Annotated in this window: 39 protein-coding genes (1 of these 39 only partly in view); 16 read left to right on the top strand and 23 right to left on the bottom strand. The window is 66.7% G+C overall.

Going from position 1 to position 45,696, the window contains the following annotated elements; translation table 11 throughout:
- Positions 1 to 460: 460 nt before the first annotated feature.
- Positions 461 to 1,018, bottom strand: coding sequence for a TetR family transcriptional regulator (locus AB0B64_RS32755; protein WP_357957752.1), 558 nt, complete (start codon positions 1,016 to 1,018; stop codon positions 461 to 463).
- Positions 1,019 to 1,065: 47 nt separating this feature from the next.
- On the opposite strand from AB0B64_RS32755, the gene AB0B64_RS32750 reads away from it, so the two are divergent.
- Complete coding sequence (locus AB0B64_RS32750; protein ID WP_358181966.1) at positions 1,066 to 2,241, top strand: cytochrome P450; 1,176 nt, start codon at positions 1,066 to 1,068, stop codon at positions 2,239 to 2,241.
- Positions 2,242 to 2,265: 24 nt separating this feature from the next.
- Here the strand turns inward: AB0B64_RS32750 and AB0B64_RS32745 are convergent, their stop codons facing one another.
- Genes AB0B64_RS32745 through AB0B64_RS32735 form a run of 3 tightly spaced genes read right to left on the bottom strand, consistent with a single transcriptional unit; the run spans position 2,266 to position 4,093 of the window.
- Entirely contained in the window at positions 2,266 to 2,799 is a 534-nt protein-coding gene (locus tag AB0B64_RS32745; RefSeq protein WP_358181963.1) for a ferritin-like domain-containing protein, read from the bottom strand.
- A 56-nt stretch (positions 2,800 to 2,855) separates the two neighbouring features.
- Positions 2,856 to 3,302: a YdeI/OmpD-associated family protein gene (locus AB0B64_RS32740; protein ID WP_357957746.1), complete on the bottom strand. Its 447-nt coding sequence runs from the start codon at positions 3,300 to 3,302 to the stop codon at positions 2,856 to 2,858.
- On the bottom strand, positions 3,299 to 4,093 hold the full coding sequence (locus AB0B64_RS32735; protein ID WP_358181960.1) for an alpha/beta hydrolase: 795 nt from the start codon (positions 4,091 to 4,093) through the stop codon (positions 3,299 to 3,301). The genes AB0B64_RS32740 and AB0B64_RS32735 overlap by 4 nt, the downstream gene beginning before the upstream one ends.
- A gap of 112 nt (positions 4,094 to 4,205) precedes the next feature.
- Here AB0B64_RS32735 and AB0B64_RS32730 point away from each other — a divergent pair, with 112 nt between their 5' ends.
- Positions 4,206 to 5,852 carry a dihydroxy-acid dehydratase gene (locus tag AB0B64_RS32730; protein WP_358181957.1) on the top strand — a complete coding sequence of 549 codons (1,647 nt, stop codon included), beginning with the start codon at positions 4,206 to 4,208 and terminating at the stop codon, positions 5,850 to 5,852.
- Between the two features lie 15 nt (positions 5,853 to 5,867).
- Here the strand turns inward: AB0B64_RS32730 and AB0B64_RS32725 are convergent, their stop codons facing one another.
- Entirely contained in the window at positions 5,868 to 6,602 is a 735-nt protein-coding gene (locus AB0B64_RS32725; RefSeq protein ID WP_358181954.1) for a MerR family transcriptional regulator, read from the bottom strand.
- Positions 6,603 to 6,630: 28 nt separating this feature from the next.
- The gene (locus tag AB0B64_RS32720) at positions 6,631 to 6,816 is read right to left on the bottom strand and encodes a hypothetical protein (RefSeq protein ID WP_358181951.1); all 186 of its coding nucleotides are present in this window, start codon (positions 6,814 to 6,816) and stop codon (positions 6,631 to 6,633) included.
- A gap of 212 nt (positions 6,817 to 7,028) precedes the next feature.
- On the opposite strand from AB0B64_RS32720, the gene AB0B64_RS32715 reads away from it, so the two are divergent.
- The gene (locus AB0B64_RS32715) at positions 7,029 to 8,168 is read left to right on the top strand and encodes a methyltransferase domain-containing protein (RefSeq protein WP_358181948.1); all 1,140 of its coding nucleotides are present in this window, start codon (positions 7,029 to 7,031) and stop codon (positions 8,166 to 8,168) included.
- 212 nt (positions 8,169 to 8,380) lie between these two features.
- Here the strand turns inward: AB0B64_RS32715 and AB0B64_RS32710 are convergent, their stop codons facing one another.
- Together AB0B64_RS32710 and AB0B64_RS32705 are read right to left on the bottom strand one after the other, a co-directional pair.
- Positions 8,381 to 9,805, bottom strand: coding sequence for an ATP-binding protein (locus tag AB0B64_RS32710; RefSeq protein ID WP_358181945.1), 1,425 nt, complete (start codon positions 9,803 to 9,805; stop codon positions 8,381 to 8,383).
- 204 nt (positions 9,806 to 10,009) lie between these two features.
- Positions 10,010 to 11,155, bottom strand: coding sequence for an epoxide hydrolase family protein (locus tag AB0B64_RS32705; protein ID WP_358181942.1), 1,146 nt, complete (start codon positions 11,153 to 11,155; stop codon positions 10,010 to 10,012).
- 63 nt (positions 11,156 to 11,218) lie between these two features.
- On the opposite strand from AB0B64_RS32705, the gene AB0B64_RS32700 reads away from it, so the two are divergent.
- The gene (locus AB0B64_RS32700; protein ID WP_358181939.1) at positions 11,219 to 12,190 is read left to right on the top strand and encodes a WYL domain-containing protein; all 972 of its coding nucleotides are present in this window, start codon (positions 11,219 to 11,221) and stop codon (positions 12,188 to 12,190) included.
- On the opposite strand, the gene AB0B64_RS32695 is transcribed toward AB0B64_RS32700, so the two are convergent.
- Positions 12,167 to 13,351, bottom strand: a complete 1,185-nt coding sequence (locus AB0B64_RS32695) for an erythromycin esterase family protein (RefSeq protein ID WP_358181936.1) — start codon at positions 13,349 to 13,351, stop codon at positions 12,167 to 12,169. The genes AB0B64_RS32700 and AB0B64_RS32695 overlap by 24 nt on opposite strands.
- Before the next feature lie 91 nt (positions 13,352 to 13,442).
- Here AB0B64_RS32695 and AB0B64_RS32690 point away from each other — a divergent pair, with 91 nt between their 5' ends.
- Positions 13,443 to 14,120 (top strand): TioE family transcriptional regulator, encoded by a 678-nt coding sequence (locus AB0B64_RS32690; RefSeq protein ID WP_357957725.1) that lies wholly within the window; start codon positions 13,443 to 13,445, stop codon positions 14,118 to 14,120.
- 8 nt (positions 14,121 to 14,128) lie between these two features.
- Here the strand turns inward: AB0B64_RS32690 and AB0B64_RS32685 are convergent, their stop codons facing one another.
- On the bottom strand, positions 14,129 to 14,734 hold the full coding sequence (locus tag AB0B64_RS32685) for a class I SAM-dependent methyltransferase (protein WP_357957723.1): 606 nt from the start codon (positions 14,732 to 14,734) through the stop codon (positions 14,129 to 14,131).
- A gap of 72 nt (positions 14,735 to 14,806) precedes the next feature.
- Between AB0B64_RS32685 and AB0B64_RS32680 the strand changes: the two genes are divergently transcribed.
- Positions 14,807 to 15,271 (top strand): MerR family transcriptional regulator, encoded by a 465-nt coding sequence (locus AB0B64_RS32680; protein WP_358181933.1) that lies wholly within the window; start codon positions 14,807 to 14,809, stop codon positions 15,269 to 15,271.
- On the opposite strand, the gene AB0B64_RS32675 is transcribed toward AB0B64_RS32680, so the two are convergent.
- From AB0B64_RS32675 to AB0B64_RS32665, 3 genes are all read right to left on the bottom strand, one after another.
- Positions 15,245 to 16,249 carry a hypothetical protein gene (locus AB0B64_RS32675; protein WP_358181931.1) on the bottom strand — a complete coding sequence of 335 codons (1,005 nt, stop codon included), beginning with the start codon at positions 16,247 to 16,249 and terminating at the stop codon, positions 15,245 to 15,247. The genes AB0B64_RS32680 and AB0B64_RS32675 overlap by 27 nt on opposite strands.
- A 112-nt stretch (positions 16,250 to 16,361) precedes the next feature.
- On the bottom strand, positions 16,362 to 17,015 hold the full coding sequence (locus AB0B64_RS32670; protein WP_358181928.1) for a permease-like cell division protein FtsX: 654 nt from the start codon (positions 17,013 to 17,015) through the stop codon (positions 16,362 to 16,364).
- Positions 17,012 to 17,554 carry a sigma-70 family RNA polymerase sigma factor gene (locus tag AB0B64_RS32665; protein WP_358181925.1) on the bottom strand — a complete coding sequence of 181 codons (543 nt, stop codon included), beginning with the start codon at positions 17,552 to 17,554 and terminating at the stop codon, positions 17,012 to 17,014. The genes AB0B64_RS32670 and AB0B64_RS32665 overlap by 4 nt, the downstream gene beginning before the upstream one ends.
- 170 nt (positions 17,555 to 17,724) lie before the next feature.
- Between AB0B64_RS32665 and AB0B64_RS32660 the strand changes: the two genes are divergently transcribed.
- A complete protein-coding gene (locus AB0B64_RS32660; RefSeq protein WP_358181922.1) occupies positions 17,725 to 18,270 on the top strand; it encodes a hypothetical protein in 546 nt (181 codons plus the stop codon).
- 79 nt (positions 18,271 to 18,349) lie between these two features.
- Positions 18,350 to 19,486: a DUF418 domain-containing protein gene (locus tag AB0B64_RS32655; protein WP_358181919.1), complete on the top strand. Its 1,137-nt coding sequence runs from the start codon at positions 18,350 to 18,352 to the stop codon at positions 19,484 to 19,486.
- On the opposite strand, the gene AB0B64_RS32650 is transcribed toward AB0B64_RS32655, so the two are convergent.
- Genes AB0B64_RS32650 through AB0B64_RS32635 form a run of 4 tightly spaced genes read right to left on the bottom strand, consistent with a single transcriptional unit; the run spans position 19,461 to position 22,789 of the window.
- Positions 19,461 to 20,384, bottom strand: coding sequence for an ABC transporter substrate-binding protein (locus AB0B64_RS32650; RefSeq protein WP_358181916.1), 924 nt, complete (start codon positions 20,382 to 20,384; stop codon positions 19,461 to 19,463). The genes AB0B64_RS32655 and AB0B64_RS32650 overlap by 26 nt on opposite strands.
- Positions 20,385 to 20,397: 13 nt before the next feature.
- Positions 20,398 to 21,060 carry an ABC transporter permease gene (locus AB0B64_RS32645; protein WP_358181913.1) on the bottom strand — a complete coding sequence of 221 codons (663 nt, stop codon included), beginning with the start codon at positions 21,058 to 21,060 and terminating at the stop codon, positions 20,398 to 20,400.
- Positions 21,057 to 21,704, bottom strand: coding sequence for an ABC transporter permease (locus tag AB0B64_RS32640; protein ID WP_358181910.1), 648 nt, complete (start codon positions 21,702 to 21,704; stop codon positions 21,057 to 21,059). Before AB0B64_RS32640 ends, AB0B64_RS32645 begins: the two co-directional genes overlap by 4 nt.
- On the bottom strand, positions 21,701 to 22,789 hold the full coding sequence (locus AB0B64_RS32635; protein WP_358181907.1) for an ATP-binding cassette domain-containing protein: 1,089 nt from the start codon (positions 22,787 to 22,789) through the stop codon (positions 21,701 to 21,703). The genes AB0B64_RS32640 and AB0B64_RS32635 overlap by 4 nt, the downstream gene beginning before the upstream one ends.
- A 122-nt stretch (positions 22,790 to 22,911) precedes the next feature.
- On the opposite strand from AB0B64_RS32635, the gene AB0B64_RS32630 reads away from it, so the two are divergent.
- The 6 genes from AB0B64_RS32630 (at position 22,912) to hutI (ending at position 30,884) form a co-directional block, all read left to right on the top strand.
- Complete coding sequence (locus AB0B64_RS32630; protein ID WP_358181904.1) at positions 22,912 to 24,405, top strand: aromatic amino acid ammonia-lyase; 1,494 nt, start codon at positions 22,912 to 22,914, stop codon at positions 24,403 to 24,405.
- Positions 24,406 to 24,419: 14 nt separating this feature from the next.
- Positions 24,420 to 25,280, top strand: coding sequence for a MurR/RpiR family transcriptional regulator (locus AB0B64_RS32625; RefSeq protein ID WP_358181901.1), 861 nt, complete (start codon positions 24,420 to 24,422; stop codon positions 25,278 to 25,280).
- A 69-nt stretch (positions 25,281 to 25,349) separates the two neighbouring features.
- Positions 25,350 to 27,023 (top strand): urocanate hydratase, encoded by a 1,674-nt coding sequence (gene hutU / locus AB0B64_RS32620; RefSeq protein WP_358181898.1) that lies wholly within the window; start codon positions 25,350 to 25,352, stop codon positions 27,021 to 27,023.
- Positions 27,024 to 27,052: 29 nt separating this feature from the next.
- Entirely contained in the window at positions 27,053 to 28,219 is a 1,167-nt protein-coding gene (locus AB0B64_RS32615; RefSeq protein WP_358181895.1) for an allantoate amidohydrolase, read from the top strand.
- Positions 28,216 to 29,613, top strand: coding sequence for a formimidoylglutamate deiminase (locus AB0B64_RS32610; RefSeq protein ID WP_358181892.1), 1,398 nt, complete (start codon positions 28,216 to 28,218; stop codon positions 29,611 to 29,613). Before AB0B64_RS32615 ends, AB0B64_RS32610 begins: the two co-directional genes overlap by 4 nt.
- 104 nt (positions 29,614 to 29,717) lie before the next feature.
- Complete coding sequence (gene hutI / locus AB0B64_RS32605; RefSeq protein ID WP_358181889.1) at positions 29,718 to 30,884, top strand: imidazolonepropionase; 1,167 nt, start codon at positions 29,718 to 29,720, stop codon at positions 30,882 to 30,884.
- Positions 30,885 to 31,460: 576 nt separating this feature from the next.
- Here the strand turns inward: hutI and AB0B64_RS32600 are convergent.
- On the bottom strand, positions 31,461 to 31,718 hold the full coding sequence (locus AB0B64_RS32600; RefSeq protein WP_358181886.1) for a hypothetical protein: 258 nt from the start codon (positions 31,716 to 31,718) through the stop codon (positions 31,461 to 31,463).
- A 255-nt stretch (positions 31,719 to 31,973) separates the two neighbouring features.
- Complete coding sequence (locus tag AB0B64_RS32595) at positions 31,974 to 32,120, bottom strand: hypothetical protein (protein ID WP_358181883.1); 147 nt, start codon at positions 32,118 to 32,120, stop codon at positions 31,974 to 31,976.
- Positions 32,121 to 32,623: 503 nt separating this feature from the next.
- On the opposite strand from AB0B64_RS32595, the gene AB0B64_RS32590 reads away from it, so the two are divergent.
- Both AB0B64_RS32590 and AB0B64_RS32585 read left to right on the top strand, forming a co-directional pair.
- Complete coding sequence (locus tag AB0B64_RS32590) at positions 32,624 to 32,863, top strand: winged helix-turn-helix domain-containing protein (protein ID WP_358181880.1); 240 nt, start codon at positions 32,624 to 32,626, stop codon at positions 32,861 to 32,863.
- A gap of 814 nt (positions 32,864 to 33,677) precedes the next feature.
- Positions 33,678 to 35,051: a hypothetical protein gene (locus tag AB0B64_RS32585; RefSeq protein WP_358181877.1), complete on the top strand. Its 1,374-nt coding sequence runs from the start codon at positions 33,678 to 33,680 to the stop codon at positions 35,049 to 35,051.
- Between the two features lie 28 nt (positions 35,052 to 35,079).
- Here the strand turns inward: AB0B64_RS32585 and AB0B64_RS32580 are convergent, their stop codons facing one another.
- The 4 genes in view from AB0B64_RS32580 to AB0B64_RS32565 are tightly spaced (each overlapping or abutting the next) and all read right to left on the bottom strand, a layout consistent with a single transcriptional unit that may run on beyond the window.
- Positions 35,080 to 36,822, bottom strand: coding sequence for a DUF1998 domain-containing protein (locus tag AB0B64_RS32580; protein WP_358181874.1), 1,743 nt, complete (start codon positions 36,820 to 36,822; stop codon positions 35,080 to 35,082).
- Entirely contained in the window at positions 36,819 to 39,965 is a 3,147-nt protein-coding gene (locus tag AB0B64_RS32575; protein ID WP_358181871.1) for a helicase-related protein, read from the bottom strand. The genes AB0B64_RS32580 and AB0B64_RS32575 overlap by 4 nt, the downstream gene beginning before the upstream one ends.
- A complete protein-coding gene (locus AB0B64_RS32570) occupies positions 39,962 to 41,776 on the bottom strand; it encodes a UvrD-helicase domain-containing protein (RefSeq protein WP_358181868.1) in 1,815 nt (604 codons plus the stop codon). The genes AB0B64_RS32575 and AB0B64_RS32570 overlap by 4 nt, the downstream gene beginning before the upstream one ends.
- A protein-coding gene (locus AB0B64_RS32565; RefSeq protein WP_358181865.1) for a DEAD/DEAH box helicase family protein crosses the window boundary here: on the bottom strand, positions 41,773 to 45,696 show its 3' portion. The gene runs 789 nt beyond the window's last position; the window shows 3,924 of its 4,713 coding nt (coding positions 790–4,713); the start codon falls outside the window, past its right edge; its stop codon occupies positions 41,773 to 41,775. The genes AB0B64_RS32570 and AB0B64_RS32565 overlap by 4 nt, the downstream gene beginning before the upstream one ends.

The raw sequence follows: 45,696 nt of genomic DNA, 5'->3' as shown, positions 1-45,696 counted from the left end.
GACTTCTTGGCCCTGCACGTCCGACCTTCTGCCGGTTACTTCTCATTTCCAACTGCGGTGTTGCCGCGGCCCGTGTGGCCGTTTTGGCAGCGCGTCCACGTGTGGGGCCCCTTGCGACTTCTTGGCCCTGCACGTCCGACCTTCTGCCGGTTACTTCTCATTTCCAACTGCGGTGTTGCCGCGGCCCGTGTGGCCGTTTTGGCAGCGCGTTCACGTGTGGGGCCCCTTGCGACTTCTTGGCCCTGCACGTCCGACCTTCTGCCGATCACTCCTGCTATCCACGCTCGTCCGGGCGGCTCGTCGTGACGCTGGGTATCTCGTGCGCCGCCCTCGTGGATCCGTTCCTTGCGATGGGAGAAACACTAGCCACAACAACCACGAATGTCTACCGTGGCGACTATAGATTTTCGATCCCTGGCACAGCAGCATCTCCGGATGGCCTCTGGCCAGGAGTTCGCGGTCAGGAGGCCGCTTCGATGACGCCGTGGACGGCCCGGGAGACGCGCTCGGCCGCCGTGTCGGGATCGGGCCGTCCGGCGTCCAGCCACGCGATGACCCCTTCGATGGCCACCGCGAACACCAGCCGCGCCGCCCAGTCCGCCCACTTGGGATCGACGATCCTGGCGGCCAGATGATCGCGGGCGATCCGGACGGACTCGCGGGTGAAGTCGTCTATGAGGTCGCGGAACTCCGGCTCGCGGGCCGCATACCGGAACAGCAGCCGGAACCCGTCCGGGTCAGCGTCGGCCGCCCGCATGAGCGCTGGGATCGTCTGGTCGCTGTAGCCCGATTCCCCCACCCGCTCGCCGAGCCGCGAGCCCGCCCGGTCGAGCACCGCCCGATAGAGGTCGGTCTTCGACTCGAAGTGCCGGTAGAGGATCACCCGGCTGACGCCGGCCTCGGTGGCCACATCATCGAGTCCGGTGGCCGTGTAGCCGCCGACCGCGAAGGCGCGCGTCGCGGCGTCGAGGATCTGCTCCCGACGCTCGGCCCGGGGCATCCGCCGGACGGTTTCCATGCGCGCTCCTCTTGTTTACTTTCGAGTCTACAAATACCGTTGTACACATGCCAGTAAACAAGCTTCCCTTCGAGCAGCCTGAGCTCCTCCGGCCGGCGCCCCTGCTGCGCGCGCTGCAGGCCGAGGGGCCGGTGCATCGCGTAAAGACGAGCACGGGCGACGACGCCTGGCTGGTGACCGGCTACGAGGACGTGCGCCGCCTGCTCGACGACGACCGGCTCGGCCGCTCGCACCCCCAACCCGAGACCGCCGCGCGCATCGGCGAGTCCGCGCTGTTCGGTGGCCCGATGGGCGACTTCGACACCGAGCACGAGGACCACACCAGGATGCGGGCGGTCTTCCAGCCGCACTTCTCGCCGAAGCGCATGCGGGCGTTCCGTCCGCGCGTGGAAGAGCTCACCGACCAGCTGCTCGACGAGCTGGAGCGGCAAGGTTCACCGGCCGATCTCCACCAGGCGCTGGCGCTGCCGCTGCCGATCCTGGTCATCTGCGAGCTGCTCGGCGTACCGTACGAGGATCGCGACCAGTTCCGCGCCTGGACGGAGGCGGCGGGCAACACCGCCGACAACGCCCGCTCGATGCAGGGTCTGATCGACCTGTACGAGTACGGCAAGAGCCTCGTCGAGCGCAAGCGGCACGCGCCGGGCGACGACGTGATCTCTCGCATGATCGAGGTGCCCGACACGAACGACGACGAGATCGCGCGACGGGCCATGAACCTGCTGTTCGCCGGACACGAGACCACGGTCGTACAGATCGGCATGGGCGCGCTGTTCCTGCTGGCGAACGCGGAGCAGTGGGACGCCCTGCTGGCCGGGCCCGAGCTGCTCACCGGGGCGATCGAGGAGATCCTCCGGGTGCCCATGGTGAACGGCACCGGTGGCATCCCCCGATACGCCCGCGTCGATCTGGAGATCGGCGAGGTCACGGTCCGGGCGGGCGAGCTGGTTCTGCTGCACATCGGCATGGCCAACCACGACGAGACGATGTTCGCGGACCCGGAGCGGTTCGACATCACCCGGGAGGCGATGGCACACGTCTCGTTCGGCTACGGCGCGCGCTACTGCATCGGGGCGCCGCTGGCCCGGATCGAGCTGCAGGCGGTGTTCGCCCGGCTCATCCCGCGTTTTCCGGGGATGCGGCTGGCGGTGCCGGTCGAGGAGCTGCGCGTGCGCGCCGACTCGCTGACGGCGGGCCTGGTGTCACTGCCGGTGAAATGGTGACGTCGGCTCGTCCTTAGCTCGTCCTTAGGAGGGAATGCGTTCGAGCAGGCTCTGCATGTCGTCGGCGTGCTCCTCCTCCTTGGCCAGGAGCTCCTCGAACACTCGCCGGGTGGTGATGTCCTTGTCGCCCAGCCACTGGATGATCTCGGTATAGCTGGCCACCGCGATCCGCTCCGCGACCAGGTCTTCCTTGATCATGTCGATCAGTCCGCGGCTCTCGTCGTACTGGGAGTGGGCGCGGGAACTGAGCGTGTCGGGGTTGAAGTCGGGCGCGCCGCCGAGCTGTACGATCCTGGCCGCGAGTTTGTCGGCGTGCTCCTGCTCCTCGCCCGCGTGCTCCAGGAACTCCGCCGCCACCGACTCCGACTGCAGCCCGGACGCGGTGTAGTGGTGCCGCTTGTAGCGAAGCACGCACACCAGCTCGGTGGCCAGGGCCTCGTTGCAGACCTGGATGACGCGCTCCAGGTCGGCGCCGTAGGCGTCGGTGATCGGGCCCTTGTCGATCTCGGCGCGGGCGCGCTCGCGAATGGTCTTGATATCGGTCAGGAACTCAGCCATGGCGCCCATATGCCCACTCGATTGGCAAAGACGCGCTTTCGTCCGCAAAAGTGCGGTCAGCCCTCACCGTTGGCGAGCCGGGTGACGGTGTCGGCGACGCGCCGCTGCCTGGTCTCGGCCTTCTTGGCGCTCTCGACCTGCAGGACGTAGCGGAGTTTGCGGGAGTACGACAGCCCTTCGAAGAAGCGCTTGGCCTCGGGGGCGTCCTCCAGCGCTGCGGCCAGGTCGGCCGGCACCGCCACCTCTCGGGGCGCGGTGTCGAGCTCCAGCGTGACCTCCACTTCGTCACCCGCGGCCACCCCCGCGCCCTGCCGGTTCTCGGCGCTGATCGGCAGCATGTACCGGCCGCCCATGGAGGCGACCGTGCTGCGGTAGCCGTAGCCATTGATCGTGACGCTGACGGCGGGCCGCCTGCTTCCGCCGAGGCCCTCGACGACCTCGGCGGGGACCTCGATGCCCGTGGCGGTCTTGCCGCCCAGTTCGACGACGGCGCGGAATCTCATCGGAAGAACCCCTCCAGGACCGGTGCCAGGGCCGCGGCCTTGACGATGTGCGTCTGGCCGTCGAGCGTGTGGTGCTCGGCGTTGGGCAGCACGTCGGCCCAGGCCCGCATGCCGTTGCGCATCCACAGCGGGCTCTTACTGCCGCAGATCACCAGGGTCGGGATCTTGACCGAGGCCCAGGGAGCGGCGGGCAGCGGCTTGCCACGTTCGTAGTCGGCCACGAACGCGACGTCATAGAGCAGCGTGTGGACGATGGCCTTCATACCGGACCAGGCGGGCATGAAGCGCATCATGGCGACGACCGCGCCGGGCAGGTTGACGCCCTTGCGCATGAAGTAGGCGACCGCCTGGCCCCGGCGCCCGGTGGCCACCATCTCTTCGAGCTGCCGCACGTAGTCGTCCGGGATCGGCGGCCGGGTGTCGTCGACCACGAACGGCGCCTCGTAGACGGCCACCTTCGACACCGGCAGGCCACTCTCGACGGCCGCCATGGCCAGCGCCGCGCCCGACGAGATGCCGTACAGGAAGGCAGTGCCGCCCGCCTCCTCCACCAGCGCGGTCAGATCCTCGATCTCGCGCTCGGGGGAGAACGGCGCGGTGTCGCCACTGTCGCCGCGCCCTCGGCGGTCGTAGGTGTAGACGGTGAAGCTGCGAGCCAGCTCCTTGGCCAGGGCCGGGTTCGGGCCGGCCGCGCGGTGGCACATCGCGCCGTCGACGAGGATGACCGCCGGACCCTGGCCTATGCGGTCGTACGCGATCCGGGTGCCGTCTTTGGAAGTGACCTTGTCCATATCCGTCTCCTTGTCAGATGGTTGCAGCCTCCCACCGACAATTATTTTTGTCAAGGAACGACCAGGGGGCCCTCAGTGATCGGTACGGCCGGCTCGTTCGTAAGGTGGCAGCATGAGCATCGCCGATGATCCGGACCGCGCACCCGCCCGCTCTCACCTGTACGCCATGGGACTGTCGGAGGAGGAGATGCGCCGCCCCATGATCGGCATCGCCTCCACCTGGACCGGCACGATGCCCTGCAACCTCACCCAGCGCGAACTGGCCGCGCACGTCGCCACGGGGGTGCGCAGGGCGGGTGGCACGCCGATGGAGTTCAACACGATCGCCGTCTCCGACAACCTGACCATGGGCACCCCCGGCATGCGCGCCTCGCTGGTCAGCCGCGAGATCATCGCCGACTCGATCGAGCTGATGGGCCGGGCGCACGGGTTCGACGCGCTGGTGTGCATCGTGGGGTGCGACAAGACCGTACCGGCGGGCATCATGGCGCTGGCCCGCCTGGACGTACCCGCCGTCGTCCTCTACAGCGGCAGCATGATGCCCGGCCGCTGGCGCGACCGGGACGTCACCATCCAGGACATGTGGGAGGCGCTCGGCGAGCGCGCGGTCGGCCGGGTCGACCAGGCCGACGTGGACGACCTGGCCAAGTACGCGTGTCCGGGCCCCGGCACCTGCGCCGCCCAGTACACCGCCAACACCATGGCCTCCGTCGCCGACTTCCTCGGCCTGGCCCCGTTCGGCATCGGCGACATCCCGGCCGTGGCCGAGACGAAGAACGCCGCGGCCGAGCGGGTCGGCGAGCTCGTCATGGACGCGCTGGCCCGCGACGCCAGGCCCTCGCGCATCCTCACCGAGGACGCCCTGCACAACGCCATCGTCTCGGTGGCCGCCATGGGCGGCTCGACGAACGCCGTCCTGCACCTGCTCGCCATCGCCCGCGAGGCCGGGCTGCCGCTGCGCGTCGACGAGATCGGCGCCATCTGCCGCCAGGTCCCCATCATCACCAGGCTCATGCCCAGCGGCCCGCACACCGCCGCCGACCTGTGGCGCGCCGGCGGCACCTCGCTGGTGGCCCGGCGACTCCTGGACGCGGGCCTGCTGCGCGCGGACGCCGCCCTGGTCGACGGCCGTACGTACGCCGACGTCGCCGCGGCGGCGACGGAGACGCCGGGGCAGCAGGTGGTCACGACCGTCGAGAACCCCGCCAAGGCACGCGGAGCGCTGGCCGTCCTGCGCGGCTCGCTCGCCCCTGACGGATGTGTGCTCAAGCTCAGCGGCAAGGCGGATTTCCGGCGCGAGGGCCCGGCCAGGGTGTTCGACGGCGAGGAGGCCTGTTTCGCGGCGATCCAGGAGGGGCGCATCCTGCCGGGCGACGTGATCGTCGTCCGCTACGAGGGCCCGGCCGGCGGGCCCGGCATGCGGGAGATGCTGTCGATCACGGGTGCGCTGGTGGGTACGGGACTGGGGGATTCGGTGGCGCTGGTCACCGACGGGCGGTTCAGCGGGGTCTCGCATGGCATGGTCATCGGGCACGTCGCACCCGAGGCGTACGTGGGCGGCCCGCTCGCGCTGGTGCGCGACGGCGACGTGGTCGTCATCGACAGCGCGGCGGGGACGCTGGATCTGAACGTGCCGGAGGAGGAGCTGGGGGTGCGGCGGGACGCTTGGGTACGGCCGGAGCGGGCGGTCGAGCGGGGCGTGCTGGCCAAGTACGCGGCGACCGTCGGCTCCGCCTCGGACGGTGCGGTGACCGTCTAGCCTGGGACGCCTTGTTCAGACGGAGCCCGGGTAGCCGGCGGCGAAGGCCCGCTTCAGGTAGTCCCACGCGGGGGAGCTGAGGATGCCTTTCGTGGCCGCCTCCGCTCCCTTGGTGTCGATCTTGGCGTAGAGGGCCGACAGAGCGCTCCTGTCGCCGTTCACCAGCCCGGCCATCGCCTCGGTCCAGCGTCGCGCCAGCTCCTGGACGGCGGGATCGGCCGGGTCGGTGCCGCGTTCGGCGAAGCCGCCGGCCTCTGCGGCCAGGTCCGTGAGCCCGCGCAGCCGATGCGCGAACCCCTCCTCTCCGAGTTCTCGGTGCCGGGCCTCGAATCGGGCGAGCTGTTCGGGCGTGAAGTGCCGGGCCTGCATCATTGCCTCCATTGCCTCGATGAGCTGGTCGATCGACGGCTCCTGAGCCTCCCGCAGCGCCTGTGTGACGCCGAGCAACTGGCGACGCAGGGTGTGCTGGGCGGCGAGCCGACGTTCGACCAGCTCGAGCTGATGCTGGATCGTCGCTTGCAGATCGGCGCCGTCCAGCGAGTCGGCGATCTCGGCGAGCGGCAGCCGCAGCTCCCTGAGCGCCAGGATCTGGTAGAGCCTGCGAACGTCGTCGCCGGTGTAGACGCGATGCCCCGCGGCCGACCGCTCGGCCGGGCATAACAGGCCAATCTGGTGAAAGTAGCGCAGGGTGCGTACGGTCACGCCCGTGGCAGCCGCGAGGTCGCCGATGTTCCAGCGTCGTGCGTTCACATCGACGACGGTAGGCGCTGACGTCGCGTCAGGCGCAATACCCCCGGGCTTGGCGGACCTTCCGGAAGAACGCCCGCACGTCGTCGACCGGCAGGTCAGGGGCCTCCATGGCGGCGACGTGGCCGCTCCGGTCGTACTTCGACCAGTGGATCACGTTGTGCTCGCGCTCGGCGAGGCAGATCCATGACGAGCGGGCACGGGGGGTCTCCCTCACGTAACTGAATGGCCTCTTGTCAGTAACGGAAAGTAGTCATATGGTCGCGGAGGCCGTTCGTTACGAGGCGAGGAAGGCCCCCAGATGGCAGGTAAGCACGAGGGCGAAAAGCCGTCATTGAGGCCGTTCGAGGTCCCTGAGAAGGAGAAGAGCACCAGCGACGGAGACGGTAGCGGCGGCAAGCATGAGGGAGACGGGAAGGGCAAGGGCAAGTGACGCCCGAGCTCGATGCCAGCGTCGAGGGCATGATCGCGGCGATCAGCAGAACTCGTGCCCCGATCAGGGGCACGATCATCGACGCGCTACACGCGGTGCCGCGGCACCTGTACGTGCCCCCGGTGGGAGTGGCCACGACGGACGCCGGCCCCGAGCTGATCGACCGGGGCAGCGATCCCGAGGCATGGTGGGCGGCCGTGTACGGCAGGGCCCCCATCGTGACGCAGCTCGACAAGGGCGCGACGGACATCCGCGAGGTCGAAGGGCTTTATACCTCGTCGAACTCGGCCCCGGGCACGGTGGTCGACCTGCTCACGCAGCTCGACCCCGACCCTGGGCACCGTGTACTCGAGGTGGGCACCGGCACCGGGTGGACGGCCGCGCTGTTGTCTCACCTGGTTGGCGACGCGTCGCGGGTGACGTCCATCGAGGTCGACCAGGCCGTCGCCGAGCAGGCGGCAAAGAACCTGGCCGCGGCCGGCGTGCACCCGCACCTGATCGTTGGTGACGGGGCGGAAGGCTGGGCCGAGGCAGCGCCGTACGACCGCGTGCACGTGACGTGCGCGGTGCACACGGTTCCGTACGCCTGGATCGCGCAGTGCCGCCCGGGCGCGGTCGTTGTCACGCCGTTCTCGACCGGGTTCGACACCGACCACTCGCTACGGCTCGTTGTTCTCCCGGACGGCAGCGCGATTGGGCGGTTCCCGGGCTACGCCTCGTACATGATGATGCGCTCGCAGGGCGCTACCAAGGGTGATCCGGACGACTGTAGCGGCCGGCGGTTCACCACCGCGGTGGACCCCCGCACGATCACGTACGCGCCGGCCGGCGCCAACCTGGTGATGTCGGCCCTCACCGGTCTCCGCATGCGCCTCGACGACGAGAAACGTTTGTTCCTCGTCGATCCCGGCAATGCCGGCCAGTGGGGCGCCGCCATCTATGAGCCCGACGGCGAGCATTGGGTGTACGAGCTCGGCGACCGCCATCTCTGGGAGGAGGTGACAGACGCGTACTTTCGGTGGGTGAGCTGGGGCGAGCCGGGCCTTGAGCGATTCGGCATGACCGTAACCCCCGAAGGGCAACAGCTTTGGCTCGACACACCCGAGGCTTCCATCGGCCCGCGTCGACGGCTTTGACGCAGGCTGGAGTCAGCGGACCTTTCGGAAGAATGCCCGCACGTCGTCGACCAGCAGGTCAGGGGCCTCCATGGCGGGGAAGTGGCCCCGGTCGTACTCCGGCCAGCGGGTCAGCCGTTAGATCGTCACGTCGGTGAGCATCTGGGCGAGGTCGACCGCGTCCTCGGGCAGGTCATGCGCGGGGTCGGTTCATTGGGCGTGAGCCGGTGAGGCTAGCGGCGGGACGGTAGGCTCGGTGTCACCGTATCCGGTCCCATGTGATTCCACAGGATCGACAGTGGCGAGAAGAAGATTCGATCCCCTGACGGGAGGTTCGTCGCACCGAGGTGCAGGACATACCCGGCACGGAACCTGTCGCCGAGCTTGTCTCTCAGCCAGCGCAGGTGCTTGGCGTCCTCGCTCTTGGGCGTGGCCGACGCCTTGACCTCGATGCCGACCACAGTGCCGTCGCGGCGTTCGAGGATGAAGTCGACTTCCCGCTTCTCCCTGTCCCGATAGTGCCGTACGGCGACATGTCGGCGGGCGAAGGTCGACAACTTGAGCAGCTCTGCGAAGACGAAGGTCTCGAGCAGTCCGCCGAGGGCTGGATGACCAGGGGCAAGGAGCGACTCCGCGTCCACGTCCATTAGGTGGGCGGCCAGTCCGCTGTCAGTCACATAGGTCTTGGGTGCGTGGGTCACCCGAGAGCTGAGGTTGTTGGACCATGCGGGCGCCGGAGCGACCAGGAACACGGTTTCCAGGTAGGCCAGATATGTACGCACGGTTGCGACGTCCAGCCCTAGACCTTCGGCGATATGAGCGAGGACGACCTGGCCGCCTGCTCGAGCCGCGACCAGGGCGATCAGATCGGGGATCGCCTGGGCCTTGTTGACATGGGCGAACTCGCGGATGTCGCGCGAGATCACGGTGTCCAGGTAGCCACGGAACCACGCCCGAATCGCCACCGGTGAGTTCAGACGCAGGACTTCCGGATAGCTGCCCTGGCTAATGAGGTGGATGTAGTCCTCGCGTGTCCATGCCGACTGGCGACTGGTGAAGGCCCCCGGGTCGATGAACGCCTGATCGCAGAATCTGCCCGCGTCGCCCACTCGCTCGCTGACCGCGAAGGGCCACAGGTCCACGAAGGCCACCCGACCCGCGAGCGACTCCGACAACGTGGGGATGCTGAGAAAGCGGGTCGACCCTGACAGCACGAACTGGCCTGGAGACCAGTCCTCGTCGACTACCTGCTTGATGGCCAGAATCAGGGGATCACCGGCTCGTTGAATCTCGTCGATGATCACCGGTTGGGGCCGTCTGCGTACGAAAGTGCGCGGATCGTCCTTGGCGATGGCGAGCTCTGAAGGATCGTCGAGGGTGGTGAACGTGGCTTCGCCGAACCGTCGGCAGGACTGGAGCAGCGTTGTCTTGCCGGACTGGCGCGGTCCGTTGATGATGACGATCCTGAGCTCTGCGAGAAGCTCCTTGAGAGAGTCGGCCGCGAGCCGAGGAAGAAGATCCATACCGCCCTCACCTGCAAATAGACAGCGCAGAGCCCGGTTTTCCCTGTTTCGCGCGCCGAGTTTTCCCTGTTTCGCGGACTCCATTTTCCCTGTTTCGCGGGCCGCGCGTACACAGGATCGCCGATCGACGGTCACCGATCGATCCTTCGCGAACGACCCGCTCCGTCAACGACGCCGCAGCTGACCGCCAAGTGGGATCAGGCACCCCAGGCCTACCGTGCCCGCACTACCAAGGTCGTGCTACGGCGCGATCCGTTCAACAGAGATTGAGAGCCGCGGTGCGCGGATGTTCCGCGGCCTTCCTGCCCCGACAGACCGCGGCTCCCACAGGGCCCGGAGCTAGCGGACCTTTCGGAAGAATGCCCGTACGTCGTCGACCAGCAGGTCAGGGGCCTCCATGGCGGCGAAGTGGCCGCCCCGGTCGTACTCCGACCAGTGGATCACATTGTGCTCGCGCTCGGCGATCCGCCGGATCCCGCCGTCGCCGGGGAAGACCGCGACCCCGTGCGGGACCTCCGAGCGTTCGACCGGCGTTCCCCACTGTGCCGAGCCCTCCTTGTAGAGCCGGGCCGACGAGGCGGCGGTGCGCGTCAGCCAGTAGATCGTCACGTCGGTGAGCATCTGGTCCAGGTCGACCGCGTCCTCGGGCAGGTCATGCGCGGGGTCGGTCCACTCCTTGAACTTCTCCACGATCCAGGCCAGCTGGGCGGCGGGGGAGTCGTGCAGGCCGAAGGCGACGGTCTGCGGCCGGGTGGCCTGGATCATCGCGTAGCCGGAGCGGTCGTTGTCGGCGTACTGCTGCATGCGGGCCAGCTCGGTCTCCGTGAGGCCCTCCATCTCGGCCGGGTCGAAGGTCGGGAAGCCGAGCGCGCCGTTGACGTGTACGCCGGCCACCCGGTCGGGGGCGAAGCGGCCGAGTTCGGGGGAGATGACCGAGCCGCTGTCGCCGCCCTGGGCGCCGTAGCGCTCGTAGCCGAGGCGGCTCATCAGCTCGGCCCACGCGCGGGCGACCCGGCTCAGGTCCCAGCCGGTCTCGCGGGTGGGGCCGGAGAAGGCGAAGCCGGGGATGGACGGGGCGACGACGTGGAAGGCGTCGGCGGGGTCGCCGCCGTGGCCGCGCGGGTCGGTGAGCGGGCCGATGATCTTCATGAACTCGACGATCGAGCCGGGCCAGCCGTGGGTGAGGACCAGCGGCAGCGCGTCCGGCTCGGGGGAGCGCACATGCAGGAAATGAACGCTCTGGCCGTCGATCTCGGTGGTGAACTGCGGGTACTCGTTGAGCGCCGCCTCGTGCTCGCGCCAGTCGTATCCGGTGCGCCAGTACTCGGCCAGCCGGCGCACGTACGAGACCGGGATGCCGTACGACCAGCCGACGCCGGGCAGCTCGTCGGGCCAGAGGGTGCGCGCCAGCCGGTCGTGCAGGTCGTCGAGCGCGGACTGCGGGATATCGATGCGGAACGGACTGATCTCCGTGGTGAACGTCATGCAGTACACGCTAGGAACGAGCTAGGACAGGAGCAGTCCTAGGAGTGCGGCAATCTGGAGAACATGTTGGAGACATCGGCCCGGTTGCTCAGACTGCTCTCGCTTCTCCAGACCCATCGGGAGCGGTCGGGCGTGGAGTTGGCCGAGCGGCTCGGCGTGACCGTGCGTACCGTCCGCCGTGACGTCGGGCGGCTGCGCGAGCTCGGCTATCCCGTGCACACCACCCCCGGCGCCCCCGGTTACCGGCTCGGCGCGGGTACGGACCTGCCGCCGCTGCTGTTGGACGACGAGGAGGCGGTGGCGGTCGCGGTGGGGCTGCGGACGGCGGCCGGGGGCTCGGTGTCGGGGATCGAGGAGACCTCCGTGCGGGCGCTGGCCAAGCTGGAGCGGGTGCTGCCGTCCCGGCTCCGGCATCACGTACACGCGCTGCAGTCGATGACCGTGCCGATGGGGCGGGCGGGTTCGGTGGTGGACCCGGCGGCCCTTACCGCGATAGCCGCCGCCTGCCGTGACCACGAGACCCTGCGGTTCGACTACCGGACGCACGACGGGCAGGAGAGCGTTCGCGCCGCCGAGCCCTGTCGGCTCGTCCATTCGGGGCGGCACTGGTACCTGCTGGGGTGGGACACCGACCGGGCCGACTGGCGTACCTACCGGATCGACCGCCTGAGCCTGCGGACGCCGAACGGGCCGCGGTACGTCCCCCGCGACCCGCCCGACTCCGACGTGGCGGCCTACATGTCCCGGTCGATCTCCAGCGCGCCCTATCGGTACCAGGGCCGATTCAAGATGTACGCGCCGGCCGAGGTCGTCGCCGCGCACATGCCGGCCACGACGGGGACGATCGAGCCGATCGACGAGCGGTCCTGCATGCTGTCCAGCGGGGCGAACCACCTCGACGAACTCGCCGTCTGGGTCGCGCTCATGGACATCGACTTCGAGGTGCACGCGCCGCCCGAACTCGTCGACCGCGTCCGCGCCCTCTCCACCCGCCTCGCCACCGCCGCCGGCTCATCCCCTCTCGGGCCAGCCTGACAGCCTGACGGCCTGCTTGAGGAAGACGACGCCGTCGATCAGGTCGAGCTGGGCCGGGTCCAGCGGGAAATAGGCGAAATCTTGGGAGACGCGCTGGGCAGGCTTCGTGACGGCCTCGGCCAACTGGCGGGCGTCGATGAGCGAGTGGTCCCAGGGGAGCCCGGACAAGATGCCCTCGACGGTGTCCGGGGACGGGGTGTCCTCGCCGACCGTGCCGAAGGCCGAGGCCAGGAAGGCGTACCGGTCGCCCAGCTGCGTTCCGGTGATCGCCCCAGCGCTCCACCACTCCAGCGTCTGGTCGCCGAACGACATGAAGCTCTTGTGCCGCTGCAGGTGGAGGTTGGCGGAGAAGACCAGGGCCGGGCCGTGCTCGGCGATGGCCCGCAGGTTGGCGGCCATCATCGCGTCCCGCAGGGCCGACAGCCGGGTCCACCGCGCCGGGGACGCGTCGGCCATCCAGTAATGGAAGCGGAGCAGGCCGACGGCGGTGCGCCCGTACAGCTCCGCCAGCTCCCTGTCCTCCGCGCTCAGCCCCGGCGCCTGCGTGTCGAGCAGCGCCACCAGGTCGTCGGCGATCAGCCGCAACCGCTGGGCGTCGGCGGACTGGCCGATCGACAGGGACGGATCCATGGCCGTGGCCTCGTTCGACCACCGGTCGTCCGGGCCCAGCAGCGTGTCGAGGGTTTCCCTGGTCACTACGGCGCCGGGGAGCGGGCCGTCGAGGAGGTCATAGAGGCCGGTGAGTGCCTGGCGCGGGCTCGCCGCCCAATACTCCAGCGGGCCGTCGAAGCCGAAGAACCGGAGCTTTTCGTCGTGCTCCTCGTTGTATGTACGCATCCAGCGTACGAGCTCGCGGTTGGCCGGGGACGTGCCGAAGTTGTGGCTGAAGCCGCGCTCCATGACGTCGTCGAGCGTGCCCGTGCCCGTCGTGATGTAGTCGTTCACCACGAGGCCCATGAGGCAGTCGCTCTCGATGGCGAACGACCGGTAGCCCTCGTGCTCGACCAGATGCCGGAAGATCTCGTTGCGCGCCTCGCCCAACTCCTGCACGAAGTGCCGGGCCTCACCCAGACCGAGCAGCAGGGGCTTGGCGGGCAGCGTCCGGAGGAACGCCGAGATGCTCGCGCCGTCAAGCGGACGGGCGGTGTCCTTGATATCCATTCCTTAAACGGTATCGTTGAACTTTCGGTGTAAACTTTACCCCGCAAATACCCCCTTCCACCGCGATGAGCCTTCAATCGGTGATGCATCTATGAGGCCAGTGGATCTGGCGCGCGAGCACGGCCTGTCCACCCAGGCGATCAGAAACTACGAGGACGCCGGCATCCTGCCCGCCGCCGAACGCACCGCCCACGGCTATCGCACCTATACGCCGCTGCACGCGCAAGCCCTGCGCGCGTTCCTCGCCCTCGTGCCGGGCCACGGCCACCACACGGCCACGTCGATCATGCAGGCGGTCAACCGGGGTGCCACCGAGGACGCGCTGCGGCTCATCGACGAGAGCCACGGCCAGCTCCTCGACGACCGCCGCACCCTCCAGGCCGTCGAAGCCGCGCTCCGCGACCTGGCGCCGGTGCCGCAGGAGCGCGGCGACACGTTCATCGGCCCCCTGGCGGGCAGGCTCGGCATCCGCCCCGCCACTCTGCGCAAATGGGAGAACGCCGGGCTGATCCAGCCGCGCCGCGATCCGCAGACGGGTTACCGGATCTACAGCGCGGCCGACGTACGGGATGTCCGGCTGGCCCACCAGCTCAGGCGGGGCGGCTACCTGCTGGAGCAGATCGCCCCGCTGATCGCTCAGGTCCGCTCCGCCGGCGGCGTCGCCCCGCTGGAGTCGACCCTGCGCGACTGGCAGGCCCGCCTGTCCGCCCGGGGCCGCGCGATGCTCAAGGGCGCCGCCGACCTGGACGCGTACCTCCGCGCCCGCTGAGGTCGAGGTCATGGGTTGTTGGCGAGCACACAGGCGACGGGCGGATCGAGCTCAAGGGTCTCGACCCGGAGCTGGGTGAAGCCGGCCTGGGTGAGCAGGCCCTGGAGCTCTTGAGCGGCCCGGACCGTGGTGTCCCGGGTGGCACCGGGGCAGCGAGGCTGGCTGACGAGCGCGATGCGCCCTCCGGGCCGGAGCAGGCCGCGCAGCTCGCGAAGCCGCGCCACCGGGTCGGGCCAGAACCCCAGGGAATTGACGGCGAGGATGGCATCGAGCGGATCGCCGAAGCTCGGCAACCGTTCCACAGAGGCACACGTGAGGTGCACGCGGCGGGCGCGGACGGCGGCGGCGTTGTGGCGGGTGGCCCGCCGGACCATGGCCTGCGAGTGGTCGACGCCGAAGACATGGCCCTGGGTGGCGCGGCCGGCGAACTCGGCGATGGCGACGCCGGGACCGAAACCGATCTCGAGCACCCGGTCGGTTGGCTGGACGTCCAGCAACCGCACCGCCCAGATATTGCGCTGCCGGTTGGAGGGGCGATGCGCGAACATCCAGCCGTTCGCCCACCCGACGATGCCCCGGGGGCGCTGGGCCTGACCCACCAAGTATTTGATCACGCGTTGCTTGAGAGATGTCCCTGTTGTCCGCATGATCGCCAGTCAACGGCTTCAAGTACGCTTGAAGTCAACATGGACGAGCAGCTGACGATCGGCGAGCTGGCTCACCGCACCGGTGTGGCCACCTCCGCGCTGCGCTACTGGGAGGACCTCGGCCTGCTACCGGCACCGGTCCGGGTCTCCGGCCAACGGCGTTATCCACCATCGGCGGTCAACCTGGTCGGTGTGGTGTTGCTGCTGCGAGGTGTCGGTTTCACGTTGCGGGAGGTCAAGGCGTTCGTCGCGGCTCGCTCGCCGGACGGCGACGGTTGGCGGGAGCTGTACGAACGCAAGCTCACCGAGCTGGATCAACGGATCGCCCAGGCTCAGGTGGCCCGCACGGCCATCGCCCATGGGTTGGCCTGCCCGCACGAGAACATCTTCGAGTGCGCCAACTTCACCAGCGGGGTCACGGCGCTCCTGGCGGGACATTCTGTCGAAGAGGCGCATTCGCAGATTCACCCTGGTACGTCAGGCGCCCGTAATGCTGAGCAGTGAGAACCGCTGATTGATGACGCGAGCCTTCCCACGAGACGGTGGTATGACGGCGAGATAGCTGCTCACACTATTGCGCTTGAGCCGCTTCTTGAAGGTCTTGCCGTGGCTCAGAGCAGCGGTTTCGCGATCAGGAAAGCTCGCCGTAAACGTGCTCCCGGACCGGGCGATGAAGCTGTCTCCCTGCAGGGCCCCGTACCAGATGAGGGCCCCGCCGGCAGAGGTCTTGAGCGCGAAGATTTCCGGTACGAGTTCCGGCTGGTAGCGCACATTCCACTGGCCGCCCAACCCTTTCCGCTCAGCCAGCACGAAATCGGCGACCTCGGTGGTGAACTTGCCCGGAGCGATCGTCTGCCGGGCACGCGGGTCGGCGCCCGCGGTGGCGATCATGCGTACATGCGACTGGGCCGCCTGCCGGGGCGAGAGCGCCAGAGTTCCGCGCTCGTCCGCTGGTAGCGCGGTGGCGAGTCCGTCGCGGTCCTTGGCTATGGCCGGCACCTTCATCGTCGAGTCCGTGAAGGAGGACGCGACCACGCGCCACCCCTGGGCCGTCTTCTGGAAGATGGCCTGCGTCCAGGACTTGTTCCCTTTCCGCGTGAATTCGGCCAGGAACCACGGCGCATTAGCGCCGCCGCTCCTGGGAATGGTGAAACGCGTCTTGCGTATCTCCATCGGATTAGTGCTGTGGTTGCCGATCATGCCGTTCAGGCGCTCGTCCGCCTTGGTCTGCTGTAGGGAGAGCCCCGCCTCCGCGGCCTCCCACCCTTTCCCCTGAAGTACGGCCTGGTCGGCCAGCTTCTCGTACCGGCCGAGAATGCCCTTGGCCTCAGCCGGGGTGACCACGCCTTGCTGGGCTGGAGTCGCGCGTGCCTGGCGTCCGCCGACTGCCCATGGGGGTTGCTGAGCGGATCCGCTCCCGCAGGCGGCGACACCAGAAAGGACTAAAATTGCAAGAACGGGAGCTGAATGGCGAATGTTCATCGCTGTCTCCGGATGTCGATTGCCACGATGTACGTGGCGCATATCGACCCGGGTTCAGACAATTGCCAGACATTCTCGTTATAGATCGCGCTGAATTTTCAGCTGATGCGGGTCACCGCCCCTTGCCGGGGAAGGAGCACTGCTCAGCTCTTCCCAGGATCTTCTTGACGTACCCCCAGAAATTGGCGTTGTCGAGGACGCAAGCCTGGTCGACGCTCATGGACACACCGGGCAGTTCACTCGCGGCCTTGGCCACGGCCGCAAGGTCGGCACCCGCCCTGATCCGGGCACGGAAGGACTCGGGCATGTCGGTGAGGGCTGTCGACTTCAGGAGCAGGGGTCTGTCCTTGTACGCCTGACGGAAGCTGTCCCAGGCCTGCTGTTGGTCCTCAAAGCCGACGGTTTCCACGTCCGGCAGGGCCTCCAGCGCCAGCTGGAGATTCTTCCGTTCTGTCGTGGTGATCTCGCCGCCCGCGCAACTCGAGCTGTCGTTGCAGAGGAAGACCGCGACCTCGGGCCCTCCAGATGACACCGTGCTGCTCTGTGACATAGCGACGATGCTTTCCTGCGGTTCCAGCGAGGGGGCGGTGAGCTCTACTGCGGCGAAGGCTGCCACCGCGACGGTCAGAGTGACGGCGGCGACTCTGATCATGCCTTTCCTGGAGCCGCGGCTGGGCCGTGGGGCGGGGAATGGACGTTGGTCGTCGCGGACGATCTCCGCGCGAGCCGTCATGGCGTCGCGGAGTCGCTCTTCAATGCTGTTCATGCGTTGTCTCCCAACTCGTGAAGGAGTCTGGCCCGGGCTCGGGCGGTCATGGACCTGACGGTGCTCTGCCTGACGCGCATGGCCTCGGCGATCTCGGCGTCGGACAGGTCGAGGTAGAAGCGCAGCACCAGGGCCTCTCGCTGGCGGCGCGGCAGGCGGGCCAGCGCGAGCAGCACCTCCCGCCGCGACTCCCCGATCAGCGCGGCGGTCTCCGCCGAGTCGGCCAGGCCCGCGACCGGCTCGACCCGTCGCAGCGCGAGCGCCCGGCGGCGAAGGATCGATCGGGAACCATTGAGCACGCACGTCCTGACATAAGCGATCGTCGTGACTCCCGGCCGCCACCTGCCATGAAGCCGGGCGAACACGTCCTGCACCACGTCTTCGGCCGTCTCCTGGTCGCCGAGAAGCAGCACCGCGAGCCGTACAAGACCGAGCCGATGCTGGCGATAGAAGGCGACCAGCTCAGCGTCAGGGGATGCGGCCGGCGGAGCGGACACCTTCGATGCCGGCTCCCCCAGCCGCAAGATTTCGCTGTCCATGGTCTATGAACGCGCACCTCTACGGATCCGCTGCTTCTCGGCGTCGGAAATAATCCGGACGACGCGATGGCCGTCTCCGTTTCCGATGATCCTGGGCAGGCCCGCGCCAAGTCTGTACATCCCGGGCCCGTCGATCGGCTGATCGGCTGGGCGTCCAAGGACACTGCTGCATGGACGGGCGTGAGGCGAGCGCGGCGGCGGAGCGGGCCGAGTTCGGGGGTGCCGTGTACGGCTCGCTGCTGGCGGCTTCCGTGGTCGCCGGCTCCGCCGCGGAGGGCGGACCGCCGTCCCCGCCGGAGCTCGTGACGCTCCTGGTGTGTACGGGGGTGGTGTTCTGGATCACCCATGTCTACGTCCAGGTCGTGAGCTCCGGATACCCCGCCAAGCCCCTCACCTGGGCGAACCTGCGCACGGTCGCCAGGCGTGAATGGCCGCTGGCCCAAGCCTCGTTCCCGCCGTCGATCGCCGCGGCCATGGCCTCGGGGCTGGGCATGTCCAACGCGGTCGCGGCTTGGGCGGCGCTGTGTGTCGCGGTGGCGAGCCAGGTCACCTGGGCTGTGACGGCCGCGGTCAAGATCGGCTCTTCCAGAAGGGTCGTCGTCATCTCCGGAATCGCCAACCTCGCCCTCGGCCTGGCCATCGTCGCGCTCAAGACCGTAGTGGCTGGCCACCGACGCCAGGACAGGCTCGCCGGGGAACGTGACCAAAGACTGTAGGTCGTACATCGATGGATGTACGACCGTTTTCGCCTGGTGGGACGAGACCGGCGGGGTTTCGCGCGGCCAGCCTTGAAGCATGACGAGACGGATAGACGCACTGGACGTGTTACGCGGTGTGGCGATCTTGGGCACGCTCGGGACGAACATCTGGATCTTCACCAATCCCAGCGGCCCGGCGGAGCTGATGGGACTCGGCGGCGACATCGGCGTGGCGGAGACGTTCCTGCGGTTCCTGTCCAACGGGAAGTTCCTCGGCCTGCTGACCCTGCTGTTCGGCATCGGCCTCGAACTGCAGTACCGCAGCGCGGTACGCAAAGGGCGAACCTGGCCGGGCAGGTACCTCTGGCGCGCGGCCCTGCTGTTGGCCGAGGGCGCGCTGCACTACATCCTGATCTTCGAGTTCGACGTGCTGATGGGCTACGCGATCACCTCCATGATCGTCGCGTACCTGATCGGCAGGAGCGATCGCACGGTGCGGATCTGGATGATCACCGCGGGCACTGTGCTCGTCTCTCTGGTGGGCCTTCTGACGATGGGCTTGCTGGCCTCGGGCGACGATGCCTTCACCAGCACCGCCACCACCCTCTACAGCCAGGGCGGCTGGAGCGACCAGGTCGCCTCTCGCCTCCAGCAGTTCGCCTTCTACCGTTCGGAACTGGTCTTCATCATCCCCCTGGGCGTGGTGCTGTTCCTGCTCGGCTCACGGCTGCTGCGCGCCGGCGTCTTCGATGAACGCGGCGCGGGCCTGCGCAGGAAGCTGACCGTCGTCGGACTCGGGGTCGCCGCGCCGCTGAACCTGCTCACTTCCTTCGCGGGGCCCGCCTGGTTCGCCGTCGACCGCTACATCCTGGCGCCGCTGGTCGCCCTGGGCCTGCTGGGGCTGATCAGCTCGATCGTCCTCGGCATGAGCGGCTCGCCCGGCGTGGTCCGCAGGGCCGTCTCGAACGTCGGACGTACGGCGCTGTCCTGCTACGTCTTCCAGAACCTGGCCGCCAGCGCGCTCTGCTACGGCTGGGGCCTGGGCTTGGCCGCCGAGCTTGATTGGCTGCGCCCCTGGTGGGTGCCCGTGGCGTGGGCTGGGATCTGCCTGCTGTTCGTCATGCTGGCCGCGCTGTGGCTGCGCCGGTTCCAGCGCGGGCCGCTTGAGCTGGCCTGGCAGTGGGCTTACCAGGCGCCTTGGGCGGGGATCAGCTCGACAAGCCGTGGGACTTGACCCACTCGGTGGCGACCTCGTCCGGGTCCTTGTGGTCGTTGTCCACGAGCGAGTCGAGCTTGCTCAGCTCCTCGGTGGTCAGTGCGGTGTTCAGCTTGGCCAGGGCGGTTTTGACCGTGTCGGTGGCCTTGTCGGTGCGGATCAGCGGGACGATGCGCTGGGCCGGGATGAGGTGCTTCGGGTCGGCCAGTACGACCCAGCCGTTCTTCGCGATGTCCACGTCGGTGCTGAAGAGGTTCCCCAGTTGGACGTCGCCGCTCTTCAAGGCTCCCTTGACCAGCGGTCCGCTGGCGTCGAGGGACTTGAACTCCTTGAACTCGACACCGTAGACCTCCTTGAGCCCGACCACGCCGACCTGGCGGGTCTTGTCCTCCGGGGGTCCGCCGAAGACCAGCTTGCCGTTGTGCTTGGCCAGGTCGGCGAGGGTGCTGAGGCCGTACTTGGCCGCGGTCTCCTTGGTGACGGTGAAGACGTCCGCGTCCTCGGCGGCCGCGGGCGGCAGGACCGTCAGTCCCTTCGGCAGCTTGGCGGTGAGCGCCTGCTGCAGGGCGTCGGAGTCGCTCGCGGTGGCCTTGGGGTCGAAGTGCAGCAGGAGGTTGCCCTGGTATTCGGGCAGCAGGTCGATGTCGCCGTTCTGCAGCGCGGGCACGACGATCTCCCGCGAGCCGAGGTTGGGCTTGACCGTCGTCTTCACGCCCGCGGCTTCGAGGACGTCGGCGTAGAGGTAGCCGAGGATCTGGTTCTCGGAGAAGTTGGCCGTACCGATCACGACCGTGGAGTCCCCAGACGCCGCGGCGGGCGGCGGCGTGTTCAGGCTGGTCGTGCCTCCGCCGCAGGCGGCGAGCACGGGGAGTACGGCGAGCGCGAGCGCGCCCGCGACGAAGTTCCGGCGATTCATGAAGAAGGCTCCATCAAGTAAGGCGGTGGCGGAAGAGGACGCGGTGGATTCCGGCGAGGATGAGGTCCACGGCCACGGCGAGGACCGCGACGAGGACGGCGCCGCCCAGGACCTGGGTGAGGTCGCGCTGGGCGAGTCCGTCGAAGATGTACCGGCCGAGACCGCCGAAGCTGACATAGGCCGCGATGGTCGCGGTCGCGATGACCTGTACGGTCGCCAGCCGCAGCCCTGTCATGATCAGCGGAGCGGCGAGGGGGATCTCCACCCGCCACAAGGACTGAAGCCCGGTCATCCCCATGCCGCGGGCGGCGTCTTTGGTGTCCGCCTCGACCGCGGCCATGCCCGCGTAAGTGTTGGTCACGATCGCCGGGATGGCCAGTGCGACCAGGGAGATGTACACGGGGGTCATGCTCAGGCCGCTGACCAGGAAGACCAGGGTGACGATGCCCACGGTCGGGAGGGCACGACCGAAGCCCGACAGGTTGATGGCGAGGAACGCGCCCCGCCCGGTGTGGCCGATGAACAACCCGATGGGCAGGGCGATCAGCGCGGCGACGAGAGTGGAGAGCAGGGAGTACTCCACGTGCTCGAACAGCCGCTGGGCGATGCCCTCCGGACCGGCCCACTGGCCGGCGGAGGTCAGCCAGGCGGTCAGCTGGGCGAGGAGATCCATCATGCGCGCGCTCCCTTGCGGATCCAGGGGGTGCAGAGCCATTGCACAACGACGAGCACCGCGTCGGCGGCCAGCGCGAGCAGCAGCGTGAGGACCACTCCGGCGAGTACGGGGGTGGGGAAACTGCGCTGGAAGCCATCGGTGAACAGCTGGCCGATGCCGCCGTACCCGATGTAGCTGGCCACGCTGACCAGGGAGATGGTCATGACGCTGGCCACCCTGACCCCGGCCATGATCACCGGTAGGGCGAGCGGGAACTCGACTTTCACCAGCGTGCCCAGACTGCCCCTGCCCATGGCCAGGGAGGCCTCCCGGACCTTGGCGGGCACGCTGTCGAGCCCTTCGACGGTGTTGCGGAGCAGGACGACCAGGGTGTAGACGGTCAGCCCGGCGATCGCGGTCGTCCTGGTCAGTCCCGTGATCGGCAGCAGCAGGACGAACAGCGCCAGCGACGGCACCGTGAACATGATGTTGGAGATGCCGAGCAGCAGCCCGCGGAGCGGACGGACCCGGTGAGCGACCACGGCGAGCGGCAGCGCGATCAGCAGGCCGAGCAGTACGGCGGGGACCGCCGTTGCCAGGTGGTCCAGCGTGAGCGTCAGCAGGTCGTCGGTGTGTGTGGTGAGCCAGCCCCATTCGATGGTCATGCGAGGCTCCGCTGATGGGCGTGCACGACGTCGTCTCGGGAAGCCCCGACCAGCACGCCCGCCGCGTCCACCCGTACCGCCATCCCGGTGGGAGAGGAGACGGTCTCGTTGAGCGCCGAGAGCAGCGAGTCGGAATCGGTCAGGCCGCGTACCGGGGTGAGGGTCGCCTGCCCGATCGAATCGGACCCGTCGAGCGCGTGGACGTCCAGCCAGCCCGCGGGCTTGCCGTCGGGGGAGACCGCGAGCAGCCAGCGCCCCGTCGCCTCCGCGCGCGCCTGCGCGGCCGTGTCGGTGGTACGTACCGCGGCGATCGGCTCGTACGGCACATCCTGCAAGGAGATGAGAGACAGCAGCTTCAGCCCGCGTTCCGCGCCGAGGAATCCGGCGACGAAGTCGTCGGCCGGCCGGGCGAGCAGTTCGGCGGGTGGGGCGATCTGGACCATGTGCCCGCCGGTGCGGAAGATCGCGATGCGGTCGCCGAGCCGGACGGCTTCGTCGATGTCGTGGGTGACGAAGACGATGGTCTTGCGTAGTTCGGCCTGCAGCCGGATCAGTTCGTCCTGGAGCAGGGTACGGACCACCGGGTCGACCGCCCCGAACGGCTCGTCCATGAGCAGGACGGGCGGGTCGGCGGCCAGCGCGCGGGCGACGCCCACGCGCTGTTGCTGGCCGCCGGAGAGCTGATGGGGATAGCGTTTGCCGGACTCGGCGGCCAGGCCGACGACCTCAAGCAGCTCGGCGGCCCTGGCGCGGGCCTTGCGCCGGCCCCAGCCGAGCAGCGTCGGCACGGTGGCGATGTTGTCCAGGACCGTACGGTGCGGAAACAGGCCCGCCTGCTGGATGACGTACCCGATGCCGCGCCGCAACTGAGCCGCGGGCAGCTCCCGTACGTCGCGCCCGCCCAGGCTGACCGTGCCAGAGGTGGGATCGACCAGCCGGTTGATCATCCGGAGCGTGGTGGTCTTGCCGCAGCCGGAGGAGCCGACGAGCACCGTGATGCCTCCTTCGAGGAACTCCACGGAGAGGTCGTCCACGGCTGTCGTGCCGTTGGCGAACCTCTTTGTCACTGACTCGAATCGGATCATGGGCACCACCCTTGCCGGTCTGCATGTATTCATGCAGACTCATGCACGAATGAAGATGTGTCAATAGTCGGTTTTGTGCAGGTGAAAGGGAGTTGAACGCCGTGGCGTCTCGAATCGTAGGCGTGGCCGTCCCACAGATCGAGCTCGACGGACATGGTCTCGACAGTGAGACGGTCGCGCTGCTCTCCGACGGCGTGGCCTGCGTGGAGGTGCCTCTGGCCGCCTACGACAAGGTCGAACGGTCGTGGCGCAGGGCGGGCGACCTCGTCGCCACCGGGCGCGTCTACGGGCGCAGTACCGGCGTCGGCGCCAACCGCACCCTGGATGTCGATCCCGCCGACTTCGACCTGCACGGCCTGCGCCTGCTGCGCAGCCACGCGGGCGGGATAGGGGCACTGCTGCCAGCGAGGCAGGTTCGGGCGATGATGATCGTCCGGCTCAACCAGCTCCTGGTGGGAAACGCCGGTCTCCGTCCCGAGGTGGTCCGCGGGCTCGCCGTGGCGCTCAAGGCCGGAGTGCACCCGCCGGTGAACGAGTACGGCGCGGTCGGCACCGGTGATCTGGCCGCGCTGTCCCAGCTCGGATTGGCCCTCGCCGGAGAGCACCCCTGGCACGGCGGTCCCACCCCGCCACCTCCGATCAGCCTCGAAACCGGCGACGCACTGGCCCTGATCAGCAGCAACGCCCTCACCCTGGGACAGGCGGCCCTGGCCCGCCACAGCCTGGACCGCCTGCTCAGAGCCGCCCATGTGGTGGCCGCGCTCTCCCTGCTGGCCGTCGACGGCTCGCTGGAGGCTTTCGCCGAGCCGGTGCACGCCGCGCGCCCGCATCCGGGCAACATCCGGGTCGCCGCCGAGGTCCGCCGGCTCGTCGGCGCGCCGGATCGGCCCGCGCCACCGACCGGCCGCATCCAGGACCCGTACGCCTTCCGCTGCTTTCCGCAGATCCACGGGCCGGCCCTGGAAGCCTCCGACGCGCTGGAGCGGGTGCTGGCCATCGAGCTCAACGCGGGCGCGGAGAACCCCCTGATCAGCGCGGAAGGCCCGGACGGCGGGCCGGCCTCGTACCATCACGGGGGTTTCTTCTCGGCTCACGTGGCGCTCGCGCTGGACCAGCTGTCTCTCGCGCTCCTGCCGACGGCGCGGCTGTCCGCGGCGCGGCTGGCGGCCCTGAACGAGCCGGGCATCACGGGGCTGCGGCCGTTCCTCGCCGGTGGGGCGTCGGCCGGCTCCGGGGTGCTCATCCTCGAATACAGCGCGAACGCCGCCCTCGCCGAGCTGCGGAACGCGGCGGCTCCGGCCTCGTCCGGTCATGCCGTACTGTCGCGGAGCGTGGAGGAGGCCACGAGCTTCGCCTCGCAGGCCGCCCGCCAGGTCCTGCGGGCCGTCGAGACGTACCGGCTGGTGCTCGGCTGCGAGCTCGTCGCCGCCGTCCGCGCTCTGCGTCAGCTCGACCCGGACGGCGTGAAGCAGGCGACCTGGGAGGACCGGTCCTTGCCGGTAGGTCGCGCGTACGCGCTGGTGGACGACAATCTTGACCTATCGATGGAGGACCGGCCGCTCACGGCGGACGTCTCGGCGGCTGCCGGTCTTCTCGACGCACTTGCCGATCTGTAGACCCCTGGAGAGCCATGAACACCGACGATGTCGCGCCGGAGGCCCGCTTGCTGCGGCTGTTCGAGGGGCATCGGCTGACCCCCGCCCAGCGGCGGATCGCGCACTGCCTGGTACAGCACGCCGGGCAGGCGGCCTTCCTGTCCAGCGTGGAGATCGCCGAGCTCGCGGGGGTGAGCCAGCCGTCGGTGACCCGGTTCGCGATGACCCTCGGGTACGACGGCTACCCCGCGCTGCGCAAGCAGATCCGCGAGCTCGGCCTGCCCGACTCGGCGGGCCGGGGCGAGACGGGCGAAGGCGTGCCCCTGAGCGAGACCCAGCGGGCGGTACGCACCGAGATCGCCAACCTTCAGCATCTGGCCGACTCGCTCTCGGACATGACGGCGATCGTCAAGGCCGCCCGGCTGCTGGCACCCTCCCGGCCGCTGCTCGTGCTCGGCCTGCGCGCGGCCGCGGCGCAAGCCGCGGGCTGGGCCTACTTCGCCGCCAAGGTCCACTCCGACGTACGCCTGCTCAACGAGGGCGGTTCCATGCTCGCCGACCGCATCGAGCAGGCGGCCGACGCCGGGGCGAGCGCCCTGCTCTGCTTCGCCCTGCCCCGCCACCCCGCCGAGCTGACGGAGGCCCTGTCGGCGGCCAAGAAGGTGGGGCTGAGCGTGGTGACCATCGCCGACAACGCCTTCGCGCCCTCGGCCGACCTCGCCGACGTGCTGCTGCCCGTGCCGGTCGGCACGGAACTGGTCTTCGACACGGCCTGCGCGCCCATGATGCTCGGCCGGGTCCTGCTGGAGACCATGGTCGACGAGATCCCGGGCGCGCAGGCCCGCCTGGAGGCGTTCGAGCAATCGGCGGCATCGCGCGGCTTGTTCACGGATTAGCTATTGACTGAATCTATTCATTCTAGATAGATATGAATGAATAGATGCTCAGAGGGGGAGGTCAGGAACATGGACCAGATCAGCGGTCCGCGCCCGGTTCGGGCTCCGCGTGGCACGACGCTCAACACCCAAGGGTGGCAGCAGGAGGCTGCCCTGCGGATGCTCATGAATAACCTCGACCCCGAGGTCGCCGAGCATCCCGACAAGCTCGTCGTGTACGGCGGCACCGGCAAGGCGGCCCGTGACTGGCGCTCCTACGACGCGATCGTCCGCACACTCGGCACGTTGAAGGCCGACGAGACGCTGCTCGTGCAGTCGGGCCGCCCGGTGGGCGTGATGGCCACGCACGAATGGGCGCCGCGGGTCCTCATCGCCAACTCCAACCTGGTCGGCGACTGGGCCACGTGGCCGGAGTTCCGGCGGCTGGAGCAGCTCGGCCTGACCATGTACGGGCAGATGACGGCCGGCTCCTGGATCTACATCGGCACCCAGGGCATCCTCCAGGGCACCTACGAGACGTTCTCGGCCGTGGCGGCCAAGAAGTTCGGCGGCACGCTGGCCGGGACCATCACCCTGACCGCCGGGCTGGGCGGCATGGGCGGCGCCCAGCCGCTGGCCGTCACCATGAACGGCGGGGTCGCCATCTGCGTCGACTGCGACCCGCGCTCCGTGGACCGGCGCATCGAGCATCGCTACCTGGATGTCAAGGCTTCGTCGCTGGACGAGGCGCTGCGACTGGCCTACGAAGCGCGGGACGCGCGCCGGCCGCTGTCCATCGGCGTGGTCGCCAACGCGGCGGAGGCCGTACCGGACCTGCTCGCGCGTGGTGCGGAGATCGACATCGTCACGGACCAGACGTCGGCTCACGACCCGCTGATGTACCTCCCGATCGGGGTGGCGTTCGAGGACATGGCCGCCGAGGCGGACAAGGACCCTTCCGGGTTCACTGAGCGCGCCCGACACTCGATGGCCCGGCACGTGGAGGCGATGGTCGGCTTCCAGGACGCCGGGGCCGAGGTGTTCGACTACGGCAACTCGATTCGGGGCGAGGCCCAGCTGGCCGGGTACGCTCGTGCTTTCGACTTCCCCGGCTTCGTCCCCGCCTACATCCGGCCGCTGTTCTCCGAGGGCAAGGGCCCGTTCCGCTGGGCGGCGCTGTCGGGCGACGCCCGGGACATCGCCAAGACGGACCAGGCGATCCTGGACCTGTTCCCGGAGAACGAGTCGCTGGCCCGGTGGATCCGGCTGGCGGGGGAGCGGGTCCACTTCCAGGGCCTGCCCGCGCGCATCTGCTGGCTCGGCTACGGCGAGCGGGACAAGGCCGGTGACCGGTTCAACGACATGGTGGCCCGTGGCGAGATCTCCGCTCCGCTGGCCATCGGCCGGGACCACCTCGACTGCGGCAGCGTCGCCTCGCCGTACCGGGAGACCGAGGCCATGCTCGACGGCTCCGACGCCATCGCCGACTGGCCGCTGCTGAACGCCATGGTGAACGTGGCCTCCGGTGCGTCATGGGTGTCCATCCACCACGGTGGGGGCGTTGGCATCGGCCGGTCCATTCACGCCGGGCAGGTCACGGTCGCCGACGGCACCGCTCTGGCTGGGGAGAAGATCCGTCGGGTGCTCACCAACGATCCGGGTATGGGCGTTATTCGGCACGTCGACGCCGGCTACGACCGGGCCACCGAGGTCGCCCAGGAGCGCGGCGTGCGGATCCCGATGCGTGAGGGCGACTCGGCGTGATCGATCAGGTCGAGGAAAATTTTCGGGGGATGTGGCGTGAGCTCCTGCCCGTCGGGCGATATGACGCGACCGGCGGATATCGCCGCCATGCCTGGACTGCGGCCGACGGCGAGTGCCGGGCCTGGTTCAGGGAGCAGGCTCTCAAGAGGGGTTTGACGTACGAGGTCGACAGGAACGGCAACCAGTGGGCCTGGTACGGGGACCCCTCGGCGGGGGACGCCATCGTTACTGGCTCCCATCTGGACTCGGTGCCTGATGGGGGAGCGTACGACGGGCCGCTTGGCGTTGTGTCGGCGTTCGCGGCCCTGGACGCGCTCCGGGACCAGGGCGTTCTCCAGGATCGGGGCGCTGCGGGTGGGCGCCCGTTCGCGATCGTCAACTTCGGTGACGAGGAGGGTGCCAGGTTCGGTGTGGCCTGCGTCGGGTCCCGGTTGATGGCGGGGGTTCTGGACCCGGATCACGCTCGGGCTCTCAGAGACCAGGATGGCGTCCTGCTCGGCGACGCGATGGAGCGCGGGGGGCACGACCCCGCCATGATCGGCCGCGATGACGAGCGGCTCGCGCGCATCGCCGCGTACGTCGAACTCCATGTCGAGCAAGGCAGGAACCTGGGCGACGCGCCGGTCGGCGTCGCGTCGGCGATCTGGCCGCACGGCCGCTGGCGCTTCGACTTCCATGGAGAGGCCAACCACGCGGGCACCACCCGCCTGGAGGACCGCCGCGACCCGATGCTGGCCTACGCCGCCACGGTCCTGAACGCCCGCGAGCAAGCCAGGCTCGCCGGGGCGCTCGCCACCTTCGGGAAGATCTCCGTCGAGCCCAACGGCACCAACGCCATCGCCTCCCGGGTGACCGCCTGGCTGGACTCGCGTGCCGCCGACTCCGCCACCCTCGACACGCTGGTGAAAGAGATCATTCACGAGTCGGGGGCGGAGGTCACTCGCGAGTCGTTCACCCCGGTGGTCGAATTCGACGGGCCGCTGAGGGACCGGCTAGCCGCTCGGCTCGGTGGGGTTCCCGTCCTGCCGACCGGTGCGGGGCATGATGCGGGCATTCTCGCTTCGGCCATCCCCACGGCCATGCTGTTCGTACGGAACCCGACCGGCGTTTCGCACTCTCCCGAGGAACACGCCGAGGAGGCCGACTGCCTCGCGGGCGTGGCCGCTTTGGTCGCTGTCCTGGAGGATCTGCTGTGAACGGCCGATTCTGGGCGAGGTACGCGTGGACGGGCGCGTTGGGGTCCTTGGAGTCCGGCGCGTTGGAGTCGGGCGTCCTCATCGACGTTTCGGCGGGTCGTATCGTCTCCCTTCAAGCGGGCAGCGCTCCTCCCGGCGACGCCGTCGTCCTGGACGGCCTGGTTATCCCCGGGCTGGCCAACGCCCATTCGCACGCCTTCCATCGGGCGTTGCGCGGGGCCACGCAGCTCGGCGGCGGTACCTTCTGGACCTGGCGCGAGACTATGTACCGGGTCGCGGTGCGCCTCACCCCCGACGAGTACCTGGAGCTGGCACGGGCGGTCTACGCCGAGATGGCCCTCGCGGGGATCACCTGCGTCGGCGAGTTCCACTACCTTCACCACGCTCCCGGAGGTGTCGCCTACGACGACCCGAACGCGATGGGAGAGGCGCTCATAGAGGCGGCCGCCCAGGCCGGCATCCGGATCACATTGCTCGACACCTGCTACCTCTCATCGGGGTTCGGCGCTCCACCGGACGAGACCCAGCTCAGATTCAGCGACGGTTCAGGGGAGGCGTGGGCCGAGCGGGTCAGCGGGTTGAAAGAGCGCGATCACGCCCGCGTCGGCGCGGCCGTCCACTCGGTCCGAGCCGTTCCCGCCGACCAGCTCGAGGTGGTCGGTGCCTGGGCGGAGCAGCGGCACGCCCCGATCCACGCGCACGTGTCCGAGCAGCCCGCTGAGAATGAGGGCTGCCTGGCGGCGTACGGCGTCACGCCTACGCGCCTGCTCGCCGACCACGGGCTGCTCGGGCCGCGTACCACCGCCGTGCACGCCACCCACCTGACCGCGCAGGACATCGCGCTGCTCGGCGGCTCCACGACCACAGTGTGCATGTGCCCCACGACCGAACGCGATCTTGCGGACGGCATTGGACCCGCTCGCGAGGTGCAGGCCGCGGGATCGCCGTTGTCGCTCGGCAGCGACAGCCAGGCCGTCATCGATCTGTTCGAGGAGGCTCGGGCCATGGAGCTGAACGAGCGGCTGCGCACTCGTCGCCGCGGCCACTGGACAGCGGACGCGCTCCTGCGGGCCGCCACCGCCGACGGCCACCCGTCCCTGGGCTGGCCGGAAGCGGGCAGGTTGGAGGTGGGCGCGCTCGCCGACCTCGTCACGATCTCCCTCGACTCGGTCCGGACCGCGTCGTCCCTCGGCTCCGTCCGGACTGCGTCTCTTGACTTCGTCCGGGCCGCAGGGCCCCCGCACGGTGTGGAGACCGCCGTCTTCGCGGCCACCTCCGCCGACGTCAGCGACGTCGTCAGGGGCGGCCGAGTGATCGTACGGCGCGGCGTCCACCAGCTCGTTCCCGACGTCGCGGGCGCGCTGCGGCAGGCTCTCGCGCGGGTGGCGGCATGAGCGGGCACGGAGCGGCGGGCTCTCGCGCGCTTGGCGGCCCGAGCGGGCGCGTTGTGGCGGGTTCTCGCGCGGTTGGCGGCACGACTCAGGCGGTTGGCAGCACGATGGAGAGCCTCCTGATCACCGGGATCTCCATACTGGTCACCAACGCCCCCCAGCTGGGTGAGGGTCCGCTCGGGCTCGTTACGGACGCCGCCGTCGTCGTCTCCGGCGAGGAGATCGCCTGGGTGGGGCCGGCTTCACTGGCCCCGGCGGCGGATCGAATGTACGACGCCGCTGGCCGGGCCCTGCTCCCTGGTTTCGTCGACTCCCATGCCCACCTGGTCTTCGCGGGGGACCGGACGGCCGAGTTCGACGCGCGGATGCGCGGCCTGCCGTACACAGCGGGCGGCATCCGTACGACGGTGGCAGCCACCCGCGCGGCGAGCGACGAGGAGCTGTCGGCGGGGGTGGCCCGCCTGATGGGCGAGGCACGGCGGCAGGGCACTACGGTCATCGAGTGCAAATCAGGCTACGGCCTCACCGTCGAGGACGAGGCACGCCTGCTGCGCATCGCCGGTGAGCACACAGACGAGGTGACCTACCTTGGCGCACACGTCGTACCGGCCGACCAAGACCCCGACGCGTACGTGGAGCTGGTGACCGGGCCAATGCTGGACGCCTGCGCTCCCCATGCTCGATGGGTGGACGTCTTCTGCGAGCGAGGGGCGTTCGACGGCGACCAGGCGCGGGCCGTACTGGAGAGCGGCATCAAGCGCGGCCTCGTGCCCAGGATCCATGCCAACCAGCTCACCCATGGACCAGGCGTCCAACTCGCCGTCGAGCTGAACGCCGCCTCCGCCGACCACTGCACCCACCTCACCGACGCGGATGTGGACGCCCTGGCCTCCGGGATCACGGTCGCGACCCTGCTGCCCGGGGCCGAGTTCTCCACCAGAGCCCCGTACCCGGACGCCCGCCGCCTCCTGGACGCGGGCGTGACGGTGGCACTGTCTACCGACTGCAACCCCGGCTCCAGCTTCACCACCAGCATGCCGTTCTGTATCGCCCTGGCGGTTCGGGAGATGGGCATGACTCCTGACGAGGCGGTGGGGGCGGCGACACTGGGTGGCGCGCGGGCGCTGCGGCGTGACGACGTGGGGCGGATAGTCGTGGGCGCGCGCGCCGACCTGACGCTGCTGGACGCTCCCTCCCACGTCCACCTGGCGTATCGACCCGGCGTGCCGCTCATCTCCGCGGTCTGGCTGCGCGGTCGCCAAGCGGTGTCCTGACCTACTCCACGCGGGACTCGCAGGGTCGCGACGACGTGCAGCTCCATCTCTGGGTCGGCCACATAGACAAGCGTGCTGTACGCCGGTCGCGAGTTCGGTCTGCTGGCCACCTATTCCGGGGCCTGCACGGTTGACGTCTCAATAGATCCGGGCTTGAGCCCGGGCGGTCCGGCGCCAAGCCTGTTCATCCCGTGCCCATCGATCGGCCGATCGGGTGAGCGCCCCAGGACATCCTCTTCGGCTGGACACGGCAGGTTTGCGCCGATGCCATGTCCTTGATCACTCGAAATTGCGGAGGCTGATGCCGACGAGGAACATGCACAGGAGCACCGCCAGGCCAAGGATGGCGAAAATCGACAGCATGAGGACAGTGACCATCAATCTGTCCTTCCACGGCTTCGATTTCACCGCCTCATGATCCCATGAGACGAGTCCTTGGTGATCACATACCGCGCAGCATTCTCATCGGCCTGCACTCACGAACCTCAGGCGCGAATGGCCGCTGCTACCGGTCACGCCGGACTCCATGGTCATCCTCACCCTTGCGGCAATGGCCTGATCGCGTACTCAGTCTCGTCAATCGGATCCGTCCTCTCCCAGGGCAGCAGGTCGCAGGTCGTTCCAGTGATATCCGCAGTTCTCAGGAGGAAGGCCCTCGAACGTGTGCAGAGGATCGATTTCCAGGTCACACAATCGCTGCTCTTGCGAATGGGCGTGGTAGGCCAGGGCCTTGTTAATGGCGCTCATCAAGTCGTATGCCTCCACAACCCAGGTGTAGGGCGCCTCTCCGTCGAATCGCTCGATACTCGCGATGGTCACCGTGAAGGTCTCCATCTCTTGTGGCTCCTTCGGTCCTTCGGCGTGCAGCACCATGCGGGCGAGAGCCCAGGTGGAACGGGACCCTTGTTTTGGCGCAGACGGGTCAGCGGTGCCGTGCACACTTACCAGAGGGGCGGGACTCGATCTCAGAGCCCGGGAGCCGGACTGCACCCCCGAGCACGAATTCCGGGATTGGCCCCGATCAAGGATTCGCACTTCGTTGAGGCAGACGCGGCAGACGAGCCCAGGGAGGCGTCCGCCGCGCCGCTCTCACCGGGCCTCGCCTTGGAGAATCTGATCGAAGGTACGTTTGGCGGCTGCGGTCAACGTCCACGCGGTTTCGCGGACTGTGCCCTTCTCCCAGTCCGTACGGCGGACGAAGCCCTGGCCGGCGGCGGCGCACAATTCGTACGTCATTCGGCGGCACTCGCAGGTATGTGAGAGCACGCGGATACGCTGAGCCCGCTGGGTCGGTTCGTACCAGGTCAGCTTGGTATGGCCCGGCTGAGGCGATGCGACGTGCGGACCATGGAAGTCGGGAATCTCATCCCGCCATATCACCAAGTCCGCCCCTCGAAGATCTCGACGAGGTGCTTGAGCGCAACGTCGACGCGAGCCATGACAAGATCGCGGATGTGATCGCCGCCTGGAGGCAGCCGGTAGCCGTGCTTCTCGAGTACGGCTTGGATCTCGGCTGTCAGGCAGGACCCGAATCGTAGGTCTGTGATTGGGTTACCCATGGGTCGGACCTCCCGTGTCCGATCAAGGGCCCGTCTTGGCGTTTGGGTCGCGAGGACGGGCCCGACTCCCTTGAAGGTCTTGCGTGCTCAGGCTAAAGCAAACGTCTGCAAACGTCTGCCCCTGATGGCGAATGTGGGCGAGTGATGGGCCACGGATGCGGACATTTACGGTCTATGTTCATGACGATCGACCATGAGGGGCCGGTACCGCTCTATCGCCAGCTCGCCGACCTGCTGCGGACAAAGATCGCGGACGGCACACTCCCGCCCAACCGGCCGATCCCGACCGAGCAGAGGTTGATGCACGAGCACGAAGTGGGTCGCGACACCGTCAGAAAGGCCATCGCCATCCTGCGAGAAGAGGGCTTCGTCATCGCGATCCAGGGCCGCGGAACCTTCGTAGCGCCCCGTGAGAGCTGACCTGAGCAGTCCTGATGCCCACAGACGAGGGACTCCAAGCACCTGAATGTCGCCGTGGCTCCGGGATGAAGGCCCAGATGTACGTAGGGCTGGTCGAGTTGGACACTGAAGAGCCGTGCGCGGAGTGGGTGCACCAACAAGCAGGAGTCTCATAGCGCGTTATCGTCTTCCGAATGCCGACCTGATGCTGCTCTACGCTCCCTCCCACGTTCATCTGGCTTATCGACCAGGTGTCCTCCCCATCTATGCCGTCTGGCAGCGCGGCCGCCAAGTGGTGTCCTAACCGACTCCACGCAGGACTCGCACGGTCGCGACGACGTCCGGCTCTTCGTTGAAGTAGACGTCCGGTTCTTTGTTGAAGTGGTGGAAGCCGAGGCGGATCCGTCACTCAGGGCGGTGTCAGATTAAACGATCTCATCGATTTCGTTTGGACAGGGGGTAGATAGACGGGAGTCAGATCTGCGGTGTCCAGACCCCAGCCGACGCGGTTCGGCTGCTAGCGCACCGACCGCTCCAGCTCGCTGTAGTCGTAATGGACAGGCACATCGGGGCGGCGAGTGACGTACGGTGGCGCAACACGGCCAGTGGCGGCGCGAGCACGCCGAATATCACCGAACGCGACCGCCGGGCTATGAAGTCGAGCGCCTCACGGTCGGGACGAAATTGCCGACAACCGGCGTGAACCCTTCGTCGGCGAAGTTGCCCGCCAGTGAGCGAGTGTTGCGGGCGTGGGCAGGCGCGGCTCATTCATAACAGTTGCACATGGTTGCTGATGGCGGCAACGATCTCCTCGAAAACGACCTAAGATCGACATATGGTATACGTCTTCACTCTTGCAGCAGAAGAACGCGATGAGATCCATGACAAGCTGACCATCAATCAGTACTTCACCCGTGTTGTACCTGGATCCCTTGATCCGCCGATTAAGCAACCACAACTGGCGCTCATATTTGTCCGCGAAGGCATAAACGGCAAAGAAGAGATAAAGCTCGAATGGCTGGGTGTGGTTATGCAGCCTCACGGAAAGAAGGCGGCGAGCCTAGGTTGCCGGGTCAAGGTAGACGTGATTCGGCAGATGCCTAAGTCCGTCCCACTGCATGTGCTGATGAAATCGGTCGGAGGCAGGTTCACTCCTCGTCTGCACAGTGCGCTAAGGGCACTTACTGTACCATTGGATGAACGAATAAGCTCCGCGGTAGTGCACGCATTGCGTTCGCTGGATCCGAATATAGAAAAGCTTGTTGGATGGCTTGAAAAAGTTGCTAACGCAGATCGGCTTGAGAGCAGCCGGCAAGACGAGCTATGGCGGGAGGAGCGCGATGCTGCACGTCTAGCGATACGCCTAGCGGGATTTCCGACCTCGGCCCTGAGTGCGTGGCAGAGGCCTGATGTAGCAAATGCGCCGTATCTTGCGGGTCTAATTCCCGAGCCTACCGAACAAAGCATGATCGAGCATGATGCTCGAATCTTCGATGGTTGGGGAGGGGGGCGGAGGAGATGCGATATCCATGTTCTCGTTGACGGGCAACGTCGTCTGGAGATCGCCAACGTAAACGCCACTCCTGTAGAAGGGCGGTTAGGGACAGATCTTATCTATTACCACGAGCCCACGCACAGCTTCATACTTGTCCAGTACAAGAGGCTCCATCTGCGCACGAAGTCCATCTACGTGGATGAGCAACTGGAGAGTCAGCTCGCCAGACTTGAGAGCGTTGCCGAACTGAGTCGAGGCCCTAGAGAGCCGCGGGACTGGCGCTTAGGTAATGACCCATGCTTCCTCAAGCTCGCACTTTGGCAGGATAATGATGACCCCCTTGATCAGGGACCGGCGCCGGGCATGTATTTGCCGGTCTCATACGTACGTATTCTTCTTCAAGACCGCTCCAGTCGCGGCCCCCAGGATGGACGCGTCCTCGGGTATGGAAACGTTAGTCGATATCTCGCAAATACTCAGTTCCTTGAGCTGGTCAAGGAAGGCCTGGTGGGTACAGTCGGTACGACGGTGGAGATGCTTCGCAGGCTGGTCACATCTAGAGCCGAGGAGGGATATGGGCTCCTTGCTGCCGCGGAGAGGGGAGAGGAAAGTTCCGCGGATCGACAGAAGAGAATTCGCACGCGAGGACGCTCCACAAAGCGTGGAGAGCTAAAGGTGGAACGAGCAGCCCCATCCACTTCGACCCTTTTCTAGGCGGCACTCGGGCTCCGACTGGTGTGTACTAGGCTCTTGAGAAGAAGCCTAGGTTCGGAGTTTCTTGCGTGCCGAACAGAAGAGCGCGATCAAGAAGGGTGTTGAACTCCTCGCAACTGGTCTCTGGTAGTAGCGCGCATGAATGGCAGGCGGCACGGTTTAGGTTATCTGTGCCACTTGTATCCGATTCAATACATAGAGGGTCAGAGGAGCACCAGGACACTCTCTCCAGGGCTGTATGGATGGAAGTAGCAAGGTTTCCGGATTCGACTTGTGCCACGATGCCGCCGAGGCTTCCGGCTGAGTCACTGGTGGCGGTGTAGATCAGGACGCCGGACATCTTGTCCGACACGTAGAGACGTTCGCGTAGAGACGCGGCGGGATAGCCGGAGTCGAGACTCCATTCATTGATGATCGAATGAGCCAACGTGTGGATCATGACCAGACGCGGTGTGATCTCCCTGTCTGGAGTCAGGCCGAATCGAGCGAACCGCCCTCGGTATGCAGAGTCGATCGGAGCGACCCGTGCTCCAACCTCAGCTCGTGACTCCCAAGCGATCAGTCGAGTGGTGTCCAGACGCAGGAACACTCCTTCGCCGATGACCTCGATTGCCGGGAGCCAGTCAGGGCGGTTCTCGGCGGTGTAGAGCGCCGCTCGGCCGTTCGGGTTGTCCGCGCTCGGCGCCGCGAGGCGACTGAAGCCCTTGAGAACGCGAACCTCGCGTAACCGCTTGACCCGCATCACCTGGCTGATGCCATGTTCCGTCGCGACCTTGTCGTCGAGCCACGGTACGCAGACGAAGTCCTGCTTTCCGGGCTTCTCCTCAGTCGTCCTGGTCAGAGCCTGATACTCCTCCAGCTTCAGCGCCGGCTCGGAGCCGTCTGAGAGGCCAGCTTCGTCCTGACGCCGCCGCTCAACCGCCTGAATGATCTCCTCCATGCTGTACAAGCGATGGTTCGTGAGGTCCAATTCTTCGAGACGCTCGCGGAGGTCGGGAGCCTTCCGCAGGGACTTCCAATTGCGTTCGACGAGCTTCTGAACGCCTTCCGACCACGGGGGGATGGAGAGAGCGGATCGCACATCGGAGAACCAGACTCCGGATGCACCACGCTGCATCGCACGTGGGAGCTCCTCACAGTCCTCCTCGGACACGTCGCCCAGCCAGGGACGCCTTCCCGCGCATGAAGCTATGCCCTTCAGCGCGCCCTTACGGAGAGCCCCTTCCATCGTCACAGGACGAACTCCGCAGCTGCAGGAGATCTCAATATCGCCGAGCGACGCGCTGCGACCCGTCGCCTTGAGCTTCAGGTCATGATCGCGGCTCTCCCCACCCGCAGTGGTGGCGCCCTTATGCAGCCAGCGGAAATAGGGAAAGTCGTCGATGTGGCCAGCGGCACAGCAGACGACGAACCTGGAGGGAACCAACTCCCGATCGCATTCCTTGCACTTGGCCGGGCTACGAGTGGCGCCGAAGAACCTTGCCTTCGCCAGCCTGTTGCACTCCGGGCAGGACTGAACCTCCGGGAACCGAATGACGGGAACGTCGCCATACTTGTCGCTGTCAGAGGCAGGGGGAAGCCGGAAGCATTGAACGCCGAGTTCTCTCTGAAGCCGACGCTCGTGGATGGTCTGATCGTAGGGACCCAACTCAGACCACCGATCAAGTCCGGCGACCATGAATGACTCACTGCCTACTGCGATCAAGGAGCCCACCCCGTAGGTGGTGATCAGCTGGGCGCGGCGTACGCCCCCAATAGGCTTCCCCTTCACCGTGTTCCCCTGTCCAGGTAGATGGTGGACTCCACGTCGACATCCCGCAGACTCCACAGAGTCGCGAAGGAGTCCGCGATTTGATCATCCGACTCGTCCCAGCGGCCGGCGTCGACCAGCAGTCCAGGCTGTCGATAGGTGCCGTAGATCAGGCCGGGGTTTGCTTCCGCAGCCTCATGCCACTGATGGATGATCTCGTCGATGTGCTCAGCTGTCATCTCTCGCTCGGACTGGCCCGCCACTCGCTCCACCCGATCCAAGATCTGTTGACGAATCTTGCGAAGATCGTCTTCGAAATCGGCAATGTACCCTGCGCCCTCCATTGGACGTGCCATGGGGATCAAGAGCCGGGCGAGGCCGACGATGGCCGCGTGCAGGCCACGATCGCGGGCACGTGCGGAGAACGGTGTGACACTGGTGGCTTCCACCTGCCGATACAACGCGGAGTGATAGGTGATGAAGTTCTCGTAGTGCGATCGGTCCCTGGACCTGGCCGCGTTGAACAGGGTGACCACGAGTCCGGGCCACTTTCGGCCTACACGACTCGTTGCCTGGATGTACTCAGAAGTGGACTGGGGCTGGCCCATCATCACCATGAGGCCGAGACGATCGACGTCCACGCCAACGGAGATCATGTTGGTGGCGAGGATTACACCGAGTGCATCCGGGTACGGCGCGGCCATGTCCTGAAGGTGACCGGGAATGGCGCTGGACGGCTCTCGACTTGTCAGTTCGATGTCACGGCCGATGTCCCGTCGCTTCTGGCTGAGCGTCTCACTCAGAAGATCGAGTCGATCATTGACGTCGTCCTGTACCTGGAGCTTCGCGCCCCCCAGTAGCCGCAGGCTGTTGAAGTACCCCAGAAGGGTCCAGTACGCGTCGCGCACGGTGTCGTCCCCTTCGATCGCCTGGGCATGGTGAAGAAGCGCCGCGTAGACCCGCACCATCAGGCTCGTCTGGCTGGTCGCGGGGGCCATAAGCCCGATGTACCGTCTGTTTGCCTTACGCGTGGGCGAAGCCTCGACGGAGAAGTAGGAATCGCGGGCATCAATGCCTGGCGGTGGGAACTGTTCGACCTTGCGGTCGAACAGTGCGCGGCCTTGTTGTACGGCGCGGCGAATCGTGGCCGTCGACGCCACAACCTTGGGACGGCGACCGATCAGATCGATGGCGGTTTCGTACAGGCCTGCCAGGGTTCCCAACGGGCCGGAGATGAGGTGAAGCTCGTCTTGAATGATCAATTCAGGCGGCGGTTCGGCGCTCGAATGATTGAAGAGATTTCCGATTTCAGGCTTCCACGGAAGGCCGGCGAACTTGTCGGAGGTCGCAATGATCAATGTTGGCCGGGCAGCGTAGATGCTCTCGTCCACGACATGGACGGGTAGTCCGCTGGCGAAATCACATCCGCTTGTCTCGCAGGCGATGACCACCCGATCGTCCGAGATCCTGTAGTTGTAGTGATCAAGTGCGGTCCCACACCAGGGGCATGAGCGGATTTGAACGGGGTTCTCTTCCTGGACCTCTTCGTTCTTGGCCAACCTACGTAGCGCGCGCTTGGCCTCGTCCAAGGTGTTGGGCGTGGATCCGCGACCGACCCACATGCCGATGGAGATTTCTGTCGGGCCGAGGCGTTCAGGTCGATCCAGCCGCAGTCGCTCCATGCAGCACATCAGCAGGGCCGCGCGTTCGAACTGTTGGACCGTGAGAAGGCGGAGCGTATAGCGCATAAGAACAGTCACCCCGCCTCCATTGAGCGGATCACGGAGACGCCTGAGGAAGGTAGCGAAGGCGATCAGTCCCAGGTACGCCTCGGTCTTTCCACCGCCTGTGGGGAACCACAGCACGTCGGCGATGTCGCGATCGTCTGACCTGTGGTCGGCTATGCCCTGTAGCGAGAGGAGCATGAAGGCGATCTGGAACGGTCGCCAAACACCCACGGATTCATCGGGCGAAGTGGTTCCTTTCTCAGAGGACTTTAGCCACTCCGTCCGAGCACGCTGCATGGCCATGGCCTGATTGGCCAGCCGGAACGCTTCCATCGGGGTGGGATCCACGGAGTTCGCCAGGAGTTCGATCCCCGCGTCCATCCGGCCGCAGACTGCCTTGCAGCGCTCCAGATGCTCCACAGCGGTCTTCTGTAGCCTGTCATCAAAGATGCTCCGGGCCTGTTCCATTCTGTGTTCGATCCAGCGCCGATATCCTGACGTCAGACCCTGTAGCGCGGAGATGACCTCTGCGTCGGATGCCGTCGCTAGACGATGCATCCCAAGGCTTTCTGTGTCGATCGTTGGATTGGAATCAGCCAGTCGTAGATCGTACGTAGGGACGAAGGTGGTGCGGATCCAGCCAGCGGACGGCTTGGCTGCCATGTCATTGATGGCAATGTCTGAGGGCTCCCACTCCACTGCGCAGCCGTGGCCGGTGGCGAAGATTGGCGCATGGCGGTAGAGCAGACGGTACGAGTTGAGCTCCTCGTCCGAGTCTGCTGAGCCGAGCGAAGGACGCTCTACGAACGGGGACGAACCATCCGTTGCTCTTACGGTAATGCAGGGTTGGAAGAAGGCGGTCGCATCACGGTCGGCGCTGTTTGCGGACGCCTTGAACGTATTGATCAGTGCCAGCGTGACAGCGGCTACTCCGTCCGCGTTGGCCTGACGCACCCGTACGAACAGTCTCAAGTTGTTCATGAGCCGGATTGGTTCTGGCTGATTGGCCACGGAGACCTTGATACTTGGGGGTGCTATCGAGATGGGCTCACGTTGCCAGGCTTCCTCCGCTACCGAACTGGTCCTACTGCGCCGGCCTTCGGCCGCAGCGGGTACATAGCGAGCCGCTTCCACCTCGACGACGATCGAGTCCGCTGCGGTGGTGTCGACTGAGAACGTCATTCCCATGGATGACGGGTATCTGACGTTGGCCATGGTGACGGCAGGGTCGGGGGCATCGGTCGGATGCCGGTTCTCGAGTTCTATGTCCGGGTCGTCGTCGACATTCTCCTCCGACTGAGGGAAGAGGACGCCTGCCGCGTACTTGGTGATCGGAGGGTCCGTGATCACTTCCTTGGGTGACGATGGGCCGATCAGGTCACGCTCCAACCGTGCCGCTAACTCGTCGCGAAACACGTAGTGCTTGTCGAAGCTCACGCCTGCTCCCCAGCCCAATCGAAACGGCCCAGTCCTGTGATCCGCGGCCGCAGCCATACACCCGACCATCCAAGACCGGCGTTGACACCGGCGACTTCGCGACCGATCACGGTCTCCACACTGTCTACTCGAAGCTCCTTGATGCCCAAGGGCAGTCTGCGATCACTTCCTGGAAGAAGCGTTCGTAGCGCCTTGGCGAAGGTGTCGGTGGTCACACCGATGCGCCGACCCTCATGCTCCAGGGCGTATCTCGGGACGTCCTCAGACGAGAAGCCCGGGACCTGAGCCAGTATGACGGGGTCTCCGCTCCGTACTGTTGTGGCCAGGTACTTCTGGATCTCTCGCGGGTCGTCTTGAAATCCGACCGTGCCGGCGGGGTCCTCGGCGTGCACGTCGTCGGGGCGGATCTCCATGCCGAGGCGGTGTCCCGCTCTGAAGCCGAGTTCGGCCCACCGTCCGTCGTGCAGCTGCTTGAGCTGTCCTGATGACAGTTTCGTGACAGGCTTCACGTACATCAGCAGATCACGGGGACGTGTCATCGCGACGTACAGCAGTCGGGCGCGCTCGGCCTGCTCTATCGGATCGTCGTCCGGTGCCTCACCCGGGTCGACGACGATGACCTGCTCGAACTCGAGCCCTTTGACCCGATGGATAGTGGAGACGGCGAGTGGCTCCGACGGCTGCTGAGTGAGCTCGTCGGGAAAATCTCCACGCGACAGCCTTCGACGGACGGCTGTGAGATCAAGCGTCTCGTCACGCCGGTTCGGATCCATACGCTGAAGGAGGCCCCACGCCTCCTCAGGATCAGCGCCGGATTCCCGCACAACTGTCAGGACTGAGTCCTTCGCCGGTTGCTTGGAATCGAGTTTGAGGAAGAGAGCACTCACCCACGCAGGGAGAACCTTGTCCTGGGCGGCACGCTGAAGGCGATGCCTTACGCCAAGCTCATGAAGGCGCCTGGAGACCAGGAGGACTTCTTTGTTGCCCCGAGACAGCAGCGCCGTGGGTGCTGTCATACGTGCCATGACCGGGGCCGCCTGGTCCAGCGTGCCGAGTGAATCACCGGACAGGAGGACGGTTCTGAGGTCACGCTGGATCTGAGCGAAGGGCGCGTCGACCTTGCCCAGGGCGGTGCCGAAGGAGAGCGCAGCCCTGGCTTCCGGTTCCCGGGCGCGGAAGTTGCCCTCGAGCGTGATCTCCACAAGGTCGTCGGTGAAGCGCCTGCGCACGTCGTCATAGAGCCGGGCTGCGCCCGCCAGGCGTTCCTGTGGATCATCAAGTTGGAAGCCGTAAATCCCTTGCGCAGGATCGCCCAGGAGAGTGAAACCATCAAGATCGGTACTGAGGAGAGCTTTGACCAGCTCAGCGCGATCGCCGACAAGGTCTTGCACCTCATCGACGACGAGATGACGTACTTCACCGATCAACTCGGTGGTGTCCGGGTCTTCCTTTATCATGCGGGTGGCCGCCTGGATGCGTTGATCGAAGCCTTGTCGTTGCCATGGACCGTCCGGTGCGACCTCAGACAGTAGCCATGTCGCGTAGGAGTCGAACGTCCGTACGTCGACTTGCGCAACCGTGGAACCATAACTGATGAGGCGATTGCGGATCTCGCGGACGGCGGCACGAGAGAAGCTCAGGACCAAGAGCTCGGCGGGTTCAAGTGCCTCTTCGTCGCAGAGAAATGCCAGCCGGCGGGTCAACGAGAACGTCTTGCCCGTTCCAGCAGGAGCCGTCACCAGGAGGCAAGCGGACGCGGGCGCCTCGACGACACGTTGCTGCGCAGCCGTCAGCTTGACCTGGTCTGTCATCGTCTCTTCCACAGGTATTCGAATTGGCGGAACGCGAGCTCTTCACCGTATTGGACGATGTTGTCGGCGACATTGATGATGAGGCACTCCTCCTTGCCGCCGTTCAGAGGGCCGCGAATGCCCCGGCCGATCATCTGCTGGTAGACGTTGGGGCTGTACGTAGGTCGTGCGACAAGTACTGCCCGCGTCGCGGGGGCGTCGAATCCTTGGGACAGGACGTTGTAATTGGCAAGCACTCGGATCTTGCCCTGGCGGAACTGCTCGATCGCATGCCGGCGCTGACCAGGGTCGGTGTCACTCGATACGGTGGCGGCGGAGACCTCCTTGCGAGTAAGAAGTGCCGCCATGGTCTGGGCATGATTGACGGACGTGGCGAAGAGCAGGATCGGCCAGTCGTCCGGCAAGCTAAGGATCTTGTCGATCAGAATTCGGTTACGGATGGTGTCATGGCCGAGTCGCTCCTCCGCCGATGCCGGCAGACGACGCAGTTGAGTGAGGGCGTCTCGCTCCCGTGCGCTGAGATCTAGCTTGCCGCCTGGCAGTTCCTCGTGTCGGACCCGGGCCAGCACTCCGAGCTTCTGCAGGGTGGCATACGGCTCACTCCCTAGGATATCCGTGCCGTCCCGGTGATGGTCGAGCCGGTTGCTCCCGTAACGAGCCACCAAGCGGTGCGTTTCTTCCGTATTGGTCCCCCGGAAGGGTGTTGCGGTCAAGCCGACCAAAGGGCATCGAGATCGATGCGGCGTCAGACCGAGAGCGGCCAAGACCTGCGTGTATCGCGGACTGATCGAGGTGTGGGCCTCGTCAACGATGACAGCTTGAGCCTCGCGAAGCCACGCGTAGCCGTCAGCCTCGATGACCTTTTTCAACTTGGCATCTGTGGCGATGACGAGGTGATAGCCCTCCTCCACAGGGTCTGCCTCGTTGGTGGTCCACAGCCTGCTGATGGTCAGTTGCTGGGCGGGACCTGTGTGGCGCCATACCATCTGCCAGGTCTGGACCGCCTGCTCGCACAGCTCATCCGTCTGTGCCACCCACAGCACCGGGACGGAGACGGCCTCGGGCGGGAGCGAGCGCATTCGGCGGATTATCGCCTCGACGGCGACCCGGGTCTTGCCCGCCCCGGTGGGCAGACTGAGCATTCCTCGTTGGGAGGGTTTGCTCTGGAGGGTTTCCAGAATTCGGCCGACCATCAGCTCTTGGTACTCATGCAGAGCAGGGAAATCCACCGGGCCCTGCACAGTGAGCACTGGGTCGAGGCCAGGCTGTCGGAAGCCGGCGTACTCGGCGGGAAAACCGAGATCGGCTACGAATGCCTTCGCCGGATGGTTACCGGTCATCTGTGTCGGTACAGGGAAGCCGCGATCCTCCAGTTCCTGACGGAAGTCCCGCAGAATGCCTGAGCCGTACACCGCAAGTGCCAGCTCCGCGATGGTTCGGTCGTCGACGGGACCTTCCTCAGCCTCGACGGCGTCGACCAGGCCGTACGGTAGCCGTTCCCGAAGCACGTCGACACTGAGCATGGCCACGAGTTTGTCTCTGAGATCCGGCAGCTCCCTGACCTTGACGATCTGCTGGTCTCGCTGGATGTCCGTACGGTGCTGGAGGACCTGCCGACAGCGTTCTTCCGAGAGCCCCAGCTTGAGGAGTGCGTTCAGCTCCCGGAGCAGGTCCAGGTCATCGCCGCTGTCGCGCCAGTAGATCGTTTCTTCGCGTCGGCCGATCTCGACAGGCTCCGATGTCTGACCCGACGGTGTGCGGATAAGCTGCTCCAGGGCCTCACAGCGCAGCAGATGCAGGCCGCGCAGCGGGCGTCCAGGCTCGAACTTCAGCTGGGGGAACACATCCTCGAGAGGGATCGGCCGACCTGGGTAGGTCGCACGGAGCTCGGTGATGTAGACCTCATCGAACGTCTTCATTCCCCATTGGGACACAAGCTGGGCGACGTCGTCCGATCTGGGAACCAGCAAAGCCGCGATATCGCCTGCCATGAGACGTCGATATTGGTTCTGATCCGCAGTGGCGACTGCGTTCGCAGGAGGACAAATAATCCACTCCTCGCCCTGCTGGCAGCGGATCTTCGGTGGGGTGCTCAATTGAGTGCTGGCCAGCGCATAAAGCATGCCGAGCTCCACAGGCCTCTCGTTCTCGAGAGCCTGGTTGAGGAGAGACAGCCAGAGTGCGCCCTTGATCTCCTCAAGGGTGTTCGCGAGACCAAGGGCACGTGCAAGGCCGGGGTCGATGTCGGCGACCGGCAGCACGCGAGCATGGTCCCTCAAGCCAGGACCGACGCAGTCCGAGGTGCGACGGACGCCCATCGAGGTAGCCAGTCTGCCGCGCTGGGCAATGGTCCATACCAGCGGTGACTGAATGGGCAGGGCCGCGTCATCGGGGCGAGTAAGTGCGTAGACCGACCAGGTCGTGACCATTCCAGCGGTCGGAAGGTTCTGGATGAACCTAGAGCGCGCCGCGGGCGTAAGGCCGAACAGAAGCCCTAGGTGACCGGCGGGATTTGCGCCTGAGACCACGATCTTGCTGTGCTGCGGCCTGCGATCGCCGGAAGGAATGGACTTGTAGTACAGGTCGATCATGCTCGATCGGTACTCGTCGAACCAGGCAGCCGGCGAAGGATCCACGTCGGCACTCGGGATGTCGGACATGCCCAACTGGCGCAGCATGACCATGTCATCGTGGTGGAAGTCCTCGTCCACCACGAAATCCCCGTCGTCGGGACTCCCAGAGGGGATGACCGCCCCAGGGAGCAGGCAATCGCTCATTCGTTTGTAGACGCCAGTACGTGCACGGACCTTGAGATCCGCGACCACGCCTCGGCTGATCAAGTGTGCAACGGCGCGCTCGGCGCCTGTAGCCCGGGCAAGCAGCCACAGCCGGTCCCAGTCGGGTCCCCTATAGAGGGCGAAACCACCCGAGACGGCCGCGGAAAAGCGGCCGAAGGCGTCTGCCTCCCTGATACCGAGAATGTCGAGGAATCGAGAGGCGGCTGGATCGTTTTCCAGCTCTGGGTGGACATAGACGGTGCCCTCAGTGGAGGGGTCCATTGGCGAACGTCGGAAGACCTTCCCCTCCTGAGGGGGGACGAGTCGTCCGTCCGCCGTGCGCAAGACCGCAGACCTGAGCGCCTCGTGCTTGTAGGGGTGGTTCTCTGCAGCCATCTCCGCCACGATGGACAACGCAACAGCTGAGGCGGCTGCGGAACCGTCGGAGACCAGTGCCTCCATCCACTCCTGGACGGTGGCTGCCTTGCCCCCCGCCTCCTCGATCAGCGTGTCGGCACGGGATCGACGGGTCGCCGTCCTTTCGACGGAGGGATGACACCATGCGACAGGGCGACCAGAATAGGTGGCCCACCGCTCCACCCAAGTCATCCAACGTCGCCCGTCATCGGTCGCCGGCGTCTTCGGATGGATCCTCATGTCTTTGGGGCTTTGGAACACCCCCTCCTGATCAGGTAGCGAACGGTTGCGCGCCGCCTCCGTGCGGATCAGTTCGGTGAGCCGATCGTCAGCCCAGTTACGGGCCTCTCGACCACGCCCAGTGATCAGCTCCAGTGGCTTCGCGGGATCTTCCGACGTGGCGAGATTGGGTAAGGAGGCCACGATCAGGCGCGCGGCCTCCTTCATCAGTTCCTGATTGAAGACGTTACCTTTAAGGATGTGCTGGCGGTCCTCATTGGTTTTCCACGCAGCATTCAGGACACCACTCAAAGTAGTTTTGTACTCCGTCGGAAAGAAGGCCCAGAAGGTGCCCTCCCGCTGCCATCCGGAGTCTGGCACAGCCCATGCGATGGGAACTGCGACACGATTGCGATATTCGCCGGCATCGGCCCACGCCTCATCGGAGAGCCGGGAGTAGCTCTCGAAGACTGACCATTCCAGGGGCTCCGCTTCGATGCCGTTCTC

Source organism: Nonomuraea sp. NPDC049129, assembly GCF_040648495.1.
Classification (GTDB): domain Bacteria; phylum Actinomycetota; class Actinomycetes; order Streptosporangiales; family Streptosporangiaceae; genus Nonomuraea.
The sequence above is the reverse complement of the archived record's forward strand: the minus strand, read 5'-3'. Positions and strand labels throughout refer to the sequence as shown.

Excerpts from the sequence above, each read along its gene's own strand:
- AB0B64_RS32695 (WP_358181936.1), bottom strand. The coding sequence starts at position 13,351 with ATGGATATCAAGGACACCGCCCGTCCGCTTGACGGCGCGAGCATCTCG.
- AB0B64_RS32655 (WP_358181919.1), top strand. The coding sequence starts at position 18,350 with ATGACGAGACGGATAGACGCACTGGACGTGTTACGCGGTGTGGCGATC.
- AB0B64_RS32670 (WP_358181928.1), bottom strand. The coding sequence starts at position 17,015 with ATGAACAGCATTGAAGAGCGACTCCGCGACGCCATGACGGCTCGCGCG.
- AB0B64_RS32595 (WP_358181883.1), bottom strand. The coding sequence starts at position 32,120 with ATGACGTACGAATTGTGCGCCGCCGCCGGCCAGGGCTTCGTCCGCCGT.
- AB0B64_RS32660 (WP_358181922.1), top strand. The coding sequence starts at position 17,725 with ATGGACGGGCGTGAGGCGAGCGCGGCGGCGGAGCGGGCCGAGTTCGGG.
- AB0B64_RS32675 (WP_358181931.1), bottom strand. The coding sequence starts at position 16,249 with ATGAACATTCGCCATTCAGCTCCCGTTCTTGCAATTTTAGTCCTTTCT.
- AB0B64_RS32585 (WP_358181877.1), top strand. The coding sequence starts at position 33,678 with ATGGTATACGTCTTCACTCTTGCAGCAGAAGAACGCGATGAGATCCAT.
- AB0B64_RS32665 (WP_358181925.1), bottom strand. The coding sequence starts at position 17,554 with ATGGACAGCGAAATCTTGCGGCTGGGGGAGCCGGCATCGAAGGTGTCC.
- AB0B64_RS32625 (WP_358181901.1), top strand. The coding sequence starts at position 24,420 with ATGAACACCGACGATGTCGCGCCGGAGGCCCGCTTGCTGCGGCTGTTC.
- AB0B64_RS32730 (WP_358181957.1), top strand. The coding sequence starts at position 4,206 with ATGAGCATCGCCGATGATCCGGACCGCGCACCCGCCCGCTCTCACCTG.
- AB0B64_RS32640 (WP_358181910.1), bottom strand. The coding sequence starts at position 21,704 with ATGACCATCGAATGGGGCTGGCTCACCACACACACCGACGACCTGCTG.
- AB0B64_RS32755 (WP_357957752.1), bottom strand. The coding sequence starts at position 1,018 with ATGGAAACCGTCCGGCGGATGCCCCGGGCCGAGCGTCGGGAGCAGATC.
- AB0B64_RS32650 (WP_358181916.1), bottom strand. The coding sequence starts at position 20,384 with ATGAATCGCCGGAACTTCGTCGCGGGCGCGCTCGCGCTCGCCGTACTC.
- AB0B64_RS32600 (WP_358181886.1), bottom strand. The coding sequence starts at position 31,718 with ATGGAGACCTTCACGGTGACCATCGCGAGTATCGAGCGATTCGACGGA.
- AB0B64_RS32745 (WP_358181963.1), bottom strand. The coding sequence starts at position 2,799 with ATGGCTGAGTTCCTGACCGATATCAAGACCATTCGCGAGCGCGCCCGC.
- AB0B64_RS32570 (WP_358181868.1), bottom strand. The coding sequence starts at position 41,776 with ATGACAGACCAGGTCAAGCTGACGGCTGCGCAGCAACGTGTCGTCGAG.
- AB0B64_RS32680 (WP_358181933.1), top strand. The coding sequence starts at position 14,807 with ATGGACGAGCAGCTGACGATCGGCGAGCTGGCTCACCGCACCGGTGTG.
- AB0B64_RS32740 (WP_357957746.1), bottom strand. The coding sequence starts at position 3,302 with ATGAGATTCCGCGCCGTCGTCGAACTGGGCGGCAAGACCGCCACGGGC.
- AB0B64_RS32750 (WP_358181966.1), top strand. The coding sequence starts at position 1,066 with ATGCCAGTAAACAAGCTTCCCTTCGAGCAGCCTGAGCTCCTCCGGCCG.
- AB0B64_RS32700 (WP_358181939.1), top strand. The coding sequence starts at position 11,219 with ATGTTGGAGACATCGGCCCGGTTGCTCAGACTGCTCTCGCTTCTCCAG.
- AB0B64_RS32735 (WP_358181960.1), bottom strand. The coding sequence starts at position 4,093 with ATGGACAAGGTCACTTCCAAAGACGGCACCCGGATCGCGTACGACCGC.
- AB0B64_RS32690 (WP_357957725.1), top strand. The coding sequence starts at position 13,443 with ATGAGGCCAGTGGATCTGGCGCGCGAGCACGGCCTGTCCACCCAGGCG.
- hutI (WP_358181889.1), top strand. The coding sequence starts at position 29,718 with ATGGAGAGCCTCCTGATCACCGGGATCTCCATACTGGTCACCAACGCC.
- AB0B64_RS32615 (WP_358181895.1), top strand. The coding sequence starts at position 27,053 with ATGTGGCGTGAGCTCCTGCCCGTCGGGCGATATGACGCGACCGGCGGA.
- hutU (WP_358181898.1), top strand. The coding sequence starts at position 25,350 with ATGGACCAGATCAGCGGTCCGCGCCCGGTTCGGGCTCCGCGTGGCACG.
- AB0B64_RS32590 (WP_358181880.1), top strand. The coding sequence starts at position 32,624 with ATGACGATCGACCATGAGGGGCCGGTACCGCTCTATCGCCAGCTCGCC.
- AB0B64_RS32705 (WP_358181942.1), bottom strand. The coding sequence starts at position 11,155 with ATGACGTTCACCACGGAGATCAGTCCGTTCCGCATCGATATCCCGCAG.
- AB0B64_RS32645 (WP_358181913.1), bottom strand. The coding sequence starts at position 21,060 with ATGATGGATCTCCTCGCCCAGCTGACCGCCTGGCTGACCTCCGCCGGC.
- AB0B64_RS32635 (WP_358181907.1), bottom strand. The coding sequence starts at position 22,789 with ATGATCCGATTCGAGTCAGTGACAAAGAGGTTCGCCAACGGCACGACA.